Annotated in this window: 56 protein-coding genes and 1 pseudogene (2 of these 57 only partly in view); 29 read left to right on the forward strand and 28 right to left on the reverse strand. The window is 55.0% G+C overall.

Features of this window, described 5'->3' with window-relative positions:
- The 7 genes from fdrA to ABSH60_RS09175 form a co-directional block, all read left to right on the forward strand.
- A protein-coding gene (gene fdrA / locus ABSH60_RS09145; protein ID WP_390973661.1) for an acyl-CoA synthetase FdrA crosses the window boundary here: on the forward strand, positions 1-186 show its 3' end. The gene continues 1,353 nt to the left of window position 1, outside the view; 186 of the gene's 1,539 nt are visible here — the last part of the coding sequence; the start codon falls outside the window, past its left edge; the stop codon is at positions 184-186.
- Entirely contained in the window at positions 186-1,595 is a 1,410-nt protein-coding gene (locus ABSH60_RS09150; protein ID WP_122097182.1) for a DUF1116 domain-containing protein, read from the forward strand. The genes fdrA and ABSH60_RS09150 overlap by 1 nt, the downstream gene beginning before the upstream one ends.
- On the forward strand, positions 1,592-2,554 hold the full coding sequence (arcC, locus tag ABSH60_RS09155; RefSeq protein WP_183849882.1) for a carbamate kinase: 963 nt from the start codon (positions 1,592-1,594) through the stop codon (positions 2,552-2,554). Before ABSH60_RS09150 ends, arcC begins: the two co-directional genes overlap by 4 nt.
- A 15-nt stretch (positions 2,555-2,569) precedes the next feature.
- Entirely contained in the window at positions 2,570-2,962 is a 393-nt protein-coding gene (locus ABSH60_RS09160) for a glutamyl-tRNA amidotransferase (RefSeq protein ID WP_390973664.1), read from the forward strand.
- 31 nt (positions 2,963-2,993) lie between these two features.
- A complete protein-coding gene (locus tag ABSH60_RS09165) occupies positions 2,994-4,214 on the forward strand; it encodes a cytosine permease (RefSeq protein WP_390973666.1) in 1,221 nt (406 codons plus the stop codon).
- Positions 4,215-4,298: 84 nt separating this feature from the next.
- Positions 4,299-5,204, forward strand: a complete 906-nt coding sequence (locus ABSH60_RS09170; protein ID WP_056777160.1) for a LysR substrate-binding domain-containing protein — start codon at positions 4,299-4,301, stop codon at positions 5,202-5,204.
- A gap of 28 nt (positions 5,205-5,232) precedes the next feature.
- Positions 5,233-5,616, forward strand: a complete 384-nt coding sequence (locus ABSH60_RS09175) for a hypothetical protein (protein WP_136375840.1) — start codon at positions 5,233-5,235, stop codon at positions 5,614-5,616.
- 66 nt (positions 5,617-5,682) lie between these two features.
- Here the strand turns inward: ABSH60_RS09175 and ABSH60_RS09180 are convergent, their stop codons facing one another.
- Positions 5,683-5,931, reverse strand: a complete 249-nt coding sequence (locus ABSH60_RS09180; protein ID WP_056775793.1) for a GlsB/YeaQ/YmgE family stress response membrane protein — start codon at positions 5,929-5,931, stop codon at positions 5,683-5,685.
- A gap of 416 nt (positions 5,932-6,347) precedes the next feature.
- Between ABSH60_RS09180 and ABSH60_RS09185 the strand changes: the two genes are divergently transcribed.
- Positions 6,348-6,605 (forward strand): YdgH/BhsA/McbA-like domain containing protein, encoded by a 258-nt coding sequence (locus ABSH60_RS09185; protein WP_056775800.1) that lies wholly within the window; start codon positions 6,348-6,350, stop codon positions 6,603-6,605.
- Positions 6,606-6,795: 190 nt separating this feature from the next.
- Complete coding sequence (locus ABSH60_RS09190) at positions 6,796-7,239, forward strand: GNAT family N-acetyltransferase (protein ID WP_390973669.1); 444 nt, start codon at positions 6,796-6,798, stop codon at positions 7,237-7,239.
- A 45-nt stretch (positions 7,240-7,284) separates the two neighbouring features.
- Here ABSH60_RS09190 and yfcF read toward each other — a convergent pair whose 3' ends face one another.
- Positions 7,285-7,917 carry a glutathione transferase gene (gene yfcF, locus ABSH60_RS09195; protein WP_056775806.1) on the reverse strand — a complete coding sequence of 211 codons (633 nt, stop codon included), beginning with the start codon at positions 7,915-7,917 and terminating at the stop codon, positions 7,285-7,287.
- A 104-nt stretch (positions 7,918-8,021) separates the two neighbouring features.
- Positions 8,022-9,950, reverse strand: coding sequence for a methyl-accepting chemotaxis protein (locus ABSH60_RS09200; protein WP_390975716.1), 1,929 nt, complete (start codon positions 9,948-9,950; stop codon positions 8,022-8,024).
- A 320-nt stretch (positions 9,951-10,270) separates the two neighbouring features.
- Here ABSH60_RS09200 and ABSH60_RS09205 point away from each other — a divergent pair, with 320 nt between their 5' ends.
- Both ABSH60_RS09205 and ABSH60_RS09210 read left to right on the forward strand, forming a co-directional pair.
- A complete protein-coding gene (locus ABSH60_RS09205) occupies positions 10,271-10,810 on the forward strand; it encodes a hypothetical protein (RefSeq protein WP_056775808.1) in 540 nt (179 codons plus the stop codon).
- Positions 10,811-10,821: 11 nt separating this feature from the next.
- Complete coding sequence (locus ABSH60_RS09210; RefSeq protein WP_390973672.1) at positions 10,822-11,295, forward strand: GNAT family N-acetyltransferase; 474 nt, start codon at positions 10,822-10,824, stop codon at positions 11,293-11,295.
- On the opposite strand, the gene ABSH60_RS09215 is transcribed toward ABSH60_RS09210, so the two are convergent.
- Both ABSH60_RS09215 and ABSH60_RS09220 read right to left on the reverse strand, forming a co-directional pair.
- Positions 11,292-11,744, reverse strand: coding sequence for a GNAT family N-acetyltransferase (locus tag ABSH60_RS09215; protein ID WP_390973674.1), 453 nt, complete (start codon positions 11,742-11,744; stop codon positions 11,292-11,294). The genes ABSH60_RS09210 and ABSH60_RS09215 overlap by 4 nt on opposite strands.
- Before the next feature lie 29 nt (positions 11,745-11,773).
- Positions 11,774-12,340 carry a helix-turn-helix domain-containing protein gene (locus tag ABSH60_RS09220; RefSeq protein WP_390973676.1) on the reverse strand — a complete coding sequence of 189 codons (567 nt, stop codon included), beginning with the start codon at positions 12,338-12,340 and terminating at the stop codon, positions 11,774-11,776.
- 137 nt (positions 12,341-12,477) lie between these two features.
- Between ABSH60_RS09220 and ABSH60_RS09225 the strand changes: the two genes are divergently transcribed.
- The 5 genes and pseudogenes from ABSH60_RS09225 (at position 12,478) to ABSH60_RS09245 (ending at position 17,146) form a co-directional block, all read left to right on the forward strand.
- Positions 12,478-13,680 (forward strand): benzoate/H(+) symporter BenE family transporter, encoded by a 1,203-nt coding sequence (locus tag ABSH60_RS09225; RefSeq protein ID WP_390973678.1) that lies wholly within the window; start codon positions 12,478-12,480, stop codon positions 13,678-13,680.
- A gap of 122 nt (positions 13,681-13,802) precedes the next feature.
- Entirely contained in the window at positions 13,803-14,834 is a 1,032-nt protein-coding gene (gene idnD / locus ABSH60_RS09230) for an L-idonate 5-dehydrogenase (RefSeq protein WP_217204216.1), read from the forward strand.
- Between the two features lie 82 nt (positions 14,835-14,916).
- Positions 14,917-15,513, forward strand: a complete 597-nt coding sequence (locus ABSH60_RS09235; RefSeq protein WP_390973680.1) for a DJ-1/PfpI family protein — start codon at positions 14,917-14,919, stop codon at positions 15,511-15,513.
- A gap of 129 nt (positions 15,514-15,642) precedes the next feature.
- Positions 15,643-16,185 (forward strand): annotated as a pseudogene (locus ABSH60_RS09240) (isochorismatase family protein); the annotation flags it as partial.
- Between the two features lie 46 nt (positions 16,186-16,231).
- Positions 16,232-17,146 carry a helix-turn-helix domain-containing protein gene (locus ABSH60_RS09245; protein ID WP_390973682.1) on the forward strand — a complete coding sequence of 305 codons (915 nt, stop codon included), beginning with the start codon at positions 16,232-16,234 and terminating at the stop codon, positions 17,144-17,146.
- Positions 17,147-17,344: 198 nt separating this feature from the next.
- Here ABSH60_RS09245 and ABSH60_RS09250 read toward each other — a convergent pair whose 3' ends face one another.
- Together ABSH60_RS09250 and ABSH60_RS09255 are read right to left on the reverse strand one after the other, a co-directional pair.
- A complete protein-coding gene (locus ABSH60_RS09250; RefSeq protein WP_390973684.1) occupies positions 17,345-17,965 on the reverse strand; it encodes a hypothetical protein in 621 nt (206 codons plus the stop codon).
- 90 nt (positions 17,966-18,055) lie between these two features.
- The gene (locus ABSH60_RS09255; RefSeq protein WP_390973686.1) at positions 18,056-19,051 is read right to left on the reverse strand and encodes an acyltransferase family protein; all 996 of its coding nucleotides are present in this window, start codon (positions 19,049-19,051) and stop codon (positions 18,056-18,058) included.
- A gap of 238 nt (positions 19,052-19,289) precedes the next feature.
- Between ABSH60_RS09255 and ABSH60_RS09260 the strand changes: the two genes are divergently transcribed.
- Positions 19,290-20,528 carry an MdfA family multidrug efflux MFS transporter gene (locus ABSH60_RS09260; RefSeq protein ID WP_390973688.1) on the forward strand — a complete coding sequence of 413 codons (1,239 nt, stop codon included), beginning with the start codon at positions 19,290-19,292 and terminating at the stop codon, positions 20,526-20,528.
- A 155-nt stretch (positions 20,529-20,683) separates the two neighbouring features.
- Here ABSH60_RS09260 and ABSH60_RS09265 read toward each other — a convergent pair whose 3' ends face one another.
- From ABSH60_RS09265 to fdnG, 6 genes are all read right to left on the reverse strand, one after another.
- A complete protein-coding gene (locus ABSH60_RS09265; RefSeq protein ID WP_122097164.1) occupies positions 20,684-22,222 on the reverse strand; it encodes an aldehyde dehydrogenase family protein in 1,539 nt (512 codons plus the stop codon).
- 101 nt (positions 22,223-22,323) lie between these two features.
- The gene (locus ABSH60_RS09270) at positions 22,324-22,965 is read right to left on the reverse strand and encodes a glutathione S-transferase (protein WP_122097163.1); all 642 of its coding nucleotides are present in this window, start codon (positions 22,963-22,965) and stop codon (positions 22,324-22,326) included.
- Positions 22,966-23,050: 85 nt separating this feature from the next.
- Positions 23,051-23,956, reverse strand: coding sequence for a formate dehydrogenase accessory protein FdhE (gene fdhE, locus ABSH60_RS09275; RefSeq protein WP_136374792.1), 906 nt, complete (start codon positions 23,954-23,956; stop codon positions 23,051-23,053).
- Complete coding sequence (gene fdoI, locus ABSH60_RS09280; protein WP_056775841.1) at positions 23,953-24,606, reverse strand: formate dehydrogenase cytochrome b556 subunit; 654 nt, start codon at positions 24,604-24,606, stop codon at positions 23,953-23,955. The genes fdhE and fdoI overlap by 4 nt, the downstream gene beginning before the upstream one ends.
- Positions 24,603-25,511 carry a formate dehydrogenase subunit beta gene (gene fdxH / locus ABSH60_RS09285; protein WP_390973691.1) on the reverse strand — a complete coding sequence of 303 codons (909 nt, stop codon included), beginning with the start codon at positions 25,509-25,511 and terminating at the stop codon, positions 24,603-24,605. The genes fdoI and fdxH overlap by 4 nt, the downstream gene beginning before the upstream one ends.
- Positions 25,512-25,523: 12 nt before the next feature.
- Positions 25,524-28,571, reverse strand: coding sequence for a formate dehydrogenase-N subunit alpha (gene fdnG, locus ABSH60_RS09290; RefSeq protein WP_390973695.1), 3,048 nt, complete (start codon positions 28,569-28,571; stop codon positions 25,524-25,526).
- Between the two features lie 145 nt (positions 28,572-28,716).
- On the opposite strand from fdnG, the gene fdhD reads away from it, so the two are divergent.
- From fdhD to yiiM, 4 genes are all read left to right on the forward strand, one after another.
- Positions 28,717-29,559 (forward strand): formate dehydrogenase accessory sulfurtransferase FdhD, encoded by an 843-nt coding sequence (fdhD, locus tag ABSH60_RS09295; protein WP_136374795.1) that lies wholly within the window; start codon positions 28,717-28,719, stop codon positions 29,557-29,559.
- Positions 29,560-29,767: 208 nt separating this feature from the next.
- The gene (gene sodA / locus ABSH60_RS09300; RefSeq protein ID WP_056775847.1) at positions 29,768-30,388 is read left to right on the forward strand and encodes a superoxide dismutase [Mn]; all 621 of its coding nucleotides are present in this window, start codon (positions 29,768-29,770) and stop codon (positions 30,386-30,388) included.
- 277 nt (positions 30,389-30,665) lie between these two features.
- A complete protein-coding gene (locus ABSH60_RS09305; RefSeq protein ID WP_056775850.1) occupies positions 30,666-32,609 on the forward strand; it encodes a methyl-accepting chemotaxis protein in 1,944 nt (647 codons plus the stop codon).
- A gap of 115 nt (positions 32,610-32,724) precedes the next feature.
- Positions 32,725-33,405: a 6-hydroxyaminopurine reductase gene (yiiM, locus tag ABSH60_RS09310; RefSeq protein WP_390973698.1), complete on the forward strand. Its 681-nt coding sequence runs from the start codon at positions 32,725-32,727 to the stop codon at positions 33,403-33,405.
- Positions 33,406-33,449: 44 nt separating this feature from the next.
- Here the strand turns inward: yiiM and ABSH60_RS09315 are convergent, their stop codons facing one another.
- Complete coding sequence (locus ABSH60_RS09315; protein WP_056775854.1) at positions 33,450-33,809, reverse strand: YibL family ribosome-associated protein; 360 nt, start codon at positions 33,807-33,809, stop codon at positions 33,450-33,452.
- 165 nt (positions 33,810-33,974) lie between these two features.
- On the opposite strand from ABSH60_RS09315, the gene ABSH60_RS09320 reads away from it, so the two are divergent.
- Positions 33,975-34,397 carry a hypothetical protein gene (locus ABSH60_RS09320; RefSeq protein ID WP_390973700.1) on the forward strand — a complete coding sequence of 141 codons (423 nt, stop codon included), beginning with the start codon at positions 33,975-33,977 and terminating at the stop codon, positions 34,395-34,397.
- Here the strand turns inward: ABSH60_RS09320 and ABSH60_RS09325 are convergent.
- Positions 34,366-35,859: a PLP-dependent aminotransferase family protein gene (locus ABSH60_RS09325; protein ID WP_056775858.1), complete on the reverse strand. Its 1,494-nt coding sequence runs from the start codon at positions 35,857-35,859 to the stop codon at positions 34,366-34,368. The genes ABSH60_RS09320 and ABSH60_RS09325 overlap by 32 nt on opposite strands.
- A gap of 144 nt (positions 35,860-36,003) precedes the next feature.
- On the opposite strand from ABSH60_RS09325, the gene ABSH60_RS09330 reads away from it, so the two are divergent.
- The gene (locus tag ABSH60_RS09330; protein WP_122097578.1) at positions 36,004-36,612 is read left to right on the forward strand and encodes a LysE family translocator; all 609 of its coding nucleotides are present in this window, start codon (positions 36,004-36,006) and stop codon (positions 36,610-36,612) included.
- 5 nt (positions 36,613-36,617) lie between these two features.
- Here ABSH60_RS09330 and ABSH60_RS09335 read toward each other — a convergent pair whose 3' ends face one another.
- The 3 genes from ABSH60_RS09335 to ABSH60_RS09345 all read right to left on the reverse strand — a co-directional run bounded on the left by ABSH60_RS09335 (position 36,618) and on the right by ABSH60_RS09345 (position 40,487).
- Entirely contained in the window at positions 36,618-37,166 is a 549-nt protein-coding gene (locus ABSH60_RS09335) for an MltR family transcriptional regulator (RefSeq protein ID WP_390973702.1), read from the reverse strand.
- A 136-nt stretch (positions 37,167-37,302) separates the two neighbouring features.
- Positions 37,303-38,451, reverse strand: a complete 1,149-nt coding sequence (locus ABSH60_RS09340; RefSeq protein WP_122097155.1) for a mannitol-1-phosphate 5-dehydrogenase — start codon at positions 38,449-38,451, stop codon at positions 37,303-37,305.
- Between the two features lie 122 nt (positions 38,452-38,573).
- Entirely contained in the window at positions 38,574-40,487 is a 1,914-nt protein-coding gene (locus ABSH60_RS09345) for a PTS mannitol transporter subunit IICBA (protein ID WP_056775864.1), read from the reverse strand.
- A gap of 398 nt (positions 40,488-40,885) precedes the next feature.
- On the opposite strand from ABSH60_RS09345, the gene ABSH60_RS09350 reads away from it, so the two are divergent.
- Both ABSH60_RS09350 and nudI read left to right on the forward strand, forming a co-directional pair.
- Entirely contained in the window at positions 40,886-41,272 is a 387-nt protein-coding gene (locus ABSH60_RS09350) for a deoxynucleoside kinase (RefSeq protein ID WP_390973705.1), read from the forward strand.
- Positions 41,273-41,383: 111 nt separating this feature from the next.
- Positions 41,384-41,809, forward strand: a complete 426-nt coding sequence (gene nudI / locus ABSH60_RS09355; RefSeq protein ID WP_390973707.1) for a nucleoside triphosphatase NudI — start codon at positions 41,384-41,386, stop codon at positions 41,807-41,809.
- 100 nt (positions 41,810-41,909) lie between these two features.
- Here nudI and ABSH60_RS09360 read toward each other — a convergent pair whose 3' ends face one another.
- The 10 genes from ABSH60_RS09360 to ABSH60_RS09405 form a co-directional block, all read right to left on the reverse strand.
- Positions 41,910-42,704, reverse strand: coding sequence for a DsbA family protein (locus ABSH60_RS09360; RefSeq protein WP_056775870.1), 795 nt, complete (start codon positions 42,702-42,704; stop codon positions 41,910-41,912).
- A gap of 86 nt (positions 42,705-42,790) precedes the next feature.
- Positions 42,791-43,510 (reverse strand): nucleoside/nucleotide kinase family protein, encoded by a 720-nt coding sequence (locus tag ABSH60_RS09365; protein WP_390973709.1) that lies wholly within the window; start codon positions 43,508-43,510, stop codon positions 42,791-42,793.
- Positions 43,488-44,015 (reverse strand): MltR family transcriptional regulator, encoded by a 528-nt coding sequence (locus tag ABSH60_RS09370; RefSeq protein WP_390973711.1) that lies wholly within the window; start codon positions 44,013-44,015, stop codon positions 43,488-43,490. Before ABSH60_RS09370 ends, ABSH60_RS09365 begins: the two co-directional genes overlap by 23 nt.
- A gap of 42 nt (positions 44,016-44,057) precedes the next feature.
- Complete coding sequence (locus ABSH60_RS09375; RefSeq protein WP_390973712.1) at positions 44,058-45,326, reverse strand: zinc-binding dehydrogenase; 1,269 nt, start codon at positions 45,324-45,326, stop codon at positions 44,058-44,060.
- Positions 45,323-46,726: a mannitol-specific PTS transporter subunit IIC gene (locus ABSH60_RS09380; protein ID WP_390973714.1), complete on the reverse strand. Its 1,404-nt coding sequence runs from the start codon at positions 46,724-46,726 to the stop codon at positions 45,323-45,325. Before ABSH60_RS09380 ends, ABSH60_RS09375 begins: the two co-directional genes overlap by 4 nt.
- A 30-nt stretch (positions 46,727-46,756) precedes the next feature.
- Positions 46,757-47,203, reverse strand: a complete 447-nt coding sequence (cmtB, locus tag ABSH60_RS09385) for a PTS mannitol transporter subunit IIA (protein WP_056775878.1) — start codon at positions 47,201-47,203, stop codon at positions 46,757-46,759.
- Between the two features lie 326 nt (positions 47,204-47,529).
- Entirely contained in the window at positions 47,530-48,252 is a 723-nt protein-coding gene (locus ABSH60_RS09390; protein WP_056775880.1) for a DUF3053 domain-containing protein, read from the reverse strand.
- A gap of 398 nt (positions 48,253-48,650) precedes the next feature.
- On the reverse strand, positions 48,651-50,720 hold the full coding sequence (gene glyS / locus ABSH60_RS09395) for a glycine--tRNA ligase subunit beta (protein WP_056775882.1): 2,070 nt from the start codon (positions 50,718-50,720) through the stop codon (positions 48,651-48,653).
- Positions 50,721-50,729: 9 nt separating this feature from the next.
- Positions 50,730-51,644, reverse strand: coding sequence for a glycine--tRNA ligase subunit alpha (gene glyQ, locus ABSH60_RS09400; RefSeq protein ID WP_056775883.1), 915 nt, complete (start codon positions 51,642-51,644; stop codon positions 50,730-50,732).
- A 166-nt stretch (positions 51,645-51,810) separates the two neighbouring features.
- The gene (locus tag ABSH60_RS09405; protein ID WP_390973717.1) at positions 51,811-53,811 is read right to left on the reverse strand and encodes an autotransporter domain-containing protein; all 2,001 of its coding nucleotides are present in this window, start codon (positions 53,809-53,811) and stop codon (positions 51,811-51,813) included.
- Positions 53,812-53,999: 188 nt separating this feature from the next.
- Between ABSH60_RS09405 and ABSH60_RS09410 the strand changes: the two genes are divergently transcribed.
- The 4 genes from ABSH60_RS09410 to ABSH60_RS09425 form a co-directional block, all read left to right on the forward strand.
- Complete coding sequence (locus ABSH60_RS09410) at positions 54,000-54,572, forward strand: DNA-3-methyladenine glycosylase I (RefSeq protein WP_056775886.1); 573 nt, start codon at positions 54,000-54,002, stop codon at positions 54,570-54,572.
- On the forward strand, positions 54,569-55,012 hold the full coding sequence (locus ABSH60_RS09415; RefSeq protein WP_056775887.1) for an N-acetyltransferase: 444 nt from the start codon (positions 54,569-54,571) through the stop codon (positions 55,010-55,012). Before ABSH60_RS09410 ends, ABSH60_RS09415 begins: the two co-directional genes overlap by 4 nt.
- A gap of 223 nt (positions 55,013-55,235) precedes the next feature.
- The gene (locus tag ABSH60_RS09420) at positions 55,236-55,898 is read left to right on the forward strand and encodes an OmpA family lipoprotein (RefSeq protein ID WP_056775889.1); all 663 of its coding nucleotides are present in this window, start codon (positions 55,236-55,238) and stop codon (positions 55,896-55,898) included.
- 95 nt (positions 55,899-55,993) lie between these two features.
- On the forward strand, positions 55,994-56,157 hold the start of the coding sequence (locus ABSH60_RS09425; protein ID WP_136376748.1) for a LacI family DNA-binding transcriptional regulator. The gene runs 847 nt beyond the window's last position; the window shows 164 of its 1,011 coding nt (coding positions 1-164); the start codon lies at positions 55,994-55,996; its stop codon lies off the right edge, out of view.

A 56,157-nucleotide genomic window follows, 5' to 3' on the forward strand; every position in this document is an offset into this window, starting at 1 on the left:
CCGCGCGATCAGCGTCCGCTGCTGGTCGCCCACGTCTGCGGCACCGAAGCCGATCCGCAACAACGTTCACGTCAGATCGACGCATTGCGCCAGGCAGGTGTGGTGATTGCTGAATGCAACGCACAGGCCGCGCTGTGGGCCAGCCAGATTGCCCGCATTCAGGCAGAAAAGAAGGGAGAAAAATAATGAATACGTTACTTAATCAGCCACTTTGCGTGGTCAATGCCGGTCTGAACAGCTTTGCTGAAAACCTGAAAACCGCCGGTGGCGACGTGGTGCCGCTGAGCTGGCAGCCGCCTGCGCTGGGCGATATCGCTGCCGGTCTGAGTCTGGCGGAATTGCTGCGCCATCCGCTGGTCGAAAAAGCTAACGACGTGGCGTTCGCCCGCTATCTCAGCGCGCAACCGGCGCTGGTGGATGTGCTGGCCGCGCGCGAGGCCATTCCGGCCATGAGCGAACGCAAACTCATTCTGCATTCCGGCCCGCCTATCGCCTGGCAAGACATGTGCGGCCCGGTGAAAGGCGCGATTATCGGCGCGGTGATTTACGAAGGCTGGGCAACCGGTCATCAGAATGCAGAGCAGATGATTGAAGCGGGCAACATTGCGCTCGAGCCTTGTCACCACTATCACGCGGTCGGTCCGATGGCCGGTATTATCAGCCCGTCGATGCCGCTGTGGGTGATTGAAAACAAAACCAACGGCAAACTGGCATTCAGCAATTTCAACGAAGGTCTTGGCAAAGTTTTACGCTTTGGCGCCAATAACGAAGAAGTTCTGGATCGTCTGCGCTGGATGGCAAAAGAGCTGGCTCCGGCGATGAAAGCGGCGGTGCTAAAACTCGGTGAGATGGAACTGAAACCGCTGATGGCGCAGGCGCTGCACATGGGCGATGAAGTGCATAACCGCAATGCGGCAGCCACCGGTTTGCTGATCAAGCGTCTGGTTCCGGCGCTGCTGGAATGCAATTTGCCCGCTGAACAGCTTCAGCGCTGCGTGGCGTTTATCACCGGTAACGATCACTTCTTCCTCAATTTGTCGATGGCGGCCTGTAAGGCAATGATGGATGCGGCGGCGGACGTGCCTTACAGCTCGATGGTCACGGTGATGGCGCGTAACGGCGTTAACTTCGGCATACGTCTTTCCGGCACCGGCGACCGCTGGTATCAGGCTCCGGCCAATCCGGTAGAAGGCCTGTTCTTCCCCGGTTACGGCGTGGAAGATGCCGCCGCCGATCTGGGCGACAGCGCGATCACCGAAACCGCCGGTGTCGGCGGCTTCGCGATGGCGTCGTCTCCGGCCATCGTCAAATTTGTCGGCGGCACGCCTGCGGATGCCTCCAGTAACAGCCGCAAAATGCAGCTGATCACCCTCGGCGGCAATCCGGCATTTACCCTGCCTGCACTGAACTTCGCACCGACGGCGGCGGGCATCGACGCCCGTAAAGTCGCCGACCGCGCCATCCTTCCGATCATCAATACCGGTATCGCCCACAAACTGGCGGGTGTCGGCCAGATTGGCGCGGGGATCACTACCGCACCGATGTCCTGCTTTACCGATGCACTTCAGGCGCTTTCTCAGGAGATCCCGGCATGAACACACCTTTAGCCGTGGTGGCCGTCGGCGGAAACGCCCTGATCGCCGATGAACACAAAAACAGTATTCCCGATCAGTATCAGGCGGTGATTGAGAGCGTGCGTCCGGTTGTGGACATGATTGAAGCGGGCTGGGACGTTGTGCTCACGCATGGCAATGGCCCGCAGGTCGGGTTTATTCTGCGCCGTTCGGAGCTGGCTGCCGGTGAAGTGGCGCCGGTACCGCTTGATTACGCGGTCGGCGATACGCAGGGGGCGATTGGCTATATGTTCCAGAAAGCCCTGCTGAACGAGCTGCAAAAACGCGGCATTTCGCGCCCGGTTGTGGCGCTGGTGACGCAAACGCTGGTCAGCGCGCAGGATCCGGCGTTTCAAAATCCGGTTAAACCGGTCGGTGCATTTATGGATGAAGCGACCGCCCGCCAGCGTCAGCAGGAGCTCGGCTGGACCATCGCCGAAGATGCCGGACGCGGCTGGCGCAGAACCGTGCCATCGCCACTGCCGCTCGACATTCTGGAGCGCCAGACCCTCAGCACACTGCTGGCGCAGGGCTGCATTGTGATTGCCTGCGGCGGCGGCGGCATCCCGGTGGTACGCGACGAACATCAGCAACTGACGGGCGTGGAAGCGGTGATTGATAAGGATCTGGCGTCAGCGCTGTTAGCGGAACAACTCGGTGCGGATTTACTGCTGATCCCGACCGGTGTGAAGCAGGTCGCCGTGAATTTTGGCACGCCGCAGCAGCAATGGCTGAGCAATCTCAGCGTGGAACAGGCCGAAACGTTTATTCGCGAAGGGCAGTTTGGCGCGGGCAGTATGCAGCCGAAAGTCGAGGCCATCGTGAAATTTATCAACAACAGCCAGCAACAGGGAAAACACGCCAAAGGGCTGATCACCAGCCCGGAAGCGATTAAAGCCGCCCTGAATCATCAGACCGGCACCTGGATTTCACATAATTAAAATAAGGATATCAACATGGAAAACGCAATTTTACTGGCAGTGAACGGCACGCTGATGCGCGGTCTGGAACTGAACCCGAACATGACCGGCGCGGGCGGCGTGTTCGTGCGCGAAGACAGCACCGATGCCCATTACCGTTTGTGGACCATCAACGACCGCCATCCGGGGATGATCCGCATTCCGCAGGGCGGAAACACCGTCAGCCTGGAAATCTGGGCGCTGCCGCCCGCTTCTTTCGCCGCGTTGCTGAGCAGCGAACCGGCAGGGCTGAGCATCGGTAAAGTGAAGTTGCAGGACGGCAGCGAAGTGCTGGGCGTGTTGGCAGAACCCTGGCTGGTGGAAGGACAAACCGACATCACCGCAACCGGCGGCTGGCGCCAGTATACCGGGCATCATCACACCCGCTGAGAGAACGGCCTTCACTGAAAAGGATTGGGTTATGCGTAAAACAGAAAATGCACCGAATACGGCGTCAGGCCTGCGTATCGCCATGATATTACTGGGCATTGCCGTCACACCGGTTTTGCTTTCTTCATCAAGTCTGGGCAATCAGTTGTCAGGTTCGCAGCTGATTACCGTGGTGGCGCTCGGCGGAATTATTCTCACGCTGCTGGCGGCCATTACCATCTGCGTGGGTGAAAAAGCCCGCCTGCCGACCTACGGCATTGTGAAATATGCCTTCGGTGAAAAAGGCGCGGTGGCGATTAACATTCTGATGGCCGTCAGCCTGTTTGGCTGGATTGCGGTCACCGCCAATATGTTCGGCCATTCAGTCCATGATTTGCTGGCAGAGCATGGGCTGGATGTGCCCGTGCCGCTGCTGGTGACGCTCGGCTGCGGCGTGTTCGTTGCTTCGACGGCGTTCGGTTTTGCGGTCCTCGGCAAAATCGCGCAGGTCGCCGTGCCGGTGATTGCTCTGGTGCTGGTTTACATCCTGTATGTGGCGATGCACGGCCACGCGCCGGTGGCGGACAGCCTCAGCCAGATGAACACCGGCGTGGCGGTGTCTACCGTGGTCGGCACCATTATTGTGCTGGTCGCGACATTGCCCGATTTCGGCAGTTTTGTGCATAACCGCAAACATGCGCTGATTGCGGCAGCAGCCGCGTTTCTGGTGGCGTATCCGCTGCTCTACTGGGCCGGGGCCATGCCGAGTGCGCTGAGCGGTCAGGGTTCCCTTCTCGGGGCGATGGCTGTTTTCGGTGCGGTGCTGCCGGCGGCGATGTTGCTGATTTTTGCCTGCATCACCGGCAATGCGGGGAATATGTTCCAGGGCACGCTGGTGGTTTCCACCCTGCTGACCCGTTTCCCTAAATGGCAGATTACGCTGGCGCTGGGCGTGCTTGCGGCGATTATCGGCAGCATGGACATCATGGCCTGGTTCATCCCGTTCCTGCTGTTTTTAGGGATCGCCACCCCGCCGGTGGCCGGGATTTATATCGCAGATTTCTTCCTGTACCGTCGCAACGGTTATCAGGCAGAGGTCCTGACCCGCGAGCCACCAATCAAGCTACTGACTTTTGTCGCCTGGCTGCTTGGTTCCGCCGTCGGTTTCATGACGGTAAAAGGCATGATGACGCTCACCACCATTCCGTCAGTGGATTCAATTCTGGTGGCCTGCGTGTGTTATGCGCTGTTTAGCCGGATGCAAAAGCACTGACGGCGAAAAGGGTAAAATACGGCATAATTAAGGAAATCCGTCATGACGACGGGTTTCCTTTTTTTATGGCAGGAGCGCCTTTGTATGCTGATTTCTGATGAAAGTATTCGTATCGTCCATCTGGTCGCGAAATACCAGAGCATTACCACCGCCGCCGATCAGCTGAACAAAGTCCCTTCTGCCATCAGCTATACCGTGAAAAAGCTCGAGGAAAGCCTCGGCGTGGCGCTGTTTATCCGCAAAGGCAATCACATTGAACTGACGCCTGCCGGGCACTATTTTATCCGCCACAGCAAAACCCTTCTGAGCGATCTCGATGCCCTGAAACGCAACACCGCCCTTATCCATGAAGGCGTCGAGCAGGAATTTATCATCGCGGTGAATAACATCGTGCCGGTGCCTGTGCTGGTGGATTTTATCAGTGCCTTTGAGCGGGCGTTTCCCTCGACGCGGCTGTCGCTGAACGTTGAGGTCTACAACGGCTGCTGGGACGCGCTTTACAGTAAACGGGCCGATCTGGTGATTGGCGCGCCGCATAACGTGCCGGGCAGCGAAGGGGTGATCACCGAAAGTCTCGGCCAGCTGGAATGGGATTTTGTCGTCGGCCCGCAGCATCCGCTGGCAACGCTGATGCAACCGCTGACCAACGCCGAGCTGCGGCAGTATCCGGCGGTGTGCATTCGCGATACGGCAGTGAATTTTGCCCATCAGCAGGCGTGGCTGCTCGAGGGGCAAAAACCCTTGTTCGTCCCTGATTTTGCCATCGCCATTTCCCTTATCGAGCGCAATACCGGCATCGGCTATCTGCCCCATCACCTCGCCCTGCCGCTGCTCAACAATGGCCGGCTGGTGAAAAAACCGATGCAGGAACATAAACATGCGACACAACTGTTCCTCGCCGCCCGCTCCGACGGCATGGGCAAAGTCTGCCAGTGGTGCCTCGATTATCTGCTGGAACCGGGCGTTAAGGGGGAATTGTGCGGGAAGTGAAGTGTCATCAAATCAGGTGGAAATGTTAATGCCCAAAATCAAAAGTCAGGAAGCGCTGGTACGCCAGCGTATGCGCGGGGTCATACTGGCGGTGCTGGTGATGGTTATCGCGGGGTGTTACCAGTGGTGGAAACAAGGGAAACTGATTTCCGAGCAGTGGAGCCCGAACAAAGAATATGTGGTGCGCGAATATAAGACCGTCGATTTTATCCCGCGCATGACCATGCCGGGCGATGGCGGCCATTACTCAGGCTATATGCGGGTGTATAACCGCGACGGCAAACAGTTTTATGAAGAGTATTCCGACCTGCTCGACTTTATCGAAGGCCCGTTCTGGGCGAAGGAAGGCGTGTACTGGATGGGCAATGAAAATCAGGACATCGTGCGCCTGCCGACGTCACCGGTGGAGTAAATCACAGACACAAAAAAGCCGCGACAATGCGCGGCTTTTTTTATTTTCAGGCGTAATGGCGAACCATTAGCTCCTGATTTTGCGGTAGATAAACAGTACGACAATCGCACCGATCACCGCGACGACGAAGCTGCCGAAGTTGAAACCGTCTACGCGACCAAAGCCGAAGAAAGTACTGATGTAACCCCCGACCACAGCACCGACCACACCCAGGACTACGGTCAGAATGAAACCACCGCCATCTTTGCCCGGCATGATCCACTTAGCCAGAATACCTGCAATAAGACCAAAGATGATCCAGGATAAAATTCCCATTTTCGACTCCTCCGAATAAATTTCCGCTACCGTGAATATTGTTCAGCCAAGTCGGCCAAACAAATGCAGAATGATTGAAATCCTGCGGTTTGGGTGGCAGGTTTACTTTCATACCCCACGCACAACCCGTTTCTGATACTACCCTGAAAGCGTAGCACTCTTTAGACAAACCCGCCAAAAATCAGCAGGAAGGAGATAACAGCAGCAAAGAAGGGTGTTTTTACAGTCTGCGTCAGCATTATCGCGGTTTCGTCAGTTGCCCGCACAGGGACGTAAAATTGCGTAAAAAGTAGACCAAATATTTTGAATGACTTACTCAAATCAATCCGTTTTTCATCTCTGCGCATCAGGCTTATTATGCATCCATCGAAAGGCAACCACCTTTCACTCACATAAACCTGAATGGAATACACATCATGAAAAACGTCAAAATTTTTGCTGTAGCTGCAACCCTCTCCCTGATTTCTTTCGGTAGCTTCGCGGCTCAGCAGGTGAATCAGCCGTCCGGTGACATGCAGAAAATCGGTGTTATCTCCGCTGCCAACTCAACCACCCTGAGCGGCCTGGAAAGCAAACTGTCACAGCAGGCGAAAGAAGCCGGTGCTTCTTCTTACCGCATCATCTCCGTGACCGGTAACAACAAACTGCACGCTGACGCTGAAATCTACAAATAATCTCCTGCGATAAAACCCTCTGAAAAGCCTGTGGAAGTCTGACTTCCACAGGCTTTTTTTGTATTTACCTCTCCATTTCAGATTTTCTTTATCCGCGCATTGCCACTCCCCGGTCAGATTCACTATTCTGATTTATCATTTCTGCACTCCGACTCACCACGATAAAACGCGAATAAAAAGGAATCCTGTCATGAAGACCCGTCTCAGCCATGCCCCGACCGAAAGCGATCTCGAGGAGATCAAAAATGGCCTGCGTAATTTCAACAGAAACTTTATCCCTCAATCAAAATTCCGTGCGTTAGGGATTTTTGTGGAAGATGAGAAGGGCAACAAACAGGCGGGGATTGTGGCGGAAACCGTCGGGAATTGGATGTACATCCAGATGCTGTGGGTCGATGAATCGCTGCGTGGCAAAGATGTCGGCACGCAACTGATCGCCGAAGCGGAAGAAGAGGCCAAAGCGCGGGGCTGTCGTTACTCACTGGTGGATACGTTCAGTTTTCAGGCGCGCCCGTTCTATGAACGCATGGGCTATCACATGCAAATGGCGCTGGAAGATTACATCGCCGATTCCCGCGCACCGGACGATGCGCCTTCCACGCATACCCGCTTTTTCCTGACCAAATCACTGTAAACGTCTTTAGCGCAGTCAGCCTGTGATCTGACTGCGCCACTCATCTTATTTCGCGGAAAGCGCTAACCACGCCAACACGGACGGGCGCTGCCACTGCGATTGGGCATAGGCGATGAGTTTTTCCGGCATCGGATCGCCGTTCAGACGCAGGCGGTTCAGCATCAGCGCCAGATCCACATCCGCAATGCTCCATTCACCAAACAGATTCGTTTTATCACCGAGCAAACGCTCTGCGGCATCGTAGAGTTTTTCGGCGGCCTGCTGGCCTTTGGCTGTCAGCGGCGGGCGTTTCGCGCCAGCGAACACCACTTCAGTGGACCGTTCTTCGCGGATTGGCATCAGATCACTGCGCAACCAGGCCTGAACTTCGCGGGCTTTGGCGCGGTTTTCAGGATCAGCCGGATAAATGGCAGGAAACGTCGGGGCGGGAAACAGCTCATCGACATATTCATCAATCGCGGAAGATTCGGATAACACAAAGCTCCCGTTGGTTAACGTCGGTACGCGGCGGGTCACGGAAATCGCCGAATAGGTTTCTTTCAGGTTCTCCGCGTCAGCCAGATCCACCTTTTCCAGTTCGAAGGGGATGCCTTTTTCGGTCAGCGCGACGAAAGCGGACATCACGTAAGGGCTGTAAAAATTGGCGTCGGAATACAAAATCAGCGAAGGCTGGCTCATGGCAAACTCCTGAAAGAAATCAAACAAAGGAACAAAAACATAGCGCAGAAAGCGGGGTGTGTCGTTAAAAAGCCTTCCACCCGGAGGCAGAAGGCGGTGAAGCGTTATTTCAGCCGGAACACCTGAACGATCTCATTCAGGCGGCGGGCCTGATCTTCGAGAGACGCAGAGGCGGCAGACGCCTGCTGAACCAGCGCCGAGTTTTGCTGGGTGACGCCGTCCATTTCGTGCACGGCCTGCGTCACCTGGCTGATGCCGCGCGACTGTTCGTCCGACGCCGAGACGATTTCGCTCATGATGTCACGCACGTCAGTGATGGCCTTCATGATCTCTTTCATCGTCTCACCGGCATTTTTCACCAGCCCGACACCGTGATCGACGCGTGAGGTCGATTCTGCGATCAGCGCGGAAATCTCTTTGACCGCATCGGCGCTGCGTTGCGCCAGGCTACGCACTTCCGAGGCCACCACCGCGAATCCGCGCCCCTGTTCCCCTGCCCGTGCAGCTTCCACTGCCGCGTTCAGCGCCAGAATGTTAGTCTGGAAGGCAATGCCGTTAATCACCGATGTAATGTCGGAAATGCGACGGGAACTGTCGTCTATTTCGCCCATAATGCCGACAACGTCAGACATAATGCGATCGCCTTTACCGGCAATCGTGGTGGCATTTTCAGTGAGTTCCGTGGCGACATGCGCGTTATCGGCGTTCTGTTTTACGGTAGCGGTGAGCTGCTCCATACTCGCCGCCGTTTCTTCCAGCGCCGCCGCCTGTTGTTCGGTGCGCGAGGCCAGATCGATATTTCCTGCCGCAATCTGCGACGCGCCGCTGCCGACCGCATGGCTGGTGGAAATAATGTCCGTGACCACGTGGCGCAACTGCGCCTGCATGGTTTGCAGCGCGAAGAAGATGCTGGTGCGGTCGTTTTTCTGCGTCAGGATCGGATGCGTTAAATCGCCATCGGCCACCGTCAGCGCGATTTTCGCCGCATCTGCCGGCTCACCGCCGACCGGGCGCAACACTTTGCGGGTAAAGATAATGCTGAGCACCGCAAACACCACCACAATGCTCAGCACCATCAGCACCAGCGCGGAATAGAGCTGGCGCGTGCTTTCCTTCATCACCGCGTTGACCGGCGCAACGATGCCCAGCATCCAGGGTGTACCGGTATCACCAATCTGAATCGGTACAAACTCGGCAAAGGCGTTTTCACCCAGCACCGGATCCTGCTGTTCGCTGCTGTAGGGCTGGCCGGTCTGAATACTTTTCAACAGCGGCGCATCGTTTTCCAGCTTCTGCGTGACCTGATCTTTTTTTGGCGAAGAAAGATAATGGCCGGACTGCGAAAACAGCATCGCGTAGCCGGTGCCCTGATAAGGTTTGATGCCGTTGACCATGGTCTGCAAGGTTTGCAGCGAGAAATCCGCCGTGACCGAACCGAGGAATTTTCCCTCCACGATGATCGGTACCGCGATCGACGTCAGCAGCGTTTCCACGCCGTTGTAGGGGTAGCTGTACGGCTCAAGAATCACCTCTTTTTTGAGTTTGCGCGGCAGCAGATAGTAATCGCCGCTGCCCGGCGTTTCATAATCGGTGAGGTTGTGCAGCACCACGTTGCCACTGGTGTCGCGGTCAACATAACGGACGTAACGGCCATCCGGATCCTGCCCTGCCTGTGCGGCTAAGTCAGCGTCTTTCCCGTCGAACGCATCCGGCTCCCAGGCCAGTGACATCGACAGAAAATCCGGGTGATTTTTCAACGCATTTTGCAGCAAGGTATCGGCCAGTTTGCGGTCGGCATGCCCGGCTTCGCGCAGGCTTACCATGCTTTGCACCAGATCGCGGGCGGCATAGAGGGCGGTGTCGAGTTTCTGACGGGCGAGATAGCCGTCGGTATTGGCGGTTTGCTGGAGATAACGCCGGGCGATGTCGCGCTGCTGGTTGGCCGACTGCCAGCTGAGCAAGCCGACCGTGATGCTATAACCCAGGCTGATGGTAAGCAGCCCGACGATCAGCATCAGCGTGCGGGTACGCATCGGCGGTTTCTGTGGGTGTACATGCTTCTTTGGCGCAGCCGTGGCCGCAGGTGAGAACGCCTGAATCTGACTCATAAAACTCCCCGGAACAGTCAACGTGCTGTGAAAAACTCACTGTGAAAAATGGGTTATCTGTCCCTGATACGTGGCCTCTGAGGATGAGCAGGAATTCCGTTATCGTCTGAATTATCGGCACAGACTGAGGATGCTTTAGCCACAACGGTAAAAATCCGTCGCGAAAAGATAAACGTTCGCATCCTGCCCACGGCTCCCTATACTGCTGTTATGTCGGCTGATTCAGACCTGTTCAGGAAACTCCTATGAAGTCATGGCTTTTACCTCTGTTGCTGCTCGCACCGCTGTGCTCGCAGGCGGCATCGACGCCGAAAGAAATCAAAACCCGCTTCAGCCAGTTTAAGGTGGGGGACAAGACCATTTGCCTCGACGAAGTCATCTACGCTGATAACAAAAAAATGAAGGTTATCGAGAACGGCTTTGTGGTGTCGAAGCGCAAAAACATGCTGATTTACCAGAGTAATACGCTGTTTTTGCTGGGTAATAACGTCACGGTTAATATCAAGGCGATCATTGAAAGCCGGATCGGCAAAACCTCATTCAGCAATCAGTTTAAGCAGGCGATGATTCAGGTCGAAGGGCTGGATGATCCGGCGCGGGCAGACGATAAAGCTAAGATTATTCAGTCATTTGAAAACGTGGTGGCCGATAAAGACAATCAGACGCCGTACAGTTCTGTGGCGCTGACCGAAAAAGGCTACATCATCACGCAGGCCGAAGCCCATTCGACGACCATCAGTGAATGCTACGTAACGCCTTATAAAAAACCGGATACTGCAAAATAATTCAGAGGGAAATGATGACCGTATTAGTGCCAATGAACGCGGCGTTCTATGACGAATTTGCCGAACTGCTGGCAAAAGATTACGCCGGGGAGAATGTGACTGCCGGTCTTTGGGCCGCCGATACCGCGCTGGAACGCGCCCGTCACTCCATTCAGGCGTCGTTGCCGCAAGGGATTGAGACGCCGGAACATTATCTTTATGAGATCAAAACCGACGCGCAAAATGACAGGGTCGGCTATCTGTGGTTCGCCAACGTGGAGCGCTACAGAGTACACAGCGCCTTCGTTTATGAGCTGATGATTTATCCGCAGTTTCGCCGTCAGGGCCATGCCGCTGCGGCATTCCGGCTGATGGAACAGCGCCTGCGTGAACTGGGCAGTGCGGCGATCGAACTCAATGTGTTCGCCAGCAATCCCGCTGCGCAGGCGCTGTACGCCAGCCTCGGTTACGTCACCACGAAAATGACGCTGCGCAAGCCGCTTTAACGGACGTATTTCATAAAGTTAGTGGTCTGCCCCACCCGGTCGTAAAGTTTGCGGGCGGTGTGGTTGGTGGTTTGCGTCATCCAGTAGACGTTGGCTTTGTCGTTTTCATCAGCGTACGCGTAGACCGCCTCAATCAGTTTCTGCCCGATCCCCAGCTTGCGCGCACTGTCATCGACGTATAAATCCTGCAAATAAACCACCTGGCGCATATGCCAGCCGTGATCGTGATTAATGCAGTTCACCAGCCCGACCAGTTTGCCCTGACATTGTGCCACAAAACCGAACATGCTGGCGTAGTCAGGCTGCGAAAGCCGCTCGAATGTGTAATCAAACTGAGCCGGATCGAGTTTTGACTGGTAAAAATCCAGATAACTGCGCCAGAGAACCTCCCAGCTTTCGCGGTCAGCGGGCATTAACGGGCGGATCACAACATCTTGCGACTGGCTCATCAGAGCATTCTCCTCACAAATAGAAAACGTTACGGACGTGACTGCGGGTAATGTATCAGGTCGTGGAAACGCACGGAATGCCCGCTGTTGTTGCGGTATGCATGCGGACAATCGGCAGCAAAACGCAGGGCTTCACCGGCGCGCAGCACACGCGTGACGCCATCGACGGTCAGCGTCAGTTCGCCTTCAATAACAATCACATGCTCAATCACGCCGGCTTCGTGCGGTGTGGATTCACTGCACCCGTCCGGCTCGAGATCGATAACAAACATGTCCATGCGCAGCGTGGTATCGAACGGAAACAGCGGCACCACACGCATTCCCGACGTGTCACTGTTGAACGTGGTCAGTACGCCGTGGCGATGCAACGCCGCCGACTGCGCGGGCGGTGTTTCGAGAAATTCCGAAAACGAGACGTTCAGGCCGCTGGCGATTTTCCACAGCGTCGCGACGGTCGGGCTGGATTCGCCGCGCTCAATCTGCCCGAGCATCGCCTTGCTGACACCGGTCTGTTCTGCCGTCTGGCTGAGGCTCCAGCCGCGCTCGCTGCGCACGGCTTTCAGCTGGCTACCAATATGGCGGGTAAGTTCCTGCATTGTGTCTCCTCTGCGACGATGATCGTTCATCGCGATTGTGCGTTATAACGCACAGTGATATCTTGAGCGCAACAGGTGTGCGCTATAACGCACAACAGCATAACGTCAGCGTCCGGTAACCAGAAGGATTTTCACAGATGGCCTCGCGTTTCAGTTGGCAGGATTTAACGTTTTCGGCGGTCATCGCCGGATTTGTCGCGGTATTGGTGGGTTACACCAGCTCGGCGGCGATTATCTTTCAGGCGGCGGAAGCCGCGGGCGCCAGCGTGGCGCAAATTGGCGGCTGGCTGAGCATGCTCGGGCTGGGTATGGGCGTCACCAGCATCGGTTTATCGCTCTATTACCGCACGCCGGTGGTGACTGCCTGGTCAACGCCCGGCGCGGCGTTACTGGTTACCAGCCTGCCCGGCACCTCGATTAACGAGGCCATTGGCGTGTTTGTGTTTGCCACCGGCCTGATCCTGCTGTGCGGCGTGACCGGCCTGTTCGCCAAAATGATGCATTACATTCCGCAGGCGCTGTCGGCGGCCATGCTGGGCGGCATTCTGCTGCGCTTCGGGCTGAACGCGTTTACCTCGCTGCAAAGCAATTTTGCCCTCGCGGGCAGCATGTGTCTGGTGTATTTGCTGGCGAAACGCGCCCTGCCGCGCTATGCGGTGGTGCTCGCGCTGGCCGCCGGGCTGATTGCCGCCGGATGGCAGGGCGACATCGCCCTGCACGGCCAGTCGCTGACGTTCGCCGCACCGGCGTTTGTCATGCCCCATTTCACGTTGTCTTCGATTATCGGCATCGGCATTCCTTTCTTTATCGTCACCATGGCGTCGCAGAACGCGCCAGGCATTGCCACGCTGAAAGCCCACGGTTACAACCTGCCGGTATCACCACTGATTTCATGGACGGCGCTGACGGCGCTGGTTTTGGCCCCGTTCGGCGGTTTTACCGTCTGTATCGCCGCCATTACCGCCGCAATTTGTATGGGCGAGGATATCCATCCCGATCCGAAAAAACGCTATATGGCCGCCGTTGCGGCAGGCGTTTTTTATCTGATTGCAGGCGTGTTTGGCGGATCCATTGGCATGATGTTTACCGCGCTGCCGGAAGTACTGATCCACACCATCGCCGGGCTGGCGTTGCTCGGCACCATTGCGGGCAGCCTGTACCGCGCACTGGAAAACGAAAGTCAGCGCGACGCGGCAATCATCACCTTTCTGATCACCGCATCCGGCGTCACGCTGCTGGGCATCGGTTCGGCATTCTGGGGACTGGCGGGCGGTGTGATTACGCATCTGATCCTGAGCATTCCGGCGCGCAAGCGTGATAAATCCGCCGGGAAAGGTTGAGTCCGTTCAAGTTATGGGTAACAGGTTTTCGTAACACGGCGCAAAGTGATGGCGGTCACGTTTTCGGATCGGTAAACCCTCTTTACTGGAGCCAATCAGGCCCTTTAAAGAGCGAGAATTCCATGACTATTGCCACACAATCCTGCGTCGTCACCGGGAAAAAAGACGTCGCGGTGATCAACCAGACCCTCGATTACACCGGCCAGGGCACGCTGGTGAAAGTGACCCGCGGCGGCATCTGCGGCTCGGATCTGCATTACTACGAACACGGCGCGGTCGGTGATTTCAAAGTGCGCGAGGCGATGGTGCTCGGGCACGAAGTGGTCGGCGTGGTGGAGAAATCGGATAACCCGAATTTGCAGCCCGGCCAGAAAGTGGCGCTCAATCCGAGTAAACCGTGCAGAGCCTGTAAATATTGCCTGTCCGGTGACGAAAATCAGTGTACGACCATGAAGTTTTTCGGCAGCGCGATGTATTTTCCGCACATCAACGGCGCGTTCACGCAGTATAAAATTGTCGACAGCGATCAGTGTATTCCTTACGACAATCAGGTCAGCGACAGTCTGATGGTGTTCGCCGAACCGCTGGCCGTCGCCATTCATGCCGTGAATCAGGCGGGCGATATTCATGGCAAAACCGTGTTTGTTTCCGGCGTCGGCCCGATTGGTTGCCTGATCGTGCTGGCGGCGAAAGCCAAAGGGGCGGCGCAGATCGTGGTGACTGACCCGAGCGAACGCTGCCGCACGCTGGCACTGGCGGTTGGCGCAAGCAAAGCGCTGGACGCCGCGCAGGGCGATTTCAGCGAATATCAGGCAGAGAAAGGCTTCTTCGATGTCTCCTTTGACGCCTCCGGCCATCCGTCTTCCATCCGCCGTTGTCTGGAAGTGACCCGCGCACGCGGCACGCTGGTGCAGGTCGGCATGGGGCCGGTAGTGAATGAATTTCCACTGATGATGCTGATTGCTAAAGAAATTAACTGGGTCGGCAGCTTCCGTTTCACGGAAGAATTCAACACGGCAGTGGAATGGCTGGCGAATAAAACCGTCGATCCGATGCCTTTATTGTCTGCGGAATTCCCGCAGGAAAGTCTGGTGGATGCGCTGGAATTCGCGCTGGATAAATCCAAAGCCTCGAAAGTGCAGCTGGTTTTCTAGTCTGCCACCTCACTCACATTATCAAAACGTCGTTTCATTTTATGATGTCCTCTGATTTTTAACCTCAGAGGACATTTGCATTATGGTGAAGGACAACGCGAAAAAGCAGGTCGCCCTGCTGCTGGCCGACGGTTTTGAAGAAGGCGAAGCGGTGATTGTGCTCGATATTCTCGAGCGGCTGGACATTCAGGTCACTACGCTGGCGTGCCAGAAAAGCCTGACGCTGCGCACCTATCACGGCATTCAGATGCAGGCTAACGCACTGCTTTCCGCGCAGGGCGACCGTTTATTCGATGCCGTGGTGATGCCCGGCGGCCCGGAAGGATCGGTGGCGCTGGCGGCCAGCAAAGAGGTGGTGGAATTTGTCCGCCGTCACGACGAGGCCGGTAAACTGATCTGCCCGCTGTGCTCCGCGGCCGCCCGCGTGCTGGGCGGAAACGGTCTGCTGAAAGGGCGTCGCTACGTCTGTTCCGGCGATTTATACAAAGATGTGAAAGACGGCGTGTACGTCAATCAGTCCTTCGTGGAAGACGGCAACTTACTGAGCGGCAAAGGATTAGGGCTGGCATTCGATTTTGCCTTCCAGCTGGCCTACCGCCTGACCGGCGACGCTGAAACCACCAATTTCCAGGCCGATCATATCGATTATTACCACTGGCGTGCCGACCAGAAACTCTGATTAAAACATTCTCCTTCCGGCGGATGATGCAGATCGTCCGTCCCTGTCAGCATCATGTCCGTTTTTGGCATTCTCCCTTAACTGTTTCAGGCGCAAACTGGCTTCACACTCATCTGATGGAGTCCGAAAATGGCACACAGCGCCCTGTTAAACATCGACGTTCAGCGTTCCTTCGAACAAAAAGATTTCTGGCAGCAGGATGATTTACCGGCTTTCAGTGCCGCCCTAACCCGCCTGATCGACGGCTGTCAGGCCCGCGACGTGCCGGTCATCGACGTCTTTCACGTCAATCCGGATGGCGTGTTTTCGCTGGATTCCGGGCTGGTAACGCCGATGTCTTTTCTTAGTCATCAGCCGCAACATGTGGTGCATAAACACGTCCACAATTCCCTGACCGAATCCGGCCTCGACGGCTGGCTGCGTGAAAACGGCATCACGCATCTGATCATCGCCGGAATGCGTACCGAACAGTGCTGTGAAACCACGGCACGCGTGGCGTCCGATCTCGGTTACTCGGTGACGTTCGTGACAGAAGCGACGCTGACCTTCCCGATGACCCACGCCAGCGGCGTCACGCTGAGCGCACAGGAGATCAAACTGCGAACCGAACTGGTGCTCGATGACCGCTTTGCCACTATCACCGACGTAGCCGGTGCGCTGGCGGAACTCGACCGCGCTGTGTGAAGATAGCGTTTTCCCCTGCACACGGATCAACACTATGCAGCGACATGTCTACTTTGTGACGCTCCCCGGCGTGATGGCGTTAGATCTCGCCGGCCCGGCGGAAGCGCTACGGCTGGCCGGGCAATTTACGCTGCATTACATCGGGCCACAGCCGGAAGTCGTGATGTCGACCGGTCTGACGGTCAGCCATTTACAGCCGCTGCCGGAAAGTCTGCCCGGGGGCAGTATTTTGATCATGCCGGGGGTGGCGGAATCCGCCGAAAACTTCGCCTCACCGGTCGCGCAAACAGCCTGCGACTGGCTGCATCAGCAGAAAAGCGCGATTGAAGCGGGAAATTTAACGCTGGTGTGCATCTGCTCAGGCAGCCTGCTGGCCGGAAAAGCCGGGCTGCTCGACGGCTATCAGTGCACCACGCACCACGACGTGATCGAGCGCTTACGCCAGCAGGTGCCTGCTGCCCAGGTGAAAGATAACCGGATATTTGTTGAGGACCGTTTCGTGCTGACCAGTGCGGGCATCAGCGCCGGTATCGATCTGGCGCTGCATCTTATCGCCACACATTCCGGGCCGCAGGCCGCGCTGGATGTCGCCCGCGAAATGGTGGTCTATTTCCGCCGCGCCGGCGATGATCCGCAGCTTTCCCCGTGGCTGCGTTACCGCAATCACCTGCACCCTGCCGTGCACCGCGCGCAAAACCTGATGGCCGCCGAACCGGAATCCCCCTGGCAGGTGGAAGACGTCGCCGCCAGAGCGCACATCAGTAGCCGCCATCTCACCCGTTTGTTCCGCCAGCATCTGGGCATCAGCGTGCGCGACTACCACGAACAACTGCGCATCGCCGTCGCCCAACAACGCCTGCAACAAGGCGCGGGTATCGAAAAAGCCGCCCTCGCTGCCGGGTTTTCATCTGCAAGGCAATTGAGGCGGGCGCAGGAACGGTGGGGGTGACATAAGGCTGATTGCAAGCTGAGCAATAAGTGAGTAAAATTTTACCCACTGACGGTTTGTGGGACTGAATAGCCGGGCTAAACAGTACGTCAGTGTCTGCCTGTAAAGGCCGCTGGCCGTGCCGCGACAGGATGAAAATCTAAAGACCTCCGCCTGAAGCTGTTAAAAACAAAAAAGCGACCCTGAGTCGCTTTTTTGCTATCTGCGCCTTGTCGGCAGTTTCAATCCTTTCATTCTGGCATCAAAAATATGCCAGAAACTGAATCGCCCGTTTACCCCAACCGGCCCGGCCCATTTCTCTCTCGGATAACCTGTGATCACTTTTAACCGTATATCATTCTCAGGATGATTATTTTTTGTTATATCAAAAAACAAACAATAATCCACACCCATATAATGTTCTTCGAGGTAATAAAAAGTTTCATGATGCTGATGCGGCGCGCTGCCCAATATTGCGTTATCGCCGATCAGTTTATTAATAAGTTCGGGTAAGCGGTAGGAATAAGAATACCTTTCCCGGCAGAAATATCGCCGGTGCTTACCAGGGCTGTGCGGATATATCCAGAGTTCTGACTCAGCCTGATGCGCCGTAAAGCAATGATCAGTATAAACAATATAGACCCGCAACTGACGGACAGGATAATCATGACTGGCAGGCCTTACCGCGATAATCGTTGAAGCACGCAGATGCTCCAGCGTATAAACCTCACCGTTTATTTCAAAAGGCAGCCAGGATGTCATTATGTTTTGCCCGAATAAATGAAAATAAAGAGTATCCGTAAAAATAGGGCAAAGATAATGAAATAGATTAATCGTCATGAGGTGCATTCTTATCATAATAAAAATGCACGCAGTAATTAATAATATAACGCACGATTATTCGCATCGATAATAAATATTCTTTCTCATTCAGCTCACCCAGTTCCGTCTGTCTATTTTCCCCAGCCCCATCGCCAGTAATAAACCGCCGCCCAGGCCGCAGATAAACAGGTACGCGATATTCAGCAGCGGATAGTGTGGGAAATCGAGATGCAGGCTGCGCAGGCCAATGATGATCAGGGCATGAAAGCCGTAAATGGCCAGTGAATGGCGGGAGATCAGCGCAAATCCCGGCAGGATGCGGTGAGTCAGCGCATTTTTGAAAATGATAAATAGCGAGATGGCGGAGATAAAGACCAGCGGGCCGCTGTAGACGTAAAACGTGTCGGCGAAGTTCTGGTTAATCTGCATTTGCCGGTAAGTGCCCGTCGCAACCGCCAGCGTACTGAGAATGAACATGCCGCTGGCCGCCAGCGTGACCGGCGTTTTATCGGTATGCAGCTGGCTGAGGGCGCGCCCCATCAGGGCATAGAGCACGTAATAGAAAGTATCGCCGCTGATGTACAAATCCAGCGGCAGGAGGTGGATTTTCTGCCACGTGATGGCCGGAAGTTGCGGGTTCGCCAGAACGCCGAGCAGAAGCCCGGCGATCAGCAGATATTTTCCGGAGACGGCTTTAACGTTAATCAGCGGGGAAAGCAGGTAAATTACGATGATCGCGTAGAAAAACCAAAGATGATAAAACACCGGTTTTTCGAGGATCAGTCGCAGAGACGGCCAAAATCCGATTTTTGTCATCGTGAGAATATAAATCAGCGAGACGGCGCTGTAGAACAGCAGGCATAACGTGACGCGCAGAAAATGCCGTTTTTGCGCGCTCTTTTCGCCAAAAAACAATGCGCCGGAAATCATGAAAAACAGCGGCACACAGACACGCGAAGCCGAATTGAGCAGGTTAGCCAACGTCCATTCCGCGGTATGCACCGCAGCGAAATTGACCACCAGTGACGTGCTGGCGTGAACCATCACCACCATCATGCAGGCGAGCGCGCGCAGATTATCTATCCAGCTTATTTTTTCGCTCATTACCTGCAAATTCCTTCCTGTTGATGTGTTGTTTGCAGCCTAGCCAGCTTTGAGAGGGCTAACAAGGCAAAAGTATCATTCTCAGATTGTGCTGAACGTGAATCCGGTGATTGCGTTACGCTCAAATAATCGGCAAAATAGCCGGTATTACTGCCTCGCTTGCGAAACCCGCCCGGACAGTCTCTTATTTTCTGCTAATTTTCAACCGATTAGCCTTACGTCTGTGAAATAACTAAAAATGCATAATTCTCCAAATACTGCGTCCCTTCTGGGTCGGCAGGCGCTTTTGTTCCCTCTTTGTCTGGTGCTTTTTGAGTTCGCCACTTATATCGGCAACGATATGATCCAACCCGGCATGCTGGCCGTGGTGGCGAATTTCAATGCAGGAGAAGAGTGGGTGCCGACCTCCATGACGGCTTATCTGGCGGGCGGCATGTTCCTGCAATGGCTGCTCGGGCCGCTGTCCGACCGCCGCGGGCGTCGTCCGGTGATGCTCACTGGCGTCATCTTCTTCATCATCACCTGTCTGGCTATTTTGTTTGTACAAAACATTGAGCAGTTTATGGTGATGCGTTTCCTGCAGGGCATTAGCCTGTGCTTTATCGGGGCCGTGGGTTACGCCGCGATACAGGAATCCTTCGAGGAATCGGTGTGTATTAAAATCACCGCCATGATGGCGAACGTCGCGCTGATTGCGCCGTTGCTCGGGCCGCTGGCCGGTGCGGCACTGATCCACGTCGCCCCCTGGCAGTCGATGTTTGTGATTTTCGCCGCACTCGCGGCCATCGCGCTGTGGGGGTTGTGGAAATCGATGCCTGAAACAGCGTCCCGCCTCGGCGAACCTTTCTCCATGCCAAGTCTGCTGCGCGATTATAAACACGTGCTGAAGAACCGTCAGTTCGTGTGTGGCGCGCTGGCGATTGGTTTTGCCAGCCTGCCGCTGCTGACGTGGATTGCGCAGTCGCCGGTGATTTTGATCAGCGGTGAAGGTCTTTCGACCTACGATTACGGTCTGCTGCAGGTGCCGATTTTCGGCGCGCTGATCGTCGGTAACGTTACACTGGCGCGCCTGAGCGGTAAGCGCACGGTGGATTATTTGATCAAACTGGGCGCAGGGCCGATGGTGATTGGCCTGATGATTGCAGCCGCGGCGACACTGTTTTCCGCGCATGCGTACCTGTGGATGACCGCCGGTCTGAGCCTGTACGCGTTCGGGATTGGCGTGGCGAATGCCGGTTTGTACCGTCTGACGCTGTTTTCCAGCGACATGAGCAAAGGCACAGTGTCTGCCGCGATGGGCGTCATCAGCATGATGATTTTCACGGTCGGGATTGAGCTGGCGAAAGTGGCTTACGTCGAAGGCGGTGCGGGGATGTTTAACCTGTTCAACCTGATAAGCGGCCTCGCCTGGCTGGCGCTGGTGGTGGTTTTCCTGCGCAGCCGTCAGGTAGTGCTGCCGACGAACAGCGTAGTGTGATGTAAAAAATGCCAACAACGCCGGTGCCGGGGCGTTATTGGCGCAGGGAGTGTGGACACGGACTGCACGGAAGAACCGGAGCGTACACTAGGTACGTGAGGATTCTGAGTACAGTCCGGGTTCAAAATACCAGGGCAAAATAGCCCCGTTAAAACTTAGAAAAGTCCCATCGGTTTACTCGAATAACTCACCAGCAGGCATTTGGTTTGCTGGTAGTGATCCAGCATCATTTTGTGAGTTTCCCGCCCGAGACCGGACTGTTTGTAACCGCCGAACGCCGCATGCGCCGGATAGGCGTGATAGCAGTTGGTCCAGACGCGGCCCGCCTGAATGTTGCGCCCCATGTGGTACGCCACGTTGCCATCGCGGCTCCAGACGCCCGCCCCTAATCCATACGCTGTATCGTTGGCGATTTGCAGCGCCTCATCCATATCTTTAAACGTCGTCACCGCCAGCACCGGTCCGAAGATTTCTTCCTGGAAAACACGCATATTGTTTTTACCCAGCAAAATGGTCGGTTGCAGGTAATAACCCTCGTTCAGCGAGCCTTCGAGTTTTTTCTTCGCGCCGCCGGTCAGCACTTCCGCGCCCTCTTTTTTACCGATTTCGATGTAATCCAGAATGGTTTTCATCTGCCCGGCAGACACCTGCGCGCCCATCTGCGTTTCCATGTCTAACGGATTACCGGTTTTAATGGCTTCGACGCGTTTAATGGCGCGTTCCATAAAGCGTTCATAAATGGATTCCTGCACCAGCGCGCGGCTCGGGCAGGTACAGACTTCGCCCTGATTGAAGGCAAACAGCGCGAAGCCTTCCAGCGCTTTATCGAAGAATTCGTCTTCTTTGTCCATCACATCCGCAAAGAAGATATTCGGGGATTTACCGCCCAGTTCCAGCGTTGCTGGGATCAGGTTTTGCGCCGCGTATCCGGCAATTTGCTGGCCGACTTCGGTCGAACCGGTAAAGGCCACTTTGGCGATGCGTTTGGACGTCGCCAGATATTCACCGATTTCGCCGCCCGCGCCGTTAACCACGTTGATGACGCCCGCAGGCAGAATGTCCTGCACCATTTCCATCAGCAGCAAGACGGAAAGCGGCGTCAGTTTGGCCGGTTTGAGCACGATGCAGTTCCCTGCCGCCAGCGCCGGCGCCATTTTCCAGCAGGCCATCAGCAGCGGGAAGTTCCACGGGATAATTTGCGCCACCACGCCCAGCGGTTCGTGGAAATGATAGGCGACGGTGTCGCTGTCGATTTCGCTGATACCGCCTTCCTGCGCACGCACGCAGGAGGCGAAATAGCGGAAGTGGTCGATGGCTAACGGCACGTCTGCGCCGCTGGTTTCGCGGATCGGTTTACCGTTATCCCAAGTTTCGGCGTTTGCCAGCAGTTCGAGGTTTTGTTCCATACGATCGGCGACTTTGAGCAGCAGGTTTGCCCGTTGCTGTACCGGCATTTTGCCCCAGTCGTCTTTGGCTTTGTGGGCGGCGTCCAACGCCAGATCGACGTCGTCAGTGCTGGAACTGGCGACTTTGCACAGCACTTCGCCGGTCACCGGCGTCAGGTTGTCGTAATACTCATTTTTTACCGGCGCGACCCATTCACCGCCAATGAAGTTGTCGTATTGTTTTTTGAGTTTGAGCGGGAAACCGTATTCTTCCGGTTTGACGGCATGAGGATTTTTATCATAAGCCATGATGGAACTCCTTTATGCAGCAGGTAATAGCAGAGCGCTGCGTAAAGTTTAGGCAGTGGTTGGTTAACCCGCGGGATGTAAAGAGAACTCTTCGAGCGGCCTCACACCTTTTTTGCGATAAAGCTGGCGTTACCGCTTCCGGGTGGCGTCGTGCGCGCAAAACTCTCACGCTGAAACAGGCGCTCGACCAGTTTTATCAGCTCAGGACGCTCAACGCACCAGCCGGGCGCGATACGGCGAAAATTGATGTAGCCCAGAGAACAGGCTACCGCGATATCGGCGACGTTCAGGCTTTCCGAGTTGAGCAGTGTGCGTTTTTCGGCGAGTTTTTCCAGCGCATCCAGCCCGCGCAGCAGCTTTTCCCGCTGACGCAACACCCAGGCTTCGTTACGTTTATCGGCATCGCGACGGCCTTCCAGCACTAACGCCACGGCGGCGTCGGTCACGCCATCGGCCAGCGCTTCAATTTGCTTCACCCGCAGAGCTTCCAGCGGCTGCCACGGCAACAGCGTGGGCGCAACGTTCATCAGCTCAATAAACTGCGCAATGATCGGGGAATCATAAAAAATTTCACCCTCGTCGGTGACCAGCGCGGGGACTTTTCCAAGGGGATTAAACTGGGTGATTTTGCAGCCCGGTTCGTGGGGCGTGTCGTTAATGAAATCAAACGGGATGCCTTTTTCCAGCAACATCACCGAGATTTTACGTACATACGGGCTGGTGTAACTGCCGATCAACTTCATCAGACCCTCCTCGATTTCGCCGGAACCTTATTTAAAGCTAGCAGCCGTGCCGGGGTTTACCAGTCACGGCGGCCAGTTTTACAGGTTATTGTGCGGGAAACAGGAACGGGTTAATGCCGCTGCCGGAAAAACCTTTGTCTTCCATGCGGTCGTCGAGCAACAGCGTGGCGAGGTCATCTGCCACGGCGTCTGCCTGCGGATCTTTATCCTGATAAATCAGTTTCAGATAGGCGCCGCAGTCATCGCAGGCTTCGGCTTTTACCGTTGCCTGTTCATCGTCGATGGACCACAGGTTGAGATGTTGCATCTCGTCACAGTTGCTGCATTTTGCCCGCACCACATGCCATTCGCTTTCGCACAGATTGCAGTGCAGATAGCGCAGACCGCTGGCCGTGATCACCGCAGACACAGGAATGCTGCCGCAAACCGGGCAGAACTGACGGTTCTCGCCGTAATCCGCACGCCCGACGCCACGCAATTGTGCCGCCATCTGCGCCCAGTACAGGGATAACGCGGCCCAGATAAAGGGGGCGTGATCGGCCGGAACGTGTTTGAAATCCTGGCAAAGCAGTTCTGTCGCCATCATTTCACGCTGAAGGTTCGGGGACTGCTCAAGGCTTTCCAGCACCGCGCGTACCGGCTCAGAAGCGTCCGGCTTCAGGACAGCAATCAGCGCGTCCAGCAGCATCAGCCAGTGCGGCGTACGCGGAAACAGGCTGCAATCGAGCGGCGGTTTACCGGCGGCTTTTTGCAATTCGTCACTCAGACTGATGTCGAGCGGGAACGTCTCAAGCACCTGCTGCTGCGCATCGCAAATTGACGCCGCAAAGTTCAGATACCCGTCGAGCGGGCTGTCTTCTGCCAGTTTTTTCAGACGACCGGCGCGGTTCTGGTAGAGCGTTTTCAGGTTAGCGAACAGTACCGGCGGGATGTCCCCCGCCGTTTTTTTACCGTCAGCCAGCAAGTCCTGTGCAACTATCTGGATGCTCATCCGGCTTTCCTCTCGTCTTGTTCTTTTTTCTGCTCTTCATCGCGCACCTGACGGTACCAGCGCGGATGGTGATACTTCGCCCATGACACCGGCACTTTGCCGCCGGTCATCGCCGAAATCGACCCTTTCGCCCATGTCGCGGCGTAAACGTGCATGATGATCACCAGAATCAGCCCGATACCGGCCACGGAATGCACCAGCAGCGCCAGACGGATCAGCGGTATCGGGAAATAATCCGCAAACCACGGACGCCAGATGATCACGCCGCTGGCCATCAGCAGTACCAGACAACCGATCGCCGCCCAGAACACGCATTTCTGGCCGAAGTTATAGCGACCGGTGTCGCCAACTTCATGGTTGGTCAGCACTTTATCGATATTTTTCGCCCACACGAGGTCGTCTTTTTCCGGCAAATTGTGCTTCCAGTAACGGAAGAACATGCCGAGGAAAGAGACGAACATCACCACGCCGAAAAACGGATGGAGAATGCGCGCCAGTTGCGGGGTGCCGTACACGTTCATCAGCCAGTTAAACGACGGGAAAAAGAAGCCGATACCGCTGAGCGCCAGCGTCACAAAACAGAACGCCACGATCCAGTGATTGAGGCGTTCCACCAGGTTATAGCGCTGGATTAACTTCTCTTTTTTCATGGCCGTTTCTCCTCATCGTCATGTTTATCCTCTTCGGCGTGCTCTTCCTCTTTGACGTAATTCGGTCCCACGCCGAGGAAGTGGAAGGCCGCTGCCGCAAAGGTCACCGCGAAGCCGACCGCCGCCAGCGGTTTCCAGACTCCTTTCCACAAAGTGACTGCGGCGCTTATCGCCGGATCTTTCGGCAGGCCGTGATACAGCTGGGGATTGTCGGCGTGATGCAGCACGTACATCACGTGCGTGCCGCCGACGCCCTGCGGATCGTACAAACCGGCATGCTCAAATCCGCGGCCTTTCAGCTCGCTGACGCGTTCTGCGGCTAAATCCTGCATCGCGGTTTTGGTGCCGAAATGGATCGCGCCGGTCGGGCAGGTTTTCACACAGGCCGGTTCCTGGCCGACACTCACACGGTCAACGCACAGCGTGCATTTGTAGGCACGGTTGTCCTGTTTGTTGATGCGCGGAATGTTGAACGGGCAACCGGCGATGCAGTAACCACAGCCGATGCAATGTTCAGACTGAAAATCGACGATGCCGTTGGCGTACTGCAAAATCGCGCCTTCCGCCGGGCAGGCTTTCAGACAGCCCGGATCGGCGCAGTGCATGCAGCCATCTTTGCGGATCAGCCATTCCAGCTTGCCGTTTTGTTCCACTTCCGAGAAACGCATCACCGTCCAGGATTTCGCGCTGAGATCCATCGGGTTGTCGTACACGCCGGTATTAATCCCGACGTCATCGCGCAGGTCGTTCCATTCGGAACAGGCGACCTGACAGCCTTTACAGCCGATGCAGGTGGTGACGTCGATGAGTTTCGCCACTTCCTGCTGATGATCGCGGGCACGCGGCGCTGGCGTGAACCTGTTGGTTGCGGACTTACGAAGTATGTCCTGAGATTGCATTGCCATAATTCGCCTCCGTTAGACCTTTTCCACGTTAACCAGGAACGCCTTGAACTCCGGCGTTTGCGAGTTAGCGTCACCGACTGACGGCGTCAGCGTGTTGGCTAAATAGCCCTTACGCGTCGCGCCTTCAAAACCCCAGTGGCACGGAATGCCAATGGTATCGACGTGCTTGCCGTCGATGGTCAGAGGCCGGATGCGTTTGGTCACCACGGCTTTCGCCACAATGAATCCGCGCTTCGAGGAAACTTTCACCTCGTCGCCCTGCGCAATGCCTTTCGAGGCGGCCAGACCTTCGCCGATCTCGATAAACTGCTCAGGCTGCGCGATGGCATTCAGCAACGCGTGTTTGGTCCAGTGGCGGAACAGTTCGGTGATCGAATAGGTGGTCGCCACATACGGGAAATCTTTGGCGGTGCCCATATTCGGCAGATCGCTGGCAAAAATACGCGCCACCGGATTCGAAATCACCGAAGGATGCAGCGGGTTAGTGCCAATCGGCGATTCGATCGGTTCGTAATGCTCAGGGAACGGGCCGTCAGCCATTTTGTCGGTGGCGAATAACCGCCCGACGCCTTCCTGTTGCATGATGAACGGTCCGACGCCGGAACCCGGCGCAGCGGCGCTGTAATCCGGCACGTCAAAACCAATCCACTTCGTGCCATCCCAGCGGATGATTTCGCGTTTTGGATCCCACGGCTGCCCCTGCGGGTCGGCGGAGGCGCGGTTATACAGAATGCGGCGGTTGAGCGGCCAGCACCACGCCCAGCCGGACGTACAGCCCAGGCCGGAAGGATCGGCGTTATCGCGGCGCGCCATCTGGTTACCGGCTTCGGTCCAGCTGCCGGCGTAAATCCAGCAGAAACTGGCGGTGCTGCCGTCGTTTTTCAGATGCGCAAAGGTCGAAATCTGCTGGCCTTTTTTCGCCAGCACATTGCCCTGATCGTCATGGATATCGGCCAGCGCTTTGCCGTTGGCTTCGCGGGCAATTTCTTCCGGCAGCGGGTCGAGCGGATCCTGATAATCCCACGCCATATTCATCACCGGCAGCGGATTGGCACCGCCTTCCTGCCGGTACAGCTCGCGCAGTTTCATGAACAGGCGCGCGATAATTTTACCGTCGTGCAGCGCTTCACCCGGCGGCTCAGACGCCTGGAAGTGCCATTGCAGCCAGCGGCCGGAGTTGACGATCGAGCCGTTTTCTTCGGCGAAACAGGAAGACGGCAGGCGGAACACTTCGGTCTGAATATCGGCGGTCTGCACGTCGTTCATTGCGCCGTGGTTTTGCCAGAAGTTGGAGGATTCCGTCACCAGCGGGTCGATCACCACCATGTATTTCAGTTTTGAAAGCGCACGCGAGGATTTGTTTTTGTCCGGGAACGCGGCCAGCGGGTTGAAGCCCTGCACGATATAACCGTTCAGTTTGCCTTGCGTCATCAGCTCGGCTTGCTGCATCACGTCGTAGCTTTTGTCCCATTTCGGCAGCCAGTCAAAGCCCCAGTCGTTCTCTGCCGTGGCGTGATCGCCCCAGAAGCTTTTCATCATACTGACGAAGAAGTTCGGCGTGTTTTTCCAGAAATTGACCTGTCCGTCCACCAGCGGCGCTGGCGTGATCTGTTGCAGGTAATCGGTGAAATTGGTCTGTTTTTCTGACGGCAGAGGCATATAGCCCGGCAGGTTCAGCGACAGCAAACCGAGGTCGGTGTAGCCCTGAATATTGGAGTGACCGCGCAGCGCATTGACGCCGCCGCCCGGCATACCAATGTTGCCGAGCAGCAGCTGGATCATCGCCGCACAACGGATGATTTGCGCGCCGCCGGTGTGGTGCGTCCAGCCCAGTGCATACAGAATGGTCGAGGTTTTATCGCGCGCGCAGGTTTCCGCCAGAATGGAACTGATCAGCAGGAAATCTTCTTTCGAGGTGCCGCACAGACGCTCTACCAGTTCCGGCGTGTAGCGGGAAACGTGCTCTTTCAGCAGATTCCAGACACAGCGCGGGTCCTGCAGGGTTTTGTCTTGTTTCGCGAAGCCTTTCTCATCGAGCTGATAATGCCAGCTTTCTTTGTTGTAGGATTTTTTCGCCGCATCAAATCCACTGAACAGCCCGTCGTTAAATTCATAGTCTTCACGCACCAGCAGGCTGGCGTTGGTGTATTCACGGACGTATTCAGTCTGAATTTTATTGTGCGTGATCAGGTAGTTGATCATACCCAGCAGGAACGCGGTGTCAGACCCGGCGCGGATCGGCGCATAGATATCAGCCACGGCGGCGCTGCGGTTGAAACGCGGATCGACGACGATGACTTTGGCGTTATTTTTGGTTTTTGCCTCAATCACCCATTTGAACCCGACCGGGTGCGCTTCTGCGGCGTTTCCGCCCATAATCAGAATGACGTTGGCGTTTTTGATATCGACCCAGTTGTTGGTCATCGCGCCGCGACCAAATGACGGCGCTAACGCTGCAACGGTCGGGCCGTGGCACAGACGCGCCTGGCAGTCGATCGCCACCATGCCCAGCGCACGGGTGAATTTCTGATCCAGCAGGCCGGTTTCGTTACTGGCCGCAGACGAACAGAGCATGCCGGTGGTCAGCCAGCGGTTAACCGTGACGTTATTGTCATTTTTCTCGACGAAGTTGGCGTCGCGGTCATCTTTCATCAGGCGGGCGATACGGGAAATCGCCTCATCCCATGAGATGCGCTGCCATTTATCAGAACCGGGCGCGCGATATTCCGGATATCTGAGACGGCCTTCGCTGTGGATGTAATCCAGCACGCCTGCGCCTTTCGGGCACAAGGAGCCACGACTGACCGGATGATCGGCGTCACCCTCTACGTGGAAGATATTTTCAGTGACGTTTTTCGCGCCGTCGCCCTGGCTGTAAATCAGCATCCCGCAACCGACTGAACAGTACGTACAGTTGTTGCGGGTTTCACGCGAGCGAAGCAGTTTATATTGGCGGGTTTCCGCCAGCGCGATTGTCGGGGCAAACCCCAATAATGCCGCTGTTGTGCCGGCCATACCGCCCGCACATATTTTGAATAATTGTCTTCTGCTGACTTGCATGAAAGACTCCTTCCCATCATTTGTTAACACATTGCTTTTCAAATTGCCGCTTTCCGCCGCAGTGGCGTAAGCGGTAAAATCAAGGCCTAAAGTCCTGACAGTTTGTACGGCTTATGTAGCCGGAATGTTTATAAGGTTATTACTAATGGATGTCCATCAAGTAAACGAACTGGGCAAAAAAGATGATAAAAAAGTGACTCAGATCATCGGAGCGAGCCAAAAAACGGTGATGCAGCGCGCACATCTTGATGAGCCCAAAGATGACTGGATTGCTCAGGAAGTGCCCGTTGCACTGGTCTATAACGGCATCTCGCACGTGGTGATGATGGCCTCGCCAAAAGATCTGGAAGCCTTTGCGCTGGGCTTTTCGCTGTCAGAAGGGATCATTGAATCCCCCGGTGACATTTTCGGGATGGAAGTGACACCCACCTGTAACGGGATTGAAGTGAATATCGAGTTATCGAGCCGCCGTTTCGCCGGGCTGAAAGAGCGCCGCCGCGCCATGGCGGGACGCACCGGCTGCGGCGTTTGCGGCATTGAACAACTGGGTGACCTGTTCCGCCCGCTCGCGCCGCTGCCGTTTACCCAGACCTTTGCGCTGGCGAATCTGGATAACGCGCTGAATCAGCTGAAATCCGTGCAGGAAATCGGCCAGCTGACCGGCTGTACCCACGCTGCCGCGTGGATAACCTCGCAGGGCGAATTACTGGGTGGCTGTGAAGACGTGGGCCGTCACGTGGCGCTGGATAAAATGCTGGGTATGCGCGCAAAACAGAATGACTGGACATCCGGCGCGGCGCTGGTTTCCAGCCGCGCCAGCTATGAAATGGTGCAGAAAGCCGCGATGTGCGGCATTGAAATTCTGTTCGCCGTCTCCGCCGCCACCACACTCGCGGTCGAAGTCGCCGAAAAATGTCACCTGACGCTGGTCGGTTTCAGCAAACCGGGCCGGGCGACGGTGTATACGCATCCGCAAAGACTGCGTTAACGCTTTAAGCTTCACGTGCCTTTAGACAATTTAGGATTGTTTGCGGTTATCTGGTTCTAAGCCCCGTATAACAGGCGCTTACGAGTACCCGTACAAAGGGTGGAGCATAGATAATCATTTTCAATATCATTTAATTAACTATAATGATCCGACTGATTACGCGGTGCTCACAATGACGGTGCCGCCCTACACTATGGAGACGATGAACATGAGTTATTCACTGCCATCACTGCCTTACGCATACGACGCACTCGAGCCGCATTTCGATAAAGAGACGATGGAAATCCATCACTCTAAACACCACCAGGCTTACGTGAACAACGCGAACGCTGCACTGGAAAGCCTGCCAGAACTGGCAAAACTTTCTGTTGAAGAGCTGATCGCAAACCTGGACAAAGTCCCTGCGGATAAGAAAGTTGCACTGCGTAACAACGCAGGTGGCCACGCTAACCACAGCCTGTTCTGGAAAGGCCTGAAAACCGGCACCACCCTGCAGGGCGAACTGAAATCGGCTATCGAACGCGATTTCGGCAGCGTTGACGCTTTCAAAGAAACGTTTGAAAAAGCAGCAACCACTCGTTTCGGCTCCGGCTGGGCGTGGCTGGTTCTGAAAGACGGCAAACTGGCCGTTGTTTCTACTGCTAACCAGGACAGCCCGCTGATGGGCGAAGCCGTTTCCGGCGCATCCGGTTACCCGCTGCTGGGTCTGGACGTTTGGGAACACGCTTACTACCTGAAATATCAGAACAAACGCCCTGACTACATCAAAGCTTTCTGGGATGTGGTGAACTGGGACGAAGCTGCAAAACGTCTGGCTGAAGCGAAGTAATTTCGCCCTGCCGCCCTTAACGGGCACGATGTTTTCGCCAATGGCGGGTCTGTGACCCGCCTTTTTTATGCCCTGCTTATTCTGCTAAAAACGTTACTCTGATCACTGTTTTACAGCGAATTATCCGCCTGGTTTCCCCGCTTTTCAGACACCGCCCGCATTAATCAAAAATACATCGCAGATCCTATTAAGTTTACCGCCAAATCTACCGATAGATTCTTCACAAAGGCGTAACAAAGCCGCCAACTTTGGCAGGGATGTTTTACGGAGAACGATTATGGGTAACGGCACGGGTCTTTCGCAGTGGATGAATAATCTCAGAGTCGGTACGAAACTGGGTCTGGGGTTTGGGTTAGTGTTAGTGATCGCCGCCGTGATCACCGTGGCGGGCATGGTCAAATTAAATGACATCAGCCAGCGCGCTGAAAAAGTGGATTTCAGTAATCAGATGAATGCATTGCTGAATGACGCCCGCCTGAGCCGCACGCTGTACCAGCTGAAATATGAACCGACGTATCTCCAGCAAAATCAGGAGAAAATCGACGCACTTTCGCAGCTGATCGCTCAGTCAAAAGGCAAGCTTGAATGGGACGCCACCAGCCAGGCAAATCTCGATCAGGTACCGGTAAAAATCCGCGAATATCAGCAGGCACAAAACGCCTTTAAACAGGCCGTTGACAGAAAAGACGCCGTGCGTGCCAGCTGGAATCTTTCCGAAACCGAAGCCGTGGTAACACGTTTGCAGGATCAGTTGCGCGTGGAAGATGCCGATCCGTCAATCCGTCTGTCTCTGGCGGAAGTGGTTCAGAAGCTTATCAGCGTGCGTTATTACGTGCGCGGCCTGCTGCTGAACATGGATAAAGAATCCGAAGCCACGCTGCTCAAAGCCATTGATGAAACCCAGGCAAATGCCAAAAAACTGAATGCCCTGTTACTGCCCAACCAGCAGGCCACTCTGGCTCCGCTGATGAGTGCGCTGGCGAATTATAAAAGCCACGTCGTCGCTTATATGCCCGCGTATGAAGATGAGCAGAAAAACTCGCAGTTGCTGTCAGTCAAAGCCAGTGAGATGAATACGCTGGTGGCAAAAATCTTCAAAAATGAACTGGCGAACACGCACCTCGATATCAGCCGCGCGCAAATGATGATGATGGTGATCACGCTCGTCGTTCTGCTGGCCGGTATTCTGATCGCATGGCGCATTACCCGCCAGATCACCCAGCCGCTGCGCGATACGCTGAAGACCGCCGAGCTGATTGCCAAGGGCGATTTGACGGCAGCCCATCCGACGGCGCGCCGCGACGAACTGGGTATGCTGATGAATGCGGTGTCGGCGATGAGCCAGAATCTCAGCACCATGATTTATGAGATCCGCTCGGGTGTGACGCAGGTTTCCCACGCTGCCGCAGAAATCGCGGCGGGGAATACCGATTTGTCTTCCCGTACGGAACAACAGGCAGCCGCCGTGGAAGAAACGGCAGCCAGTATGGAACAGCTGAGCGCAACGGTGAAACAGAATGCCGATAACGCCCATCACGCCAGCAAACTCGCCAGTGAAGCGTCCGGTACCGCCACGCTCGGCGGCAAACAGGTCAGCGACGTGGTCGATACCATGCAGCAGATTTCCGGCAGTTCTAAGCGCATTGCCGAAATTACGTCGGTCATCAACGGTATTGCCTTCCAGACCAACATTCTTGCGCTGAACGCCGCAGTAGAAGCGGCGCGCGCCGGAGAGCAGGGGCGCGGATTCTCGGTCGTGGCTTCTGAAGTCCGTACGCTGGCACAACGCAGTGCGCAGGCCGCGAAGGAAATTGAAGGGCTGATTGCTGAGTCGGTTGAGCGTGTGAATACCGGCGCAAAGCTGGTGGAAAACACCGGCCGCACCATGCAGGACATCGTGAAATCGGTTTCTCACGTGCGCGATATTATGGGTGAGATTGCCTCGGCGTCTGACGAGCAAAGCCGGGGTATCGCGCAGATATCACAGGCGATTGTCGAGATGGACAGCACCACCCAGCAGAACGCCGCGCTGGTTGAGCAATCCTCTGCCGCCGCCGATTCGCTTGAGGATCAGGCTGCCACGCTGACGCAGGCGGTATCCGTATTCCGTCTCGCTGATAACCGCAACATGCAGCACGCACCTGCCGCCAATGCCCTGCGTCGCCCGACGTTACCGCCAGTGCAGAATAAATCCAGCCAGGAAAACTGGGAAACGTTCTGATATTCCCTTTCATCCGGCGTGCGTCTCCCCGACGGCGCGCCGGATGATTCTTCCTACTCACACCCTCTAATGCAGGTTATGCTGAGCTCAACGACTGATGAGTGGCGGAGACCTTATGCATTATCCCGACGTTTATATTGGTGCTATTGAGCAGTATCCCGGCTATTCCCCCAGCGCGATTGCCAAACGTCAGGTCAACGGCGGCATGGCATTAACGTCGCTGGGTCTGGAAGGCGATCAGCAGGCTGAAACGTCTTACCACGGGGGCACTGACCGCGCGCTGTGCCACTTTCCCCGCGAGCATTACGCCTGGCTGCGTCAGCAATTTCCCGAGGATGAAGAGCGTTTTCATCCACCCGCGTTCGGCGAGAACCTTTCCACGCTGGGCATGACGGAAGAAAATGTCTTTATCGGCGATATTTTTCGCTGGGGCGACGCGCTGATTCAGGTTACGCAACCCCGCTCGCCCTGCTACAAGCTGAACCATTTTTTCGACTGCAAAAATCTGTCGCCGTTACTGCAAGACAGCGGCCGCTGCGGCTGGTTGTATCGCGTCGTGGCGACCGGAAATGTCAGTGGCGACAGGCCTCTGGAACTGATGAGCCGCAACAGCGAGGTGTCGGTCGCTGAAGCGATTTCCATCGCATTTTCTATGCCGTTCGATGAAGAACAGTATCGTCGTCTGATGTCAGCTGCGGGGATTTCGGCCAGCTGGAGCAAAACGATGCAAATGCGGCTGATTAATCGCAAGATTGAGGATTTTGGACGCAGATTGTTTGGTGCGCAAGGGAAGTGATTTTATAGCACCCTCCCCCTGTGAAGGGGAGGGTTGGCGTGACATTAAAATTCTTTTTTGGCGAATCCGGTCACGACTTTCAGGCCCATTTCGCGGCCCAGTGCAGTCATCGGGTGAACCACCACGATACCGCGTACGGTTTTCTTCAGCGTGCCCATATCAGCCTGTTCTTTCTTGGTGATTTCACGGCTGAACAGCTTTTCCAGTTTCTGCGCTTCGGTGCTGAGTTTTTTCACACGCACATCTTTCAGACGCGCAATCTCGGCGGCCAGCTTTTCTTTCTCTTCTTCATGTTTGGCAATCAGCTCAGAATTCCCCTGCTGAATAACGGCCGGGTCTTTGTGATTCAGTGCATCAAGCATGTCGCTGAGACGCTTGATCTCGGCTTTTTCAATTTCTTTCATGGTGACCAATTCGTGTAGTGAACAATTGGGGTAAGTGTAACAGCCCGATGCGCGAGATGCTCGATTTGTGGGGCATACATTTTCCTCTTAATACTTTCAGGATGTTTGCATCGGCATATCAGATTAAGGTGTGCGCCATCATTCTCCCTCATGGAAAGAGACATCATGAACCCAACATTCAGCCGCGATCACCGTCTGGAAATGCATTTAAACAACGGCATGTTCAATGGAAAACCGCTTTATATTCATTACACGTCTGCGCAAACCTTCCCCCAGATTATCAACAGCCGCTGTTTTATGGCCCGGCCAAATTATGACCGGCGCGGCGTCGCGGCCAAACCGGGTATCTATCTTGTGCGTAGCATACATGCCTTCAATGCCGAGAAAGCGTTTCAGCAACTGTTTCTCGGCGAAGCTAAATACCGCGACAGCGCTAAGTTCTGCTTCCTCTTTACCTTCAACAGCGATCCCCATTTAACCGGACATCCTGTTTCTGCCGGAAGCAGCGTTGAAGAACTGATCCATCCCGGAAACATCAGTTTTTCAAAAATTAATATTATTTATCAGGGAATGAATCCGTTCCTGTGACTTCCAGCCCCGGCGGCAAACCGCACATCTCACAGGCGCGCTGGCCAATGCGGATCATCGCCGAAATATAACGTGTGTCGAAGACATAGCAGCAGGATAACCGCAGGCCGTTGATATAACGCCCGCTCGGCGAATAGAGTTGCCCCGGCGTCATGCAGATTTTATCTTCCAGCAGTTGGCGGAATAAGGTTACGCAATTCACGCCAGGCGGGAAATCCACCCAAATAACAAAACCGCCCGACGGTTGCGTCGCACGCGTTCCCTGTGGGAAATGCTGAGCAATCAGCGCGCGTGCCTGCTCGACCTGTGAGGCATAGCGCCGGCGTAAGGCGCGCAGGTGATGGTCGTAACCGCCGGATTCAAGAAATGCCGTCAGCGTTTGCGAGAGCAGCGCAGATTCAGCCATCGACGACACCGCTTTCAGCTTATGCAGCTTCGCGGCGAAACGCCCACCTTCCATCCAGCCGATACGAAAATCCGGCGCCAGGGTTTTCGTAAAACTGGTGCAAAACAGGATCCAGCCATCGCGATCAAAAGATTTCACCGCCGGAGAGAGCGTCGCGCCGAACTGAATTTCCGCGTATAACCCGTCTTCTATCAGCGGTACCTGATGATCGTTCATCATCCGCGCCAGCCGTTTTTTCGCGGCGAGCGGCATGGTAAAGCCCAGCGGATTTTGCGCCGTCGGCATGGCGATCACCGCGTTCAGGCGCTTTTCGGTGAGCAGCATGTCGAGGACATCCAGCGAAAGGCCCGTTTGCGGATCGGTCGGAATTTCCACCGCTTTCAGGCCGAGGCTGGCAAGCAACGGCAGCAGATAAAAATAGGTCGGCGTTTCCAGCCCCACGCTGTCGCCCGGCTTGGTGGTGACGCGCAGCGCCAGCTGTAACGCTTCCATACAGCCGTGGGTAATGGTGATGTCGGTCGGTTCTAATATCATGCCCAGCGTCAGCGCACGGCGGGCAATTTGCTGGCGCAGCGGCGGATGCCCCGGCGGCAGGGCATATTGGCCGATCAGATTGGGCTGACGGCGCAGCAAAGACGACATAATGCGCCCCAGTTTTCCGCCAGGATAAAAGTCATTGGACTGCGGGCAGGCCAGCGAAAGATTGGTGTACGTCGGGTCAATTTGCGCGGCGAACACTTTGTCGATCAAATCCAGCACTTCATCTGCCGGTTCTGCGGCAGGCGTCTGCGGCTGCACGTGCGGCGCAGGGTTCAGCCCCGGCAACGCGGCGCGAACATAGAATCCGGACTGCGGCCTCGCCTCGATAAACCCGCGATCTTCCAGCCGCCGGTACGCCGCAACCACCGTATTAATGCTGACCGACCAGGTTTGCGCGCTGCGCCGCACGGAAGGCAAACGGCTGCCCGGTGCGAGCGTGCCACGGCGGATGGCGTCCGCCAGTTGTTCCGCCAGCTGGTTGTAACGGGTGTCGCTGAAATCCGCGGTGTCAGTCATGGTGTCAGTTCCGTGAAAAGTGATGGGCACAGTGTGTATTTATGCAATCTGTAACCCTGACAATAGCGTATTTCTGGCTCTGTTACCTTTGCTGTTCACTGTTTACTCTGGTTATCTGGAAAACAGGGGATGCAGGAACATAAAATGATCGATACCGCTTTTGTCAGTTACGTCACCGTGATGTCTATTACGCCCGGCCCGAACAATCTGTTGCTGGCGGCCTCCGGGGTGAATTTCGGGCTGCGTCGCAGCGTGCCCATGATGGTCGGTATCACGCTGGGCTGCGTGGTGCAGTGCGCGCTGATGACCTCCATGCTGGCGATCTTACTCAGCTGGATGAACGCGGTACGCCTGCCGATGGCGGCCGTGGGTTGCGCCTATCTTTTCTGGCTGTCGTGGAAAATTTACCGTTCAGGTTCGCCAAAAGAAGGCGAAAAACAACAGCCGATGAACCTGCTCAGCGGCGCGTTATTTCAGGCGGTGAACCCGAAGGCCTGGCTGATGGCAACCAACGTGGCGATTCTGTTCACGCCGCCGGACGGCAATATGCTGCATCATACGCTGCTGATTTGTGTCGGCTTCGCGCTGATCAATCTGCCGTGCATTCTGGTGTGGGTGGTGATGGGTGACAGGTTACGTCAGGCGTTACGTGTGGAATGGAAGCTGAAAATGTTCAATACGATCATGGGCGGCATGATGGCCTTAACCGCGCTGTGGTTGCTGGTGGGCGAAGTGCGCCATGCCATGATCTGAGGAAATTACTTCTGAACGGGCGAAAGTCTTGAGGGCTGCTGATTACTGATATGGGCGATTAGCCCGGTGACAGAAAGCACCATGGTTGAGCGGACGATTTGCTGGTAACGCTGGCGTTGCATGGCGATCAGCGATTCGTCGGCTTCGCCCGGTTTCAGGAACATGGGGGCGGGCGGCAGTTCCGTCACACAGTGCAATTCCCCAAACGGACCGAGTATTTCATCATCGGTAAAACGGTACTCTTCGCCGTCGTAATTCAGCTCTTCACGCAGCGCCATCAGTAATTCCGCATCTTCATACTCATGACGGCTGATCACCCCCAGCGCGTAAATCAGTTTAAGACGCACGGAGAGATCGCCCAGCGGACCGGTGCCGGTCAGCAGGGGTTCAACGGCGTATTTCACCGCGTAATCGTCCTTACGGAAAACCTGCACCACCAGAATATCCAGCGCTTCGGCCAGCAATTCTACGGAGGTCATCAAAAAGCTGCGTACGGTTTTACCCGCATTGAGCTTCTCAAGAACACGGTTTTCAAATGCCTGAGCTTTTTCCATTGGGCTTTCTTGCGATAAAGAACGGATACTTTTAACGCCCTTGGCGTCATCCCTGAAACGCACATGTCGGGCAGTCACTGCCTGCCCGACAGGGCTTTCTTTGCCTGGTATTGGCGAAATCAAAACGAACGCAGTATTAGTGCATGGATTCGTAGATTTTTACTGCTTCGGCGACCACTTCGCCCTCTTCCGGCAGCCCGGAAATCTGAGCAAGGGCAGCTTTCGGCCCTACTTTCTCCAGCAATTCGGTCAGCTCTTTCGCCTGCGGATCCTGCTCGCTGCGGTAACGCATCGCAGCGGCAATCCCGATAACCAGATTATTGTGCGGCAGGCGATATTCCTGCGTGCCCAGCAACGGTTTGATCAGACGATCGCCCGCGCTCAGTTTACGCAGAGGCTGACGGCCAACGCGCTCCACGTCATCGTGCAGGTACGGGTTTTCAAAACGAGTCAGAATTTTTTCAATGTAAGCGAAGTGTTTTTCCGGGTCAAAACCGTAACGGCGGATCAGCACTTCACCGCTTTCTTCCATTGCACCGCGCACAATCAGACGCACTTTCTCATCCAGAATGGCATCACGAATCGTCGCATGGCCTGCCTGCTGACCGAGGTATGCGGTGATGGCATGCCCGGTGTTGAGCGTGAACAGTTTACGTTCGACGAACGCCATCAGGTTGTCGGTCAGTTCCATACCGCCGATATCCGGCAATGCACCTTTGAACTGGGTTTTATCGACAATCCATTCGCTGAAGGTTTCCACCGTCACTTCCAGCGGATCGGTGGTGCCGGCTGCGGCTGGCGGAACGATGCGGTCTACGGCGGAATCGACGAAGCCGATATGCGCTTCCACCCAGGCTTTTTCTTCTTCCGGCAACGCATTGAAGACGTGCTGTTTGAACTGGCTGGTACCGCGCACCATGTTTTCACAGGCGATGATGTTCAGCGGCTTTTCGTTGCCCTGCTGGTGACGCAGCACCAGACCTTTGGCGACGTTTGGCGCGATTTTTTCTAGTACGGTCGGGCCGACGGCGGTGGTCATCAGATCAACTTCAGCGATCAGATTAATCGCCTCCTGGCCGGCGCTGTTGACTGCGCTGACGTTGCTGACCGTCTCAACGGTGGCCTGTTCGCCGACCACGTGTACGTCATAACCTTTACGGCTGTTCAGCGCGTCCAGCAGCACGGGGCTGACATCGGCAAAAGTCAGTTCGATACCGGCATCTGCCAGCAATTTACCGATAAAACCGCGGCCAATGTTACCTGCGCCAAAATGTAGTGCTTTCATAATATTTCCTTCAAATCGGGGGCTATAAGTAGGTAAAGCTGGGGAGCCGCCCGGCTCCGAATCAACAAGCGGGTCTCGTAAGACCCGCTGAGTGACGCTCTGTGACTGCTTTTACTTAAGGCTTAACCGCGCAGAATGCTCAGCACTTCGTCAACGCTGGTGGTGTTTGCCAGACGGTCGATGACGCCATCTTCGTCGAGCGCAGTGGTCAGTTTGGTGATCACGTTGATGTGCTCATTATTGCGTGCGGCGATACCGATAACCAGACGCGCGGCATCATCTTCATCATCACCCCAGCGGATACCCGCCGGATACTGGCAGAACACGATGCCGGTTTTCAGTACGCGATCTTTCGCTTCGATGGTGCCGTGTGGTACCGCGATAGATTCGCCCAGATACGTGGAAGTCAGCTGCTCACGGGCCAGCATCGCTTCAACATATTCTGCCTGAACATACCCGCCTTTCACCAGTTGCTCACCGGCAAAGCGAATCGCTTCTTCTTTTGTGGTCGCCTGCAGGCCGAGGAAGATGTTGCTTTCGCTCATGCGGAACAGGTTTTCGTTGTCATGGTCAGCCACGATGCTGTCGCCGAGCGTGGTGGTCACTTTCTCTTTGTACTGGCTGGCTTTGTTCACTTCCACCAGACGGGAAGTCAGATCAGTGTACAGGCCGCTGTCGAGGAAGTTGGTCAGCGAAATGTGCTGAGCGTGCGGCACCTGACGCATAGCGCGTTCAGTCAGGTCACGGTGGGTAATCACCAGATCCACGTCATCAGGTAAATTGTTGATGGCGCTGTTGGTGACGCTGATATTGGTCAGCCCCGCATCCTGCACTTTTTTGCGCAGCACACCGGCACCCATTGCGCTGGAACCCATACCGGCGTCACAGGCTACGATGATTTTACGTACGGTAGACAGGTCGCCCGCTACGCCAGTCGCTGAAGGTTTGCCGCCTTTAGATTCGGCTTTCATGTCCTGCATGCGACGGGTCGCTTCGTCCAGATCGTCACCGTCTTTCGCTTTGGTGGTTTTCAGCAGCAGCGCAGAAACCACGAAGGATACCGCAAAGGCTGCCACGATCGCCGCGATGTTGGCGAAGTACGCGCCTTTTGGCGTCATCGCCAGAACCGCCAGGATAGAACCCGGAGATGCCGGAGAAACAAGACCGCCGTTCAGCAGCGTCAGGGTGAACACGCCAGTCATACCGCCCAGGATAACCGCCAGCAGCAGACGTGGATTCATCAGAACGTATGGGAAATAAATTTCGTGGATACCACCCAGGAAGTGGATGATTGCCGCGCCGCCAGCAGATTGCTTCGCGCTGCCACGACCGAAGAACATGTACGCCATCAGGACGCCCATACCCGGACCTGGGTTCGCTTCGATCAGGAAGAAGATAGATTTACCGGTTTCAGTCGCCTGCTGGATACCCAGCGGAGAGAAGATACCGTGGTTGATCGCGTTGTTGAGGAACAGAATTTTCGCCGGTTCAACAAAGATAGAGGCCAGTGGCAACAGGTTATGAATAACCATGATGTGCACGCCGGCAGCCAACACTTTAGAGAGAGCTTCTACCAGCGGACCGATCGCCAGGAAGGCGAGGATTGCCAGCAGCATACCGATAATACCGGCTGAGAAGTTGTTAACCAGCATCTCAAAGCCGCTTTTGATTTTACCGTCAACCCAACGGTCAAAGCGTTTGATACACCAGCCGCCCAGCGGGCCACCAATCATCGCACCGAGGAACATCGGCATATCCGCGCCGACGATCACACCCATCACGGTGATTGCACCGACCACACCACCGCGATCACCGCCGACCAGACGACCACCGGTGTAACCGATGAGCAGTGGCAGGAGATAAGTGATCATCGGGCCAACCAGTTTCGCTAGCGTCTCATTTGGGATCCAGCCGGTTGGAATGAACAGAGCCGTAATGATACCCCAGGCGATAAACGCGCCGATGTTGGGCATTACCATGTTACTCAGGAAGCGACCAAAGTTTTGAACTTTGATCTTAACGTCTGGTGAAAACATAAAACGCACCCCTATTGATACGCGCTGACAATAGAGCGCGTGATATCAGTTAATTATCGGTGACGGTTAATTCGGTTTTTGTGCCACTGCTTTAAAAATCCGTCCGTCGAATTGCTGTCTGCGAGGCGGACTCTACCACGTGATTATAGGCCCCGCGTACCCACCCGACATCCCGTGACGCAGATCACACGTATACCCTCACCACCCCCTGCCTTTTGGTGATCGCCATCACAAAAACACCCTGTAACCCGGCTACAGTGGCGATAATTTAAGCTTGCTACCACTAAAAATGTGACTTGAGTCACCATTTGTTAACGAGTCTTTATCATTAAAACGTGATATTCGTCACAAAGTATTTTCCGACGAACTTGTGTATTTCGCTTAAAAAGCATTCAGACGTGTCCGAACCGCGCAGAAATGAGTTTACGGGAGGGTTGTTGAAAGAAAATTACAAGGGGGGAGTAGGGAAAAGCACCTTTCTGAAGAGGTTATCTGCGTGTTTGTTTAAGGAAGATTCGCATACAAGCGTTATAGACGGAAAAAGCGTTCACCATTCTCTCCTACCTTATCTTTTAGAAGATACGGCAAACTACGGTTATCTTATCCAGCTTAATTTCATGATACAGCGCGCGCTAATTATAAAGTCATGGGTGGATAAGGGATTCAATCTGGTCATGGAACGCTCCCGCCTTGAGGATCACATCTTTATTAATTTCATGTTTAAGGCTGAATGTATCAGCAAAACACAATATGAGGCATATATTACCCCGTGGAATATTCACTGATTTATCTCCATAACGACGAAATACATGGAGTCCGGCCAGAAGAATTTCCTGATGAAACTGACATCTTTTCTGATAAAGTTTTTCAAAAAACAGTGTTATTAAGGAGAAATAATGCGCCAGAGAATAATTGTGTGCCCTGTAATACAAAATGAAGAAGAGTTTCTACTTTGTAAAATGGCCAATGATCGCGGGGTTTTTCCTGGGCAATGGGCTCTGCCTGGCGGAGGGCTAGAACCTGACGAAACCATTGAACTCGCTCTCAGGCGCGAAATCATGGAGGAGTTAGGAGAAGAACTTATTATCACTGACATTAAGCCATGGGCTTTTCGTGATGATACCCGAATAAAAACTTACCCCGATGGCACGACCGAAGAAATTTACATGATTTATCTTATATTCGACTGTGTAAGTGGAAATCGTAATATTACGTTCAACGAAGAATTTCAGGAGGTCATCTGGGTACTTCCTGAATTAATGAAAGATATGGATTTAAATGAGGCGACCCGGGTCACTTTCACCCAAAAAGGCATCATTTAAAGAGGAGTCTTTCGAGGATATAGCCAGAAGTAGCCGTTCATTTTTTTAATTAATGTAAGTGCGGGAAAACCCGACGCCTTGCGACGCCGGGTTTAATGTCTTACTTCCCGCCCTGCGCCTTCACAATGGCTGCCTGTAAATCGTCGGCAGACACAGCGCCTGGCAGCACGGTGGTGTTTTCTGCGGTGGCACCGCTGACTGGCATCACGACAAAACCTGGCGTGCCGCTAAAGCCCAGCGTACGGGCCAGTTCGTCGTTAGCGGCGATGGCTTCGTGCGTGGCTTTACGTTGTGCCTCGGTCGGCAGTGTGGCTTTTGCTGCTTTCACTGCGCCTGCGATATCCGCATCGGTCAGTTTGCCTTCGTCATGACCGGTGCGGTAAATGCTGTTGTGATAATCGAAATACGCCTGCGCGCCCTTCTCTTTCCACACGGCCATACCGGTTTCAGCGGCGGTGATGGAAGGTTTCCAGCGGTCACCGAAGATTGGCCACTCTTTGAAGACGAAACGCACATTCGGGTTCGCTTTCACGGTTTGTTCAACCACCGGTGCCATACGGCTACAGTACAGGCACTGATAATCGAAGAATTCGACAAACGCGACTTTCGCGTCTTTCGGGCCATAGCTTGGCGTCGCCGGATCGCTGGTCAGGGTTTTGGCGTTTGCCAGCACCGCGCTCAGGGTTTGTTCCTGCTGCTGATCGGCCTGCTGCGCCTGAAGCTTCTGGCTGACCTGCACCAGAATTTCCGGGTGTTGCAGCAGGTAATCCGCTGCAATTTTACCAATCGCAGCCTGCTGTGCAGGGGTGAAATCGGCGGTCGCGCTGTCGGCAGCCGTTGCCAGCGTCGGAGCCAGTATCAGGGAAGCCAGCAAAGTCATCGTCTGACGTTTCATTAAACATCCTTAAAGTGAATACGGGAAAAAGGGACAGTTGCCTTCAAAAGTAGAGGAATTCCACCGGCTTTGCAGGCTAAAAATTGTCATTTTTTATAAACCTGCATGTGATAGCTGCCGTCTGACGTCATCTCCAGCATGATGTCCGCCTGCCTGCTGTCTTGCAGCACCCGCGTCACATTCGGCCCGTCAGTGGCAGCATAAAAATCACCGGCCTGCTGCGGCGTAAGGCCGCCCCGAATTTTACGGTCGATCAGCCGCCCGCGAAGGTCGTCCGGGCTGGCATGAATAAAAATACTCAGATCGCAATATGAGGCCAGTTCCCGCCAGCCTTCATCTTTGAGCAACAGCCAGTTTCCTTCCACAATCAGCACCGGCGCGGTGACATGAATCGCGTCTTCGACCGGTTCATGAAGCGTCCGGCTGTACTCCGGCCAGCGACTGCCCGGCGTGCGTAAGTCGATCAGGGCATCGCGCAATTTATCCACATCAAATGTCTCTGCGGCGCCTTTTTTCTGACGTAAGTGATGCGCGTCCAGCCAGGCATTGCGGCGATGGAAACCGTCCATCGGCAAGGTCTGGACCGGCACCAGTCCTGCCGTCTCCGTGGAAAGCGTTTGCCAGAACGCCGAAAGCGTCGATTTACCGGTACCGGGCGGTGCCACCAGAAACACAATCAGCGGGCGATGTAACTGACGTTGTTGCGCGGAAAAACGCTGTAAAAGGGGAAGATGTAACTGCCCGATATCGTGCTGTGGGAAAAACGCCTGCGTGATCAGCCCGTTAATGGTCAGCGTCACGTTCATAGGTCAGTTCCTTGAGTAAATCCGTCACGGCCAGCGACAACGCCGTTTTCACCAGACCGCCATAGCGCGCAGTATTGAAGATCTCAAAACCGGCATATTTCATTTTCTCAATCGACTGAAACATCAGCGGGTTATCCGTTACGCAACGTAAGTTCTTAACGAATTCATACGCGGTGTCGTCATGAAATTCGACGATCACCGCCTGTGCGTTGAGATGCTCATCCAGTTGAGAAAACAGCAAAATATCGGCATAGACGGATTTTTTGATTTTCCCCAGGGCATAAATCAGCCGCAGGGAAACATCTATGCTGTCGAGCGGGCCTGATTTGGCGAGCAACGGCCTGACGGCAAATTCGCGAATATCCTCGTCATTATTGATGAAGAGATGAGGAAGGAACTGTTTAATGCCGCTGAGTAAAATAGCGTTCGCGGCATTCAGAAAATCATTGAGGTTCGTCCGGGCGGAAAGCGTCTCCAGCACCTGATCTTCAGTTAATCCAGTCATCCTTCCCTTAACCATCGTTTTTAATGAGGAGAATCGATGATATTACAGCCCGGTGGAAACACCAAAGTGGCTGAGCAGTACGCGTTCCGCCTGTTCATTCCAGACACCGTGCGTCGGTGCGACCTCCTGCGCCAGCCGGGCAAACAGCGGATCGGTTTTGCCTAATTCTGCAAAATCGTCAATGGCGGTCAGCGGCAGGGAAATGCCGTTATAAATAAGCTTTTTACCGCCAGGAATATGCGGCAGATTGAGCACCGTGTCGGGAACGGCATCCAGACCGCCGATATGCGTGATCATATAGGATGGCTGAATATGCCCGGCCGCCGTCAGCGCCAGCGCCTCTTCCATGTCGCCGGTCGAGCCGCCGGACGTGCCGACAATATGCGTCGAACCGTAGTGAACGTTGTAGAAATTGAAGGGAACGCTGAAATTTTTGTCGGTCGGCCCGGCAAAGAAGTTCAGACAACCGTCCTCGCCCAGCAGCGCATCCCCCAGTTCAATCACTTCCGCCACCGCCGCGTACACAAATACATCATCAAAGCCTGCGCCGCCGGTCATTTCGCGCAAAGCCGCCGCCGGATCTGGCAACGTTTTGCTGTTGATATACACCAGCTCGATGCCTTTTTCTGCCGCCATCGCCACCGGTAAAAGCTGTTCTGCGCGCGCCAGCCGTTGCTCGTCGATATCCACCACCACAATCCGCGCCGGGCGCACGTCGCCGTTGATCGCATAATCAATCGCGCCAATGCCCATCGGCCCCGCGCACGCCAGCAGCGCCAGATTCCCCCCCGCTTTGATGCCCATCTGATGCTCATACACATATTGCGTGGTGTGATAACTGGCGTGATACGCGCCGATAATGCAGCACATCGGCTCGGCGAGCGACGCAGCGGCGAAATAGCGGCTTTCGTACGGCAGAACACAGCCCATATCGATAGCCAGTTTCGGGATGATCATGTACGTCGCGTTACCGCCAAAAGTTTCGTAGCTGTAACCAGCGGAATAGCCACTCGGCAGCCCCATCGCCGGTTGCAGCACGAAGCGTTTTCCCACTTCAAACCGGTTCCTGAGATTTTTGCCCACCTGCACAATCACACCCGCACATTCGTGCCCCGTGATGGCTGGATGTTCGGCGATATCCTCCGGCACACGTTTATGTTCGCCGCCCAGCAAGGCCGCTTTGTACGTCGAGAGGCAAACGCTGTCCGAGACGACGCTCACCAGCAATTCGTCATCCGTGATGTCCGGCAGTTCAAACTCACGCAGTCTCACATCTTTTTTTCCGTAAATGGCGGCGACGTTGGTTTTCATGCTGTTGCTCCTTGCTGAACCGGGGAAGTGATATCGGCAAACAACGCATCAAGCGCCGGGTCGCCGAGATAGTTTTTTATCAGAATCAATGGCTGATCGGTCACCCGCTGCGCACGGCCTTCGAGGCTGGCATGGGTGACAATAATGTCCGCGTCGGCCGGAATGTTTTCGATGGAGTAGTGCTTCACTTCGATCGCAAAGCCTGCTTTTTCGAGCTTTTTGCGAAACGTTGTCGCGCCCATCGCACTCGATCCCATTCCCGCATCACAGACAAACGCAATCAGACGGATATTGCCGGTGACCGGCTGCACCGCACTTTTACCTTCAGCTTTACGCTTTTTACTGGCGGCCTGAGAATCCGCAAACGTGTCTTCCGCAGGCGATTTATCCAGTTTCAGGATGGCTGAGGCGACGACAAAAGAGACGACCGTACCGGCCAGCACGCCGGCGCAGGTTCCCAGAAAGCCCCCGCGCGGCGTCAGCGCCAGATAGGCAAAGATAGAGCCAGGGCTTGGCCCCGCCACCAGCCCCGCGCCGAACAGCTCGAACACATAAATGCCGGTCATGCCGCCCGCAATCATGGCGATAATCATCAGCGGTTTCATCAGCACATACGGGAAATACAGTTCGTGGATGCCACCGAGAAAATGAATGATCATCGCGCCGGGCGCAGACTTTTTACTCAGCCCTTTGCCGAACAGGGAAAACGCCAGCAAAATGCCCAGACCGGGGCCGGGATTGGAGGCCACCATGAAATAAATCGATTTTCCGGCGACGGCGGTGTCCTGCATGCCCAGCGGATAGTAAACGCCCTGATCTATCGCATTATTCAGAAACAGCACTTTGGCCGGTTCATTAATCACTGACAGCAGCGGCAGATAACCGGTCGCCACCAGCGCCTCAATGCCCTCTTTCACCACGTTATTGGCGGCCATTACCGCCGGGCCGATCACTTCATAGGCCAGCAGGCACAGCAACATGCCGAGAATGCCGAGGGAGAAATTATTGATGACCATTTCAAAGCCCGCCGGAATGCGCTTCTCGAGCGCCTTATCGACGACTTTGATGACATATCCCCCCAGCGGCCCCATCACCATTGCGCCGATGAACATCGGAATATCGGCCCCGACAATGACGCCCATGGTGCCGATCCCGCCCATTACCGCGCCGCGCTTTCCGCCAATTAAATGGCCGCCGGTTGAGCCAATCATCAGCGGCAATAAATAGGTGATCATCGGGCCGACAAGCTGACCGAAGTGCGGATCAGGGGTCCATCCGGTGGGTATAAATAACGCGGTAATAAAACCCCAGGCAATAAATGCGCCTATATTAGGAATAACCATTGCCGTCAGAAAGCCGCCAAAAGCCTGCACTCTGGCGCGCATAGATTTATTAGCCATATTAAAATCCTGTGTGATGTTAGGATAAAACTAATAACGCTGAATGATATTAATTAATTCCTCTGAATTATTTGCATTGAGTAATTCATCAATAACTTCATCTTCGCAAAGCATTTCACTTAACGCCTGAATTGCCTCAATATGTGAATCAGAATCTTTCGCGGCTAATCCGATAAGCAAGCGAACCGGCGGGCTTTCAGCATCAAAGCTGACGCCTTCGCGCAGCAATGTCAGGCTCAGCGCCGTACCTAACGCACCGCACTCCGGCCTTGCATGGGGCATGGCAATGCCAGGGGCAAGCAAATAATAAGGGCCGATTTCACGGGTAGTCTCTTTAATCGCCTGAATATAGTCCGGCGTAATATATTTTCTTTGCAGAAGATTTCCCATCGATAAATCTATCGCCTCAGACCAGTTTTCAGCGGAAGAATATATCGCAATACTTTCACGTTCGAAAAAATCCATTAATGACGACATAACTCATCCTTATTTTATCGATGATTATTTACTTTCATGAGCATATTCTTTGAAATGGATTTAATCAAACCGGCAAGGATTTGTGACCGACATTATAAAAACTGTCATGGCGATAATAAAATCCAACCAAGATCACACGAATAACGTCATTTTCATAAACGAACAATTAAAGCAACAGGCTAATTGTGAATGAATCCACAGAATTCATTTTTATATTATTGTCTTAATTTGTGATGGAGATCTGATTCACCTGATTGCATTCGCTTCAGACAATAAAAAAGCCACGCAGACATCGCGTGGCTTAACATAAATCGTTTTTAACCGGCTTAGCGGCTGAAATCGCCTTGCGCGACTTTCTGCGCCTCAAGCAATGTCTGCTGTTTGCCCACCAGATTCGACATCATGGTGTTGTACTGCGTCGCCTGCTGCTGCGTCGGGAACTGCACGCCGCCGTTGGCGAATGCCACCTGAGCGCCCTGCTGTTGCAGGTAATCACCAACAGAGACGATATCCTGCGTGAAGCTTTGCAGCGCAGGCACCAGCGGGGTCAGCACGTTAGCGGGTTGCGTCACTACGGTGCTGTACACCTGGCTGTAAACCGCTTTCAGATCGTCCGGCTGTTTCAGTGCAGCCATCGCGGTATCGGCCTTCACTTTCGAGTCACGCAGCTGTGCATTGAGCAGGCTCAGCGTACCGGCCGCCTGTTGCAGCGCACCGCGTTGCGTCATGTAATCCTGCGGTGTGCGCACCTGACCGATTGCGTTGACCACTGGCACGAAGCTGCCATCGACAGCGCCTTTCATCTGACGGGAGAATGACAAAATAATGCCGTAGTCATTCGCGTAATTACCAAAACGTTGTTTCTGATCTTCGCTCAGCGATGGCAGGTTTTGCCCGCTGCGCATCACGGTATTTTGCAAATAATCGATAAAGGCTTTGCGTTGTTCCGGTTCTTTATCGCCACATGCCGTGAGCTGGAAAACGACCAGCAGTGCGATAAACGGCGCCAGCCAGCGAGAAAATGCACCGCTTCTGATCCCTACAGCCATGAGTCCTGACTCCTGATTTCAATGTTCTTCTTCCGGCCAGTTCCCTGCCGATGCTGTGCATTCCATGCGGGTTATAGGATAGAACAATTGGGGGGAGAACGCTTTTTAAAAAAGCCTGTAAAAACGTTAAATTCAACTTAACGTTGAAGTTCTAGGTCAGGAGCAACGCCGGGGGCTTTTTAATTCACAAGCAGAATGGTTTTATTTTTAAAACGTGTGGATTGGCGTGCTTAAAAATGGCACCGGATGAAGGGTTCGAGACGTGAGGCCCGACACCTGAAATGAGGGCATCGCGTAGCGCGCAGTGAAAAGAGTGTGGAGTCCAGAGGGAGAACGTTTATTCTCCCTCTGGTCGGCGTGGGCCGACGCCCGCAACCTTAACTTACAAAGTCACCGGCTTACTGAAGCAGCGAAATATCCGCTACCTGCAGGAACAACTCCCGCAGTTTAGACAGCAATGTCAGACGGTTGATACGCACCGCTTCGTTCTCATCCATCACCATGACGGTGTCAAAGAACGTATCGACGGTTTCGCGCAGCGCAGCCAGTTCCACCAGCGCTTCTTTGTACTGACCAGCAGCAAACAGTGGTTCCAGCTTGTCGCGCAGCACCACCAGATGCGTCGCCAGTTTCAGCTCAGCAGGTTCTTTCAGCACGGACGCGTGAACGTGATCCAGCAGAACGTCGGTGGATTTCGCCAGAATGTTGGATACGCGTTTGTTGGCCGCAGCCAGCGTTGCCGCTTCGTCCAGCGTACGGAAGTAACTCACCGCTTTCACACGGGCATCGAAATCTGCCGGTTTGGTCGGACGACGTGCCAGCACGGCCTGAATGGTATCGACCGCGTGACCTTCTTCCTGATACCACGCACGGAAACGACCGAGCATGAAATCAACCACTTCATCGACAACCTTGGCGTTAGTCAGCTTGTCGCCGTACAGGCGCACCGCTTCTTCGGTCAGGGTTTGCAGATCGAGTGACAGGTTTTTCTCAACGATGATACGCAGAACACCGAGCGCTGCACGACGCAGTGCAAACGGGTCTTTGTCGCCTTTCGGATGCTGACCGATGCCGAAAATACCGGCCAGGGTGTCCATCTTGTCTGCGATAGCCAGCGCGCACGCCACCAGCGAAGCCGGCAACTCGTCGCCCGCAAAGCGTGGCTGATACTGTTCGTTCAGCGCAACCGCGACTTCTTCCTGCTCGCCGTCGTGACGCGCATAGTGCATGCCCATCACGCCCTGCGTGTCGGTGAATTCGAAGACCATGTTGGTCATCAGGTCGCATTTTGACAGCAGGCCCGCGCGTTTGGCGTTCTCAACGTTGGCACCGATTTTATCGGCGATCCAGCCAGACAGCGCCTGAATACGGTCGGTTTTGTCACGCAGCGTACCCAGCTGTTTCTGGAACAATACGGTTTCCAGACGCGGCAGGTTATCTTCGAGACGTTTTTTGCGGTCGGTATTGAAGAAGAATTCGGCATCGGCCAGACGCGGACGCACCACTTTCTCGTTACCGGAAATGATTTGCTGCGGATCTTTCGATTCGATGTTGGCCACGAAGATGAAGTTCGGCAGAAGTTTGCCCGCAGCGTCGTACACCGGGAAATACTTCTGGTCGCCTTTCATGGTGTAAACCAGCGCTTCAGCCGGTACCGCTAGGAATTTCTCTTCGAATTTCGCGGTCAGCACCACCGGCCATTCCACCAGAGACGCCACTTCTTCCAGCAGGCTTTCGCTCAGATCGGCGATGCCGCCAATCTCTTTCGCCGCTTTCTCCGCATCCTGTTTGATCAGCGCTTTACGCTGTTCGTAATCAGCAATGACTTTGCCGCGTTCCAGCAGAATTTGCGGATACTGATCGGCGTTGTCGAGGGTGAATTCAGGTTCGCCCATGAAGCGGTGACCGCGGATCGTGCGGGCAGAATCGATACCGAGGATTTTCGCCGGGATCAGCTCATCGCCTAACAGCAGAGTCACGGTGTGAACCGGACGCACAAACTGCACGTCGGAATCGCCCCAGCGCATCAGTTTAGGAATTGGCAGTTTGGACAGTGACGTTGCGATCATCGCAGGCAGCAGCTGTTGCGCGCTTTCGCCTTTGACGTGCGCACGGTACACAAGCCATTCACCTTTGTCGGTGACCAGACGATCGGCCTGATCAACGGTGATACCGCAACCGCGAGCCCAGCCTTCAGCGGCTTTGCTCGGTTTGCCTTCGGCATCAAACGCCTGCGCCACAGCCGGGCCGCGTTTTTCAACTTCGCGGTCAGCCTGAGATTCATGCAGACCGGAGACTTTCAGCGCCAGACGGCGCGGCGCGGCAAACCATTTTACGTCGCCGTGTGGCAGATTCGCCGCATCCAGCTCCGCAGTCAGGTTGGCTGCAAAAGATTCAGCAAGGCTGCGCAGAGCCTTCGGTGGCAGTTCTTCCGTGCCGATTTCCACCAGAAATGTTTTTTCAGTCATGGACTTATCTCACTTCTCGTTCTTTTTGCACATCGGGAAGCCCAGCACTTCGCGGGAAGCGTAATACGCCTCAGCTACCGCTTTAGTCAGGGTACGGATGCGCAGAATGTAGCGCTGACGTTCAGTCACAGAAATCGCTTTACGCGCGTCGAGCAGGTTGAAGCAATGGGCCGCTTTCAGGATGCGCTCGTAAGCAGGCAGCGCCAGTGGCTTTTCAAGCGCCAGCAGGGTTTGCGCTTCTTTCTCGTGCTGTTCGAAGCAGGAGAACAGGAAATCAACGTCGGCGTATTCGAAGTTATAGGTGGATTGCTCCACTTCGTTCTGATGGAACACGTCGCCGTAGGTGGTTTTGCCCAGCGGACCGTTGCTCCAGACCAGATCGTAAACGCTGTCCACGCCCTGGATGTACATCGCCAGACGTTCCAGACCGTAAGTGATTTCACCGGTCACCGGTTTACATTCCAGGCCGCCGACCTGCTGGAAGTAAGTGAACTGCGTCACTTCCATGCCGTTCAGCCACACTTCCCAGCCGAGGCCCCAGGCGCCGAGCGTCGGGTTTTCCCAGTTGTCTTCAACGAAGCGAATATCGTGGATCAGCGGGTCGAGGCCCAGCTCTTTCAGCGAGCCGAGGTACAGCTCCTGAATGTTTTCCGGTGAAGGTTTGATCATCACCTGGAACTGATAATAGTGCTGCAGGCGGTTTGGGTTTTCGCCGTAGCGGCCATCCGTCGGACGGCGTGAAGGCTGAACATAGGCTGCCGCAAAAGGCTCAGGGCCGAGTGCGCGCAGGCTGGTCATCGGATGCGAAGTACCCGCGCCGACTTCCATATCCAGCGGTTGAACAATGGTGCAGCCCTGCTGCGCCCAATAATCTTGCAGTGTCAGGATCAGGCCCTGAAATGTCTTGGTATCAAACTTTTGCATGTTGGATTCGCACGCGAGAAAGTGGGTTTAAAGAGAGTCCGACAGTATACCCGCTGAACGGAAGATAATCAGCCAGAATCAGGCGAGTGAGCGTTACCGAGAGGGAGTGTTTAGGTTTTGGCGCGCATTTTTGGAAAGTAAAAGGGGCTCTGCGCCCCTTTCGTGGTTAAAAGCGGGCACTGATCCCGGCGTTGTAAGACGTTTGTTCGCCGGAATCCAGGCCGGTGGTTTGGGAAATCGCCGCAAAAGCCGAGACGCTGTGGGTTATCTGGACGTTCGCCCCGACCGTCATATCGACCCAGTCTTTGTCCTGTTCCCCGGTGGTACGGCTGAACCGTGTGCGGGTGGATTTGATCGCGCCGGTGGCGGTGTAAGTGTCATCGCCAAACTGACGGTCATAGGTCACCTGCGCATACGGATTCACGATCCCCAGATCTGCGTTCAGGCGCCAGCCCAGCGCGCCGATTTGCGAGTGAGACGTCTGATCACCAAAGCGCATCGAGGTACTGTTGTTGCCCTTCTCGCTGTATCCCTCAATGCTGCTGTAATCCCAGCTGTATTGCGCCACCGGGCCGGTTTTCAGCACCGGTAAAATCGGGAAATCCCAGCCAGCGGTGACGCGTCCGCCAATCTGCTTGCCGTCCGTTTCACCGCGCTCGGTACGGGTGGTGGGTCCGAGTTTGATGCTGCGGTTGATATCATCGTAATTCAGCGACCCGTAATGCACATCGCCGTTGATCCAGCCATTTTCGGCGATTTTCACGCCGGTAAAGGCTGTCGCCATCCAGCCGCGCGTGCGGTAGCTGTAATGGTCCGTCGGATCCTGTTTATCGTCTGAACCGGAAATCATCAGCCCCATCATCCAGCGATCGGTCATCTGATAATCCATCCCGATATTGAGCGAGTTAGAGGTGAGATCGCCCTCGCCCAGCGACGGATTGATTTTGCTGTCGGCGCTTTGCCCGGCGTAACCGCCAAACATACCGAAAGTCCCGGCGTCATTCTCCTGCGAGCGTAACTGCTGATAGCGGCTGTCAAGCAACCCCTGCGTATTGCGCGCCAGCGCCAGCGAACCCTGATTCAGCGCGGTGACCTCCAGCGGGCCGTTGATCACGGACTGCATATACTCGGCGATCAGCGCATGTGCCTGCGGAGTCGGGTGGAAATGGTCAGAGAACAGAAACGCTTTGCTGGCGTCAAAACCCGGCAGGCTGGAGGTACATTCTGAGGCTGAAGTGCCCACCGGACAGGCAGTCCCGGCAGTATTTGCGAAACCGTACAGCGCCGGATCGGCGACCACTTCATTGAACAGCCCGTTGATGTCCACGCGTGCAATATTGCCGCCGGTTCTGGCCAGCGCGATATCTTCGGTGGTGTTGTACGTCTCGGTCAGGCCGCCCGCCACGTCTTTCAGCGCGTCATAGGCCGCTGCCAGCCCTTTGGCGAGGACGTCCTGCACCAGCGGGATCCCCGAGCCTTCCGCCGCCGCTGCCGCCAGTGCGTTGTGAATCGCCTCGGTGCGGGCATCCGTATTCGGTGTGTTTTGCGCATTCAGGTACTGATAGGCCGCTGCCAGCGCCTGTTGCTGCACCGGCAACAAGCCGACCTGAATCACGCCTTCCATCAGCACCGGCGTCAGGCCGATATTGGGCACCGTCGGCACCACGACCGTTCCGGCTCCGGCTTTGAGTAAATCATTGACCTGAGAAGCCGCCTGCGTGGCGCTGTTGGTGGCAATCTCCACTGCCGTGATCGGGTTCAGGCTGAGCGCCGCGGCGGCCAGATCGTTGCCGCCAATCCAGTGAATATACAGCCCTTTCGGATCGGCTTTGCCGCCTGTCGAGGCCAGATAGCTTTTGACCTGCTCCTGCGTGGTGTCATCGGAATCCAGCCCCGGCACCGCGACGCCGCCGCCTTGGGCATAGTTCAGGCCGCCCTTAGCAGAAGGTGTCAGCGTCGTGCCGATATTGTTGGCGAGGATTTCGTCATAAAGCGGATGCGAACTGCTGTCGAAGGTCCAGCGTCCATTATTGCCGGTGTCACTCAGGCTGTCGCCGAAGACATAAAGTTGATCGTAAGCCTGCACCGGAGCCTGTAAACCCAGGCACAGCGCGACGGCGAATGCGCTTTGTGTCAGCCGTAATGCGGCGGTTTTTCTGCCTGTCATTGTCGTCGCTTCCTCAAAAAATGAGCGGTTCTCATCCCTGAAATGTAAGGATTGAGTCATGAATGGCTTTAAATATTGTTCAGATCCGACCAGCGTCAAGGCGGAGCATGAGAAATTGCGACGTTGCAGAGTTATCCGAGAAGCCACACACTGGCCGACGTATTCAGGCTTCTTCTAAGGACAAAAGAATGGCGACCACCCGTTGTAGCTGGGTTTCAAAAGAACCGATTTATCTCGAATATCACGATAAAGAATGGGGCGTGCCGGTCAAAGATGGCCGTGAGCTGTTTGAAATGTTGTGCCTCGAAGGCCAGCAGGCAGGGCTCTCGTGGATCACCATCCTGAGAAAGCGCGAAAACTACCGCCAGAACTTCCACCATTTCGATCCGGTGCGCATTGCCAAAATGACCGATGAGGATGTTGAGCGCCTGGTGCTTGACGCCGGAATTGTGCGCCATCGCGGAAAAATCAAAGCGATCATCCTGAATGCACAGATTTATTTAGCCATGCAGGCCAGCGGCGAAGATTTTTCAGACTTCATCTGGCGCTTTGTTGATCATCAACCGGTCATCAATAATCCGCTCGGACCTGAAGGCGTACCGGCAACCACTGCCGTGTCAGATGCCATGTCTAAAGCGCTGAAAAAGAAAGGGTTCAAATTTACCGGTTCGACCATCTGCTACGCGTTTATGCAGGCCGCCGGACTGGTGAACGATCATCAGGCTTATTGTTTCTGTCATCCGAAAAATCAACCCGCATGATCCGCCGCTCAGTACCTGCCGACACCGAAGCGATTATGCATCTGTGGCTGCGCAGTACGGTGGCGGCACACCCGTTTATTGAGGTGTCTTACTGGTACGAAAGTTTGCCGATGGTGCGCGAGACGTTTCTGCCACAGGCCCAAACCTGGGTTTCTACCGCCGAAGACGGTGGGATCAATGGCTTTATCGGCGTCTTAAATCAGCAGTTTATCGGCGCGCTGTTTGTGGATGAACGCGTGTACGGTAAGGGCATCGCGCAGCAATTAATGGACGTGGTCAAAAAACATTACCCGCTTTTGCTTCTCGAGGTTTATCAGCAAAATCACCGCGCCGTGGCGTTCTATCGCAAAGAAGATTTCTTAGTGGTCAACGACACGGTTCATCCCGGAACCGGTCTTCCGACCTGGGTTCTGCGCTGGCATCAGCCCCTTTTCGAATAATTTCCCAAAATCCGCTAAAAGACAAAAACGGATAACCGGAATTCTCCTACTGCTTAACGTCACGAAATTGCGCATAAATGGCGCCAGAACGCCGCAGGGCGGATGTCCGCCCGTTGCATTTGTTTATGTTTTGACACCTTTTTCTGTGCAACTTACCAGAAACCCGGCAGTCATAATGCAGCGGTCAGTTTCTAAATAAAAAACATCCTTAAAGGGAAAAAAGATGAGCAAAAGATTACTTGTGGTTGCTGGCGTACTTTGCGTCACGATGGGCCTGTCAGCCTGTACCACCAATCCGTACACCGGCGAATCAGAAGCAGGAAAATCCGGCATCGGCGCAGGGCTGGGTGCAGCTCTGGGCGCAGGCGTGGGGATGCTTTCATCTTCTAAACACGATCGCGGCAAAGGCGCCCTCATCGGTGCCGCAGCAGGTGCTGCGCTGGGCGGCGGTGCGGGTTATTACATGGATGTGCAGGAATCTAAACTGCGCGACAAAATGAAAGGCACAGGCGTCAGCGTGACGCGTCAGGGCGATAATATCGTGCTGAACATGCCAAACAACGTGACCTTCGATACCAACAGCAGCACGCTGAAACCGGCGGGCGCGAATACGCTGACCGGCGTGGCGATGGTACTGAAAGAGTATCCGAAAACAGCCGTGAACGTCGTGGGTTACACCGACAGCACCGGCACGCGCGCGCTCAACATGAAGCTGTCACAGCAACGTGCTGACGGCGTCGGCAGTGCGTTGATCACCCAGGGCGTTGATGGCAGCCGCGTTCGTACCACCGGTGCAGGCCCGGATAATCCGATTGCCAGCAACAGCACCGAAGCCGGTAAAGCGCAGAACCGTCGCGTTGAGATCACCCTCAGCCCGTTGCAGTAACGGCTTCACCTGCCGTATAACGCCGGGGCCAGATGGCCCCGTTTTTATGCATCCTGTGTTATTCTGGCGTTCTCACCTGCGTAACGGATGCCAGTATGTCTCTGAAAGCTATCGCGAAAGATCTCGGTCTGTCTGTGACCACCGTCAGCCGTGCGCTGAACGGTTACGACGATGTTTCAGCGGACACTAAAGCGCGGGTACAGGCAGCGGCGGATTTACGCGGCTACCGGCCCAACACCCTCGCCCGCCGGTTAAAAAT

Source organism: Rahnella sp. R3(2024) (assembly GCF_042920125.1).
Classification (GTDB): domain Bacteria; phylum Pseudomonadota; class Gammaproteobacteria; order Enterobacterales; family Enterobacteriaceae; genus Rahnella; species Rahnella rivi.

Bases quoted from the DNA above. Each gene is read 5' to 3' on its own strand.
- glyS (WP_056775882.1), bottom strand. From the start codon at position 50,720: ATGACTGAAAAAACATTTCTGGTGGAAATCGGCACGGAAGAACTGCCA.
- ABSH60_RS09245 (WP_390973682.1), top strand. From the start codon at position 16,232: ATGCAGCGACATGTCTACTTTGTGACGCTCCCCGGCGTGATGGCGTTA.
- ABSH60_RS09415 (WP_056775887.1), top strand. From the start codon at position 54,569: ATGATCCGCCGCTCAGTACCTGCCGACACCGAAGCGATTATGCATCTG.
- ABSH60_RS09420 (WP_056775889.1), top strand. From the start codon at position 55,236: ATGAGCAAAAGATTACTTGTGGTTGCTGGCGTACTTTGCGTCACGATG.
- idnD (WP_217204216.1), top strand. From the start codon at position 13,803: ATGACTATTGCCACACAATCCTGCGTCGTCACCGGGAAAAAAGACGTC.
- fdoI (WP_056775841.1), bottom strand. From the start codon at position 24,606: ATGAAAAAAGAGAAGTTAATCCAGCGCTATAACCTGGTGGAACGCCTC.
- ABSH60_RS09190 (WP_390973669.1), top strand. From the start codon at position 6,796: ATGAAGACCCGTCTCAGCCATGCCCCGACCGAAAGCGATCTCGAGGAG.
- ABSH60_RS09150 (WP_122097182.1), top strand. From the start codon at position 186: ATGAATACGTTACTTAATCAGCCACTTTGCGTGGTCAATGCCGGTCTG.
- ABSH60_RS09390 (WP_056775880.1), bottom strand. From the start codon at position 48,252: ATGGCTGTAGGGATCAGAAGCGGTGCATTTTCTCGCTGGCTGGCGCCG.
- ABSH60_RS09205 (WP_056775808.1), top strand. From the start codon at position 10,271: ATGAAGTCATGGCTTTTACCTCTGTTGCTGCTCGCACCGCTGTGCTCG.
- ABSH60_RS09370 (WP_390973711.1), bottom strand. From the start codon at position 44,015: ATGACTGGATTAACTGAAGATCAGGTGCTGGAGACGCTTTCCGCCCGG.
- ABSH60_RS09345 (WP_056775864.1), bottom strand. From the start codon at position 40,487: ATGTTTTCACCAGACGTTAAGATCAAAGTTCAAAACTTTGGTCGCTTC.
- ABSH60_RS09210 (WP_390973672.1), top strand. From the start codon at position 10,822: ATGATGACCGTATTAGTGCCAATGAACGCGGCGTTCTATGACGAATTT.
- cmtB (WP_056775878.1), bottom strand. From the start codon at position 47,203: ATGTCGTCATTAATGGATTTTTTCGAACGTGAAAGTATTGCGATATAT.
- ABSH60_RS09175 (WP_136375840.1), top strand. From the start codon at position 5,233: ATGCCCAAAATCAAAAGTCAGGAAGCGCTGGTACGCCAGCGTATGCGC.
- nudI (WP_390973707.1), top strand. From the start codon at position 41,384: ATGCGCCAGAGAATAATTGTGTGCCCTGTAATACAAAATGAAGAAGAG.
- fdxH (WP_390973691.1), bottom strand. From the start codon at position 25,511: ATGGCAATGCAATCTCAGGACATACTTCGTAAGTCCGCAACCAACAGG.
- ABSH60_RS09325 (WP_056775858.1), bottom strand. From the start codon at position 35,859: ATGACTGACACCGCGGATTTCAGCGACACCCGTTACAACCAGCTGGCG.
- ABSH60_RS09180 (WP_056775793.1), bottom strand. From the start codon at position 5,931: ATGGGAATTTTATCCTGGATCATCTTTGGTCTTATTGCAGGTATTCTG.
- ABSH60_RS09225 (WP_390973678.1), top strand. From the start codon at position 12,478: ATGGCCTCGCGTTTCAGTTGGCAGGATTTAACGTTTTCGGCGGTCATC.
- yiiM (WP_390973698.1), top strand. From the start codon at position 32,725: ATGCATTATCCCGACGTTTATATTGGTGCTATTGAGCAGTATCCCGGC.
- fdhD (WP_136374795.1), top strand. From the start codon at position 28,717: ATGGATGTCCATCAAGTAAACGAACTGGGCAAAAAAGATGATAAAAAA.
- glyQ (WP_056775883.1), bottom strand. From the start codon at position 51,644: ATGCAAAAGTTTGATACCAAGACATTTCAGGGCCTGATCCTGACACTG.
- ABSH60_RS09305 (WP_056775850.1), top strand. From the start codon at position 30,666: ATGGGTAACGGCACGGGTCTTTCGCAGTGGATGAATAATCTCAGAGTC.
- ABSH60_RS09165 (WP_390973666.1), top strand. From the start codon at position 2,994: ATGCGTAAAACAGAAAATGCACCGAATACGGCGTCAGGCCTGCGTATC.
- ABSH60_RS09375 (WP_390973712.1), bottom strand. From the start codon at position 45,326: ATGAAAACCAACGTCGCCGCCATTTACGGAAAAAAAGATGTGAGACTG.
- ABSH60_RS09365 (WP_390973709.1), bottom strand. From the start codon at position 43,510: ATGAACGTGACGCTGACCATTAACGGGCTGATCACGCAGGCGTTTTTC.
- ABSH60_RS09360 (WP_056775870.1), bottom strand. From the start codon at position 42,704: ATGAAACGTCAGACGATGACTTTGCTGGCTTCCCTGATACTGGCTCCG.
- ABSH60_RS09265 (WP_122097164.1), bottom strand. From the start codon at position 22,222: ATGGCTTATGATAAAAATCCTCATGCCGTCAAACCGGAAGAATACGGT.
- ABSH60_RS09235 (WP_390973680.1), top strand. From the start codon at position 14,917: ATGGTGAAGGACAACGCGAAAAAGCAGGTCGCCCTGCTGCTGGCCGAC.
- arcC (WP_183849882.1), top strand. From the start codon at position 1,592: ATGAACACACCTTTAGCCGTGGTGGCCGTCGGCGGAAACGCCCTGATC.
- ABSH60_RS09340 (WP_122097155.1), bottom strand. From the start codon at position 38,451: ATGAAAGCACTACATTTTGGCGCAGGTAACATTGGCCGCGGTTTTATC.
- yfcF (WP_056775806.1), bottom strand. From the start codon at position 7,917: ATGAGCCAGCCTTCGCTGATTTTGTATTCCGACGCCAATTTTTACAGC.
- ABSH60_RS09185 (WP_056775800.1), top strand. From the start codon at position 6,348: ATGAAAAACGTCAAAATTTTTGCTGTAGCTGCAACCCTCTCCCTGATT.
- ABSH60_RS09330 (WP_122097578.1), top strand. From the start codon at position 36,004: ATGATCGATACCGCTTTTGTCAGTTACGTCACCGTGATGTCTATTACG.
- ABSH60_RS09315 (WP_056775854.1), bottom strand. From the start codon at position 33,809: ATGAAAGAAATTGAAAAAGCCGAGATCAAGCGTCTCAGCGACATGCTT.
- fdhE (WP_136374792.1), bottom strand. From the start codon at position 23,956: ATGAGCATCCAGATAGTTGCACAGGACTTGCTGGCTGACGGTAAAAAA.
- ABSH60_RS09220 (WP_390973676.1), bottom strand. From the start codon at position 12,340: ATGCAGGAACTTACCCGCCATATTGGTAGCCAGCTGAAAGCCGTGCGC.
- sodA (WP_056775847.1), top strand. From the start codon at position 29,768: ATGAGTTATTCACTGCCATCACTGCCTTACGCATACGACGCACTCGAG.
- ABSH60_RS09335 (WP_390973702.1), bottom strand. From the start codon at position 37,166: ATGGAAAAAGCTCAGGCATTTGAAAACCGTGTTCTTGAGAAGCTCAAT.
- fdnG (WP_390973695.1), bottom strand. From the start codon at position 28,571: ATGCAAGTCAGCAGAAGACAATTATTCAAAATATGTGCGGGCGGTATG.
- ABSH60_RS09380 (WP_390973714.1), bottom strand. From the start codon at position 46,726: ATGGCTAATAAATCTATGCGCGCCAGAGTGCAGGCTTTTGGCGGCTTT.
- ABSH60_RS09250 (WP_390973684.1), bottom strand. From the start codon at position 17,965: ATGACGATTAATCTATTTCATTATCTTTGCCCTATTTTTACGGATACT.
- ABSH60_RS09255 (WP_390973686.1), bottom strand. From the start codon at position 19,051: ATGAGCGAAAAAATAAGCTGGATAGATAATCTGCGCGCGCTCGCCTGC.
- ABSH60_RS09170 (WP_056777160.1), top strand. From the start codon at position 4,299: ATGCTGATTTCTGATGAAAGTATTCGTATCGTCCATCTGGTCGCGAAA.
- ABSH60_RS09200 (WP_390975716.1), bottom strand. From the start codon at position 9,950: ATGCGTACCCGCACGCTGATGCTGATCGTCGGGCTGCTTACCATCAGC.
- ABSH60_RS09320 (WP_390973700.1), top strand. From the start codon at position 33,975: ATGAACCCAACATTCAGCCGCGATCACCGTCTGGAAATGCATTTAAAC.
- ABSH60_RS09270 (WP_122097163.1), bottom strand. From the start codon at position 22,965: ATGAAGTTGATCGGCAGTTACACCAGCCCGTATGTACGTAAAATCTCG.
- ABSH60_RS09160 (WP_390973664.1), top strand. From the start codon at position 2,570: ATGGAAAACGCAATTTTACTGGCAGTGAACGGCACGCTGATGCGCGGT.
- ABSH60_RS09260 (WP_390973688.1), top strand. From the start codon at position 19,290: ATGCATAATTCTCCAAATACTGCGTCCCTTCTGGGTCGGCAGGCGCTT.
- ABSH60_RS09405 (WP_390973717.1), bottom strand. From the start codon at position 53,811: ATGACAGGCAGAAAAACCGCCGCATTACGGCTGACACAAAGCGCATTC.
- ABSH60_RS09410 (WP_056775886.1), top strand. From the start codon at position 54,000: ATGGCGACCACCCGTTGTAGCTGGGTTTCAAAAGAACCGATTTATCTC.
- ABSH60_RS09215 (WP_390973674.1), bottom strand. From the start codon at position 11,744: ATGAGCCAGTCGCAAGATGTTGTGATCCGCCCGTTAATGCCCGCTGAC.